Annotated in this window: 45 protein-coding genes, 1 tRNA gene and 1 pseudogene (2 of these 47 only partly in view); 20 read left to right on the forward strand and 27 right to left on the reverse strand. The window is 66.8% G+C overall.

Annotated elements, in window-relative coordinates:
* Positions 1-900, forward strand: the 3' portion of a protein-coding gene (locus tag L880_RS0111705) for a TRAP transporter substrate-binding protein (RefSeq protein WP_027475835.1). It extends 102 nt beyond the left edge of the window; 900 of the gene's 1,002 nt are visible here — the last part of the coding sequence; the start codon falls outside the window, past its left edge; it ends in the stop codon at positions 898-900.
* 90 nt (positions 901-990) lie between these two features.
* Here the strand turns inward: L880_RS0111705 and L880_RS0111710 are convergent, their stop codons facing one another.
* The 3 genes from L880_RS0111710 to L880_RS0111720 all read right to left on the reverse strand — a co-directional run bounded on the left by L880_RS0111710 (position 991) and on the right by L880_RS0111720 (position 3,269).
* Positions 991-1,413, reverse strand: a complete 423-nt coding sequence (locus L880_RS0111710; protein ID WP_342669169.1) for an STY0301 family protein — start codon at positions 1,411-1,413, stop codon at positions 991-993.
* A gap of 4 nt (positions 1,414-1,417) precedes the next feature.
* Complete coding sequence (locus tag L880_RS35605; protein ID WP_157462817.1) at positions 1,418-1,582, reverse strand: BPSL0067 family protein; 165 nt, start codon at positions 1,580-1,582, stop codon at positions 1,418-1,420.
* 688 nt (positions 1,583-2,270) lie between these two features.
* Positions 2,271-3,269, reverse strand: a complete 999-nt coding sequence (locus tag L880_RS0111720) for a Bug family tripartite tricarboxylate transporter substrate binding protein (RefSeq protein ID WP_027475837.1) — start codon at positions 3,267-3,269, stop codon at positions 2,271-2,273.
* 348 nt (positions 3,270-3,617) lie between these two features.
* On the opposite strand from L880_RS0111720, the gene L880_RS0111725 reads away from it, so the two are divergent.
* Positions 3,618-3,884, forward strand: coding sequence for a type II toxin-antitoxin system Phd/YefM family antitoxin (locus L880_RS0111725; RefSeq protein ID WP_027475838.1), 267 nt, complete (start codon positions 3,618-3,620; stop codon positions 3,882-3,884).
* Positions 3,885-3,892: 8 nt separating this feature from the next.
* Positions 3,893-4,207 carry a type II toxin-antitoxin system RelE/ParE family toxin gene (locus L880_RS0111730; protein ID WP_211245310.1) on the forward strand — a complete coding sequence of 105 codons (315 nt, stop codon included), beginning with the start codon at positions 3,893-3,895 and terminating at the stop codon, positions 4,205-4,207.
* Positions 4,208-4,235: 28 nt separating this feature from the next.
* Here the strand turns inward: L880_RS0111730 and L880_RS0111735 are convergent, their stop codons facing one another.
* Complete coding sequence (locus L880_RS0111735; protein ID WP_027475840.1) at positions 4,236-5,225, reverse strand: LysR family transcriptional regulator; 990 nt, start codon at positions 5,223-5,225, stop codon at positions 4,236-4,238.
* 111 nt (positions 5,226-5,336) lie between these two features.
* Between L880_RS0111735 and aptA the strand changes: the two genes are divergently transcribed.
* Positions 5,337-6,710, forward strand: coding sequence for an omega-aminotransferase AptA (gene aptA, locus L880_RS0111740; RefSeq protein WP_027475841.1), 1,374 nt, complete (start codon positions 5,337-5,339; stop codon positions 6,708-6,710).
* Positions 6,711-6,845: 135 nt separating this feature from the next.
* Positions 6,846-8,336, forward strand: a complete 1,491-nt coding sequence (locus L880_RS0111745) for an amidase (RefSeq protein ID WP_245615103.1) — start codon at positions 6,846-6,848, stop codon at positions 8,334-8,336.
* Positions 8,337-8,352: 16 nt separating this feature from the next.
* On the opposite strand, the gene L880_RS0111750 is transcribed toward L880_RS0111745, so the two are convergent.
* Complete coding sequence (locus L880_RS0111750; protein WP_027475843.1) at positions 8,353-9,153, reverse strand: IclR family transcriptional regulator; 801 nt, start codon at positions 9,151-9,153, stop codon at positions 8,353-8,355.
* Positions 9,154-9,312: 159 nt separating this feature from the next.
* On the opposite strand from L880_RS0111750, the gene L880_RS0111755 reads away from it, so the two are divergent.
* From L880_RS0111755 to L880_RS0111770, 4 genes are all read left to right on the forward strand, one after another.
* Complete coding sequence (locus L880_RS0111755) at positions 9,313-10,269, forward strand: MBL fold metallo-hydrolase (RefSeq protein WP_027475844.1); 957 nt, start codon at positions 9,313-9,315, stop codon at positions 10,267-10,269.
* Between the two features lie 42 nt (positions 10,270-10,311).
* Positions 10,312-11,988: an FAD-dependent oxidoreductase gene (locus L880_RS0111760; RefSeq protein ID WP_027475845.1), complete on the forward strand. Its 1,677-nt coding sequence runs from the start codon at positions 10,312-10,314 to the stop codon at positions 11,986-11,988.
* A gap of 18 nt (positions 11,989-12,006) precedes the next feature.
* Positions 12,007-12,264 carry a DUF2783 domain-containing protein gene (locus L880_RS0111765; protein WP_027475846.1) on the forward strand — a complete coding sequence of 86 codons (258 nt, stop codon included), beginning with the start codon at positions 12,007-12,009 and terminating at the stop codon, positions 12,262-12,264.
* Between the two features lie 174 nt (positions 12,265-12,438).
* Positions 12,439-13,413 carry a Bug family tripartite tricarboxylate transporter substrate binding protein gene (locus L880_RS0111770; RefSeq protein WP_027475847.1) on the forward strand — a complete coding sequence of 325 codons (975 nt, stop codon included), beginning with the start codon at positions 12,439-12,441 and terminating at the stop codon, positions 13,411-13,413.
* Here L880_RS0111770 and L880_RS0111775 read toward each other — a convergent pair.
* The 5 genes and pseudogenes from L880_RS0111775 to L880_RS34380 form a co-directional block, all read right to left on the reverse strand.
* Entirely contained in the window at positions 13,385-13,900 is a 516-nt protein-coding gene (locus L880_RS0111775) for a GNAT family N-acetyltransferase (RefSeq protein ID WP_027475848.1), read from the reverse strand. The two genes, L880_RS0111770 and L880_RS0111775, sit on opposite strands and share 29 nt — an antisense overlap.
* Positions 13,897-14,178 carry a type II toxin-antitoxin system TacA family antitoxin gene (locus L880_RS0111780; protein ID WP_027475849.1) on the reverse strand — a complete coding sequence of 94 codons (282 nt, stop codon included), beginning with the start codon at positions 14,176-14,178 and terminating at the stop codon, positions 13,897-13,899. The genes L880_RS0111775 and L880_RS0111780 overlap by 4 nt, the downstream gene beginning before the upstream one ends.
* Positions 14,179-14,360: 182 nt before the next feature.
* Positions 14,361-16,979 (reverse strand): bifunctional diguanylate cyclase/phosphodiesterase, encoded by a 2,619-nt coding sequence (locus tag L880_RS34375; protein ID WP_051443260.1) that lies wholly within the window; start codon positions 16,977-16,979, stop codon positions 14,361-14,363.
* A gap of 197 nt (positions 16,980-17,176) precedes the next feature.
* Positions 17,177-17,749: pseudogene (locus tag L880_RS32280) on the reverse strand (NUDIX domain-containing protein); the annotation flags it as partial.
* Positions 17,750-17,775: 26 nt separating this feature from the next.
* Entirely contained in the window at positions 17,776-20,259 is a 2,484-nt protein-coding gene (locus L880_RS34380) for a beta strand repeat-containing protein (protein ID WP_027475851.1), read from the reverse strand.
* A 223-nt stretch (positions 20,260-20,482) separates the two neighbouring features.
* Between L880_RS34380 and imuA the strand changes: the two genes are divergently transcribed.
* Genes imuA through L880_RS0111810 form a run of 3 tightly spaced genes read left to right on the forward strand, consistent with a single transcriptional unit; the run spans position 20,483 to position 25,717 of the window.
* Complete coding sequence (imuA, locus tag L880_RS0111800) at positions 20,483-21,277, forward strand: translesion DNA synthesis-associated protein ImuA (protein ID WP_027475852.1); 795 nt, start codon at positions 20,483-20,485, stop codon at positions 21,275-21,277.
* A complete protein-coding gene (locus L880_RS0111805; protein ID WP_245615105.1) occupies positions 21,258-22,556 on the forward strand; it encodes a Y-family DNA polymerase in 1,299 nt (432 codons plus the stop codon). The genes imuA and L880_RS0111805 overlap by 20 nt, the downstream gene beginning before the upstream one ends.
* The gene (locus L880_RS0111810; protein WP_027475854.1) at positions 22,553-25,717 is read left to right on the forward strand and encodes an error-prone DNA polymerase; all 3,165 of its coding nucleotides are present in this window, start codon (positions 22,553-22,555) and stop codon (positions 25,715-25,717) included. Before L880_RS0111805 ends, L880_RS0111810 begins: the two co-directional genes overlap by 4 nt.
* On the opposite strand, the gene L880_RS0111815 is transcribed toward L880_RS0111810, so the two are convergent.
* From L880_RS0111815 to dnaG, 3 genes are all read right to left on the reverse strand, one after another.
* Positions 25,656-27,698 (reverse strand): choice-of-anchor A family protein, encoded by a 2,043-nt coding sequence (locus L880_RS0111815; RefSeq protein WP_084461253.1) that lies wholly within the window; start codon positions 27,696-27,698, stop codon positions 25,656-25,658. The two genes, L880_RS0111810 and L880_RS0111815, sit on opposite strands and share 62 nt — an antisense overlap.
* 220 nt (positions 27,699-27,918) lie before the next feature.
* A complete protein-coding gene (gene rpoD / locus L880_RS0111820; protein ID WP_027475856.1) occupies positions 27,919-30,276 on the reverse strand; it encodes an RNA polymerase sigma factor RpoD in 2,358 nt (785 codons plus the stop codon).
* Between the two features lie 342 nt (positions 30,277-30,618).
* On the reverse strand, positions 30,619-32,622 hold the full coding sequence (gene dnaG, locus L880_RS0111825) for a DNA primase (RefSeq protein ID WP_043329271.1): 2,004 nt from the start codon (positions 32,620-32,622) through the stop codon (positions 30,619-30,621).
* 57 nt (positions 32,623-32,679) lie between these two features.
* Here dnaG and L880_RS32290 point away from each other — a divergent pair, with 57 nt between their 5' ends.
* The 3 genes from L880_RS32290 (at position 32,680) to L880_RS0111840 (ending at position 37,248) form a co-directional block, all read left to right on the forward strand.
* Positions 32,680-33,777 carry an ABC transporter substrate-binding protein gene (locus tag L880_RS32290; RefSeq protein ID WP_245615107.1) on the forward strand — a complete coding sequence of 366 codons (1,098 nt, stop codon included), beginning with the start codon at positions 32,680-32,682 and terminating at the stop codon, positions 33,775-33,777.
* The gene (locus tag L880_RS0111835) at positions 33,774-35,486 is read left to right on the forward strand and encodes a GGDEF domain-containing protein (protein ID WP_027475858.1); all 1,713 of its coding nucleotides are present in this window, start codon (positions 33,774-33,776) and stop codon (positions 35,484-35,486) included. Before L880_RS32290 ends, L880_RS0111835 begins: the two co-directional genes overlap by 4 nt.
* Before the next feature lie 103 nt (positions 35,487-35,589).
* Positions 35,590-37,248, forward strand: coding sequence for an acyl-CoA synthetase (locus tag L880_RS0111840; RefSeq protein WP_027475859.1), 1,659 nt, complete (start codon positions 35,590-35,592; stop codon positions 37,246-37,248).
* Positions 37,249-37,264: 16 nt separating this feature from the next.
* On the opposite strand, the gene L880_RS0111845 is transcribed toward L880_RS0111840, so the two are convergent.
* The 3 genes from L880_RS0111845 to mnmH form a co-directional block, all read right to left on the reverse strand.
* Positions 37,265-38,890, reverse strand: a complete 1,626-nt coding sequence (locus L880_RS0111845) for an alkaline phosphatase D family protein (RefSeq protein WP_027475860.1) — start codon at positions 38,888-38,890, stop codon at positions 37,265-37,267.
* Entirely contained in the window at positions 38,880-40,403 is a 1,524-nt protein-coding gene (locus tag L880_RS0111850; protein ID WP_027475861.1) for a GGDEF domain-containing protein, read from the reverse strand. The genes L880_RS0111845 and L880_RS0111850 overlap by 11 nt, the downstream gene beginning before the upstream one ends.
* An 84-nt stretch (positions 40,404-40,487) precedes the next feature.
* Positions 40,488-41,585: a tRNA 2-selenouridine(34) synthase MnmH gene (mnmH, locus tag L880_RS0111855; protein WP_027475862.1), complete on the reverse strand. Its 1,098-nt coding sequence runs from the start codon at positions 41,583-41,585 to the stop codon at positions 40,488-40,490.
* Between the two features lie 36 nt (positions 41,586-41,621).
* On the opposite strand from mnmH, the gene selD reads away from it, so the two are divergent.
* Together selD and L880_RS35610 are read left to right on the forward strand one after the other, a co-directional pair.
* A complete protein-coding gene (selD, locus tag L880_RS0111860) occupies positions 41,622-42,680 on the forward strand; it encodes a selenide, water dikinase SelD (protein ID WP_043329274.1) in 1,059 nt (352 codons plus the stop codon).
* The gene (locus L880_RS35610) at positions 42,677-42,835 is read left to right on the forward strand and encodes a hypothetical protein (protein WP_157462819.1); all 159 of its coding nucleotides are present in this window, start codon (positions 42,677-42,679) and stop codon (positions 42,833-42,835) included. Before selD ends, L880_RS35610 begins: the two co-directional genes overlap by 4 nt.
* Before the next feature lie 53 nt (positions 42,836-42,888).
* Here the strand turns inward: L880_RS35610 and L880_RS0111870 are convergent, their stop codons facing one another.
* Positions 42,889-43,452, reverse strand: a complete 564-nt coding sequence (locus L880_RS0111870; RefSeq protein WP_027475864.1) for a sugar transferase — start codon at positions 43,450-43,452, stop codon at positions 42,889-42,891.
* A gap of 178 nt (positions 43,453-43,630) precedes the next feature.
* A complete protein-coding gene (locus tag L880_RS0111875; protein WP_027475865.1) occupies positions 43,631-44,275 on the reverse strand; it encodes a LysE family translocator in 645 nt (214 codons plus the stop codon).
* 102 nt (positions 44,276-44,377) lie between these two features.
* Here L880_RS0111875 and L880_RS34930 point away from each other — a divergent pair, with 102 nt between their 5' ends.
* Positions 44,378-44,608, forward strand: a complete 231-nt coding sequence (locus L880_RS34930) for a 4Fe-4S binding protein (RefSeq protein ID WP_084461259.1) — start codon at positions 44,378-44,380, stop codon at positions 44,606-44,608.
* Between the two features lie 15 nt (positions 44,609-44,623).
* Here the strand turns inward: L880_RS34930 and L880_RS0111880 are convergent, their stop codons facing one another.
* Positions 44,624-44,869, reverse strand: a complete 246-nt coding sequence (locus tag L880_RS0111880) for a hypothetical protein (protein WP_027475866.1) — start codon at positions 44,867-44,869, stop codon at positions 44,624-44,626.
* Between the two features lie 649 nt (positions 44,870-45,518).
* Between L880_RS0111880 and L880_RS32295 the strand changes: the two genes are divergently transcribed.
* Positions 45,519-45,716 carry a hypothetical protein gene (locus L880_RS32295; protein ID WP_051443262.1) on the forward strand — a complete coding sequence of 66 codons (198 nt, stop codon included), beginning with the start codon at positions 45,519-45,521 and terminating at the stop codon, positions 45,714-45,716.
* Between the two features lie 96 nt (positions 45,717-45,812).
* Here L880_RS32295 and L880_RS0111890 read toward each other — a convergent pair.
* The 7 genes from L880_RS0111890 to L880_RS0111920 all read right to left on the reverse strand — a co-directional run bounded on the left by L880_RS0111890 (position 45,813) and on the right by L880_RS0111920 (position 55,375).
* Positions 45,813-45,888 (reverse strand) — tRNA-Thr (locus tag L880_RS0111890).
* Between the two features lie 12 nt (positions 45,889-45,900).
* On the reverse strand, positions 45,901-46,908 hold the full coding sequence (locus L880_RS0111895) for a class 1 fructose-bisphosphatase (protein WP_027475867.1): 1,008 nt from the start codon (positions 46,906-46,908) through the stop codon (positions 45,901-45,903).
* 14 nt (positions 46,909-46,922) lie between these two features.
* The gene (pepN, locus tag L880_RS0111900; protein ID WP_027475868.1) at positions 46,923-49,613 is read right to left on the reverse strand and encodes an aminopeptidase N; all 2,691 of its coding nucleotides are present in this window, start codon (positions 49,611-49,613) and stop codon (positions 46,923-46,925) included.
* Positions 49,614-49,658: 45 nt separating this feature from the next.
* Positions 49,659-50,763, reverse strand: a protein-coding gene (gene prfB, locus L880_RS0111905; RefSeq protein ID WP_157462821.1) for a peptide chain release factor 2 whose coding sequence is annotated in 2 segments (ribosomal slippage) — positions 49,659-50,681 and positions 50,683-50,763 — 1,104 coding nt in all. Because the reading frame shifts where the segments join, the coding sequence is not laid out codon by codon here.
* A gap of 185 nt (positions 50,764-50,948) precedes the next feature.
* Positions 50,949-52,610 (reverse strand): L-lactate permease, encoded by a 1,662-nt coding sequence (locus L880_RS0111910; RefSeq protein ID WP_027475870.1) that lies wholly within the window; start codon positions 52,608-52,610, stop codon positions 50,949-50,951.
* 182 nt (positions 52,611-52,792) lie between these two features.
* Positions 52,793-54,337, reverse strand: coding sequence for a methyl-accepting chemotaxis protein (locus tag L880_RS0111915; protein WP_027475871.1), 1,545 nt, complete (start codon positions 54,335-54,337; stop codon positions 52,793-52,795).
* Between the two features lie 123 nt (positions 54,338-54,460).
* Entirely contained in the window at positions 54,461-55,375 is a 915-nt protein-coding gene (locus L880_RS0111920) for an alpha/beta fold hydrolase (protein ID WP_027475872.1), read from the reverse strand.
* A gap of 198 nt (positions 55,376-55,573) precedes the next feature.
* Here L880_RS0111920 and L880_RS0111925 point away from each other — a divergent pair, with 198 nt between their 5' ends.
* Positions 55,574-56,635, forward strand: a complete 1,062-nt coding sequence (locus tag L880_RS0111925; RefSeq protein WP_027475873.1) for an aldo/keto reductase — start codon at positions 55,574-55,576, stop codon at positions 56,633-56,635.
* A gap of 47 nt (positions 56,636-56,682) precedes the next feature.
* Here the strand turns inward: L880_RS0111925 and L880_RS0111930 are convergent, their stop codons facing one another.
* On the reverse strand, positions 56,683-57,551 hold the 3' portion of the coding sequence (locus tag L880_RS0111930) for a M20 family metallopeptidase (RefSeq protein WP_027475874.1). 562 nt of this gene lie beyond the right edge of the window; only the last 869 of its 1,431 coding nucleotides appear in the window; its start codon lies off the right edge, out of view — the gene reads right to left on this strand; the stop codon is at positions 56,683-56,685.

Raw genomic sequence — 57,551 nt, forward strand, 5'->3', positions numbered from 1 at the left:
CGTTTTTCAGGCGCCTACGGCGACGCCGTGTTCCACACCCAGAACCTGCGTCAGTTCGCTCGCCGTGTCGCTGAACTGGCGGGCGCGCCCGTCGAGCTGGGGGTGAACTCGCAACTCAAACCCATGGCCGAGGTGCTGCCCGCGCTGGAGACCGGCGAGCTGGCCTTTGGCGAGGTGCTGATGTCCTCTTATGGCGCCAAGTACCCGCTGCTGACCCTCGACTCCTTGCCCTTCATCGTGCGTGGCTTCGATGATGCCGCCCACATGTGGGAGGCCTCGCGCAAGGCCGTGGGCGACGAACTGCTCAGCCACGGTGTCCGCGTGCTGTATGCCGTGCCGTGGCCGGGCCAAGGGCTTTACAGCCGCATTGCGGTCAACCAGTTGAGCGATCTGAAGGGCCTGCGCTTTCGCGTCTACAACGACGCCACCAAGCGTCTGGCCGAGCTGTCGGGCGCCACCGCCACCACCATTGCTGCGCAAGACCTCTCCAAGGCCATCGAGACCGGGCAGGTGGACGCCATGGTCACGTCCAGCACCACTGGGGTGGACAGCCAGGCCTGGAAGTACATGAAGTTCTTTGTGGACCTGCGCGCCTGGATCCCGAAGAACATGGTGTGCGTCAGTGAAAAGGTCTGGAATGGCTTCAGCCCGGCCGTGCGTCAGAGCCTGCTGGAGGCCGCCAAACAGGCCGAGACCCAGGGCTGGCAGATGGCCCGCAGCGCCGACGAGGCGGCCAAGAAGCAATTGGCCGAACAGCGTGTGCAGGTGCTGCCCCCCACCGCCGAACTGCGCCGCACCCTGGACCAGTTGGGCGAACGCTTCGGCCGCGAGTGGGCGCAAAAGGCCGGCATCAACAGCACCCAGGCCCTGCTGGGCTACTACGCCCGGCGCGGTGGGTGAAGCCGGCGGCATCCAGGCAGGCCTGCGCGCTGTTCAACGTCGCATTTCAAATGCGCTTTGTTGAGCCCCTGGGTGCCCAGCGTCAGCAGCTCATTGGCATGTGAAGCTGACCTGCAACACCTTGGGCAGGCCAGCGCTCTTGCTCACGGCACGGCATTCGGTGACGGCCTGCTTCACGGGCATGGCCAGGCGGAACAAGCCCGACGCGTAATCGCAGCTGAGCCAGAGGTCGGGTGTGGGGGATGAAAATCGCCAGACACTGAGATTCGCATGGGTGTCGGCATCCTCGGGTTGCAGTTGGGCCCCCATTTCAGGCGGGCCATCAAACAGGTTGAAGCCGCTCAACCAGACCGGGCCCGGAGAAACACTCGCCACCCACCTGGGCGATGGCTTGGAGGGTTTGATTTGCGCTGATTCAAGCTGAATCCGATCAGGGCAGACCTGATTTTGTGCCGACCATGCCGGACTTGCCAGCAACAGCAAAATCAAGCCAGGATGCTTCATGAAATTCATGGCGTCATTCTATGATCGAATAGGCATCTGCATTATTGCTGGGGTCCAGATAGGCTCCGGCCTTGTTCTTGCCTTTGTTTTTGATTAAGCGCTTGGAGACTTTGGGCTTGGTCTTGTCATCGGCCCATGGGTTCAGGGTCCAGATGTGCTTTCTTGATGCGAAGCCCATCAGTCAATTCTTTCAGGCCTGCCCTGCTGTTCATGAGCGCAATGGGGTTGTCAAAAACTCAAGGTCCACATCGCCCTCGTTTGCAGTTTTTGGCAGGGTCGGGTTTATGGGTTGTTTTGAAACCGAGTTGAGCAGAAGTTCCAGTGTGGCTGATTGATTTTTGTTGAAAACCGATTCAAATTGAATCTGCTCATCGTTTGATGAAGCCAGTTTTCACATTAATTAGGGGTTGGTGATTTCAATCGATGCAAATCAAAGGGGCTCGCGCATTTGTTTTTCTGAGAATTGGAATAGTCCAGAGGATTGGTGGGGAAAAGATATTCCGGATGTGAGTATTCGGATGTTCGCAGTTGCGCTGCTTGCTGGGTATGCACGGTTTACTCAATTGCAAGACTGAGACGATTTGACGCAATCCGGCCGGCACGGGCCCCAACCCCAAACCAGCAGGCCCCGGGCAAGCGTTTCAACAGGCCGCTGCAGCCCAAGCCCCACTCAGCGTTGGGGATCGGCGCAAAGCGACGCCTTGCTTCAAGCCGAGGCGATTCACTCCGCGCCTGACACCGACTTGTCCAGTACTGTGGCGGGGCTTGGGGATGGGCGAGGAAAGGTGGGTGGGGCTGGCGAGAGGACCGCCAGGGCGGGGGGCCTTCGAGACCCGGTGCGCCCAGCCCTTGGCGCACCGCGTCGTTCAGTCCAGCTGCACGTTGGCGGTCTGAACCACTTTGGACCACTTGGCGGCTTCGGCCTGGATGAAGCTGCTGAACTGCTGGGGCGTGCCGGGGGCGGCTTCGGCGCCTTGCTCCAGCATCTGCTGGCGCACTTCGGCCTGGTTCAGGATCTGGTTGATCTCGGCGTTGAGGCGGGCCACCAGTTCGGGCGGGGTGGCCGCGGGCGCCCACAGGCCGAACCACGAGGTGGCGTCGTAGCCGGGCAGGCCGCTTTCGGCGATGGTGGGCAGCTGCGGCAGGCTGGGAAAGCGGGCCGACCCGGTGACGGCAATGGCCCGCAAGGCGCCTGACTTGATGTGCGGCATGGCCGAGGGCAGGTTGTCGAAGCTGCAGGAGGTCTGGCCGGCCAGCAGGTCGGCAATGGCCGGCGCGCTGCCCTTGTAGGGCACGTGCACCATGTCGACCTGGGCCATCTGCTCGAACAGGGCCCCGGCCAGGTGGATGGAGGTGCCATTGCCGGCCGAGGCATAGGTCACCTTGCCTGGGTGGGCCTTGGCGTAGGCGATCAGCTCTTTCACGGTCTTGTAGGGCTGGCTGGGGTGCACCACCAGCACGTTGGGCACCTTGGCGACGAGGCCCAGGGGCGCGAAGTCGCGTGCCGGGTCGTAGGCCAGCTTTTTGTACAGGAACTGGTTGATCGAGTGGGTGCCGATGGTGCCCATCAGCAAGGTGTAGCCGTCAGCGGGGGCCTTGGCCACCACGGCGGCACCGATGCCGCCGCCGGCGCCGGCCTTGTTGTCCACGATCACGGTGCCCCCCAGGCGGGTGCCCAGGTGGCGGGCCATCAGCCGGCCCAGGATGTCGGTGGTGCCGCCCGCGGCAAAAGGCACGACCACGGTCACCGGCTTGCCGCCTGGGTACTTGCTCTGGGCCAGCGCTGGCAGGGGGCTGCCCACGCCGGCAGCGGTGGCCAGGGCCAGCAACTGCCGGCGGTTCAGGGACTGGGGGCTTGTCGTCATGCTTGTCTCTCGAAGGGGGAAGGTGCCCCGCTGAGGCTGGCAGACGTCTGCGAGCCTTGGGGCCGGCAGATTGTTGGTCAATAAACTGTGTTTGACAATCGGAGGAAAAGTTGACGGTCTGTCTCAAAAAATTTGACAGTCTTCGAGTTTGATGGGGATCAAGCCGTGCTTAGGCCTCTGTCAGGTGCTCTTCTCTCTGCGCAAGCGGCCATCCCATAGCCAGGCCGAGCTGTGCGCCTGGGTGGTGGGCGCGTGTGACGCCCAGCCCTGGGTCGTTCAGGCGGGCATCGGATTGACGGGCCAGAATTTGGATCGTATTCTGGCCGGTCAGGATTCCCAGGAGCTGTCATGTCCCTTGCCACCCAGATCAGGCCCATCACCTACTTGAAGTCGAATGCGGCCGACATTGTCAAAGGGTTTTCCGTCAACCCCGAGCCCATCATCATCACCCAGAACGGGGAAGCCAGGATGGTGGTGATGGACATCGCCGAATATGAAAAGCAGCAGGAGACCATCGCCCTGCTCAAGCTGCTGGCCTTGGGCAGGACCGAGTTCAAGGCGGGGAATTTCAGCGAGGCGGAGGACTTCCTCGACGAGATGGGCGACGCGGCATGACGCGTCGCATGATCGTTCTGGACAGCGCCAAAGAAGACTTCAAAGACATCCAGCGATACGTCAAGCAGAACTTCGGCGAAGCTGTCTGGCATACCGTTCATGCTGAGTATCGGGATGCTTTCAGGCGTATTCAGCAAGCACCGCAAATCGGAACCCCCATTGAGTTGCTGGCGGATCTGGGCATGTCCCATGTCCGGACCATCCTGGTTCGACAAACCCGGCTGGTCTACGAGTTCGATGACAGTCTGGTCATCGTTCACCTGTTCATCGGGACAAGGCAGGATTTCAGAGCCCATCTGCTCAAGCGACTGCTGAGGTGTTGACGGCTTACCGCTGTACGCGGGCCCTTGATCAAGTCGGGGCCACTGCGGCTTTGGCATGCGCCTGCACCAGGCAGTCATGAAACAGCTGCGCGGCCCGCCCAGGCTGGGGCGAGCGGCGCAGCAGGCTGACGAACTGGCATTCATAGTGCAGGGCGTCGGGCTGCACGGCCTGCATCAGGCCCTGGCGTTCAAAAGGCTCGGCATAGTGGTCGGGCAGAAAGCCCAGAAAGCGGCCCGACAGTATCAGCGTGGCAATGGCCTCCTGGTCAAAGCCGGTGGCGCGGCGCGACAGGCGGGCCTGGTGGCTCAGCTCCATGTTGGGCGAGTGGTAGCCCAGGCCGGCAAAGTGCCAGCGGCGCAGGCTGTCCCAGTCCAGGCCGCTGTGCTCGGCCCCGAACAGGGGGTGGCGGGCGCCGCAGTACAGCAGCATCTTCTCGTTGAACAGGTCGGCATACATCAGGCTGGGCGAGCTGCGGTGCGCCGGGATCACGCCCACCTGCAGGCTGCCGTCCATGATGCCGCGCTCGATGGTGTTGATCGAGGCCACGCGCAGCACCAGGTTCACGTCGGGGGCCTGTTCGGTGAACAGCGCGATGGCCTCGTGGATGCGCGAGGCCGGGTTGCTGGCGGTCTTGTCGAACAGGGCCAGCTCCAGCTGCCCGCCCATGCGGTGGTGGATGTCGTCCACGCTGCTGCGAAAGCCGTCCACGGCGGCCAGCAGGCGCAGGGTTTCGTCGTACACCCGCTGGCCTTCCTGCGTCAGGGCAAAGCCGGCCCGGCCGCGCCGGCACAGCACCAGGCCCAGGCGGGTTTCCAGGTCTTTCACGTGGCGGCTGACGGTGGAGGTGCCGATGTTCAGCTCGAGTTCGGCGGCCGACATGCCGCCGCATTCGACCACCGTCTTGAACACCTGCAGCAGGCGCAAGTCCATGTCGCTGAGCTGGCCCAGGATGGCGCGGTTCTTGGTGGGGCGCTCGGCCGCGGGGGAGGGTGGAGGCGGGGTGTTTTTTACTTGCATGGATTGCGAAGTAAGTATTGATATTGATCCATTTTCAAGAATAACGGCGGCATGAAGAATGGGCAACTTGTTTCACCCACACTGCCACGTTCGCCGCGTGGCCCGACCGCCATGACCCAGCTCGCCGCCGAACCCTCTGCCACCCCGGCACCGGACACCTCTTTTGCCGGTCGCACCGATGCCGCCTGGCTCGAAGCCCACTGGATGCCCTACACGGCCAACCGCAGCTTCAAGAAAGACCCGCGCATCATCGTCGAGGCCAAGGGCGCCTACTTCACCGACGCCGATGGCCGCAAGATCTTCGACGGCCTGTCGGGCCTGTGGTGCAGCGGCCTGGGCCATGGCCGCCCCGAGATCACCGAAGCCGTGAGCCGCCAGATCGCCAAGCTCGACTACGCACCGGCCTTCCAGTTTGGTCACCCGGGCTCGTTCGCCCTGGCCAACCGCCTCAAGGAGCTGACCCCGGCCGGCCTCGACTATGTGTTCTTCACCGGTTCGGGCTCCGAGTCGGCCGACACCTCGCTCAAGCTGGCCCGTGCCTACTGGCGTGCCAAGGGGCAGGGCAGCAAGACCCGCCTGATCGGCCGCGAAAAGGGCTACCACGGCGTGAACTACGGTGGCATCTCGGTGGGCGGCATCGGCGCCAACCGAAAGATCTTCGGCCAGGGCGTTGAAGCCGACCACCTGCCGCACACCCAGCCGGCCGCCGGCTCCTTCTACAAGGGCATGCCGCCCACCGGTGCCGAGCTGGCCGACCGCCTGCTCGACATGATCGCCCTGCACGATGCCTCGAACATCGCGGCCGTCATCGTCGAGCCCTTCTCGGGTTCGGCCGGCGTGGTGATCCCGCCCGTGGGTTACCTGAAGCGTCTGCGTGACATCTGCACGGCCCACAACATCCTGTTGATCTTTGATGAAGTGATCACCGGTTTTGGCCGCACCGGCGCCTTCACCGGGGCCGAGGCCTTTGGCGTCACCCCCGACATCCTGAACTGCGCCAAGCAGATCACCAACGGTGCCCAGCCCCTGGGTGCCGTGCTGGCCACCAAGGAGATCTACGACACCTTCATGGCCGTGGGCGGCCCCGACTACATGCTGGAGTTCCCGCACGGCTACACCTACTCGGCCCACCCGGTGGCCTGCGCGGCCGGCCTGGCCGCCCTCGATGTGCTGCAAAAGGAAGACATGCTGGGCCGCGTGCGCACCCTGGCCCCGTACTTCGAAACTGCGGTGCACAGCCTCAAAGGCAGCAAGCACGTGGCCGACATCCGCAACTACGGCCTGGCTGCCGGCATCACGCTGCAGGCCCTGCCCGGCGAGCCGGCCCGCCGCCCTTACGAGGTGGCCATGGCCTGCTGGAAGAAGGGCTTCTACGTGCGCTACGGTGGCGACACCATCCAGCTGGCGCCCCCCTTCATCACCGAAAAGGCCGAGATCGACCGCCTGATCAACGCCCTGGGTGACGCCCTGGCCGAAACCGCCTGATCCAGGGCGCGAGTTCGCGCCAGCGCATCGCCTCCAGCCCGGGCCTGCCCTGTCGAAAGACTGGCAGGCCCGGGCTTTTTTGATGGCGTTCCCCTGCATTGCGCCGTAGGGCTTGCCTGCTTAAGCTCCCAGCCCATGCCCTCCGAAATCACCCCCCACCCCCCCACCCACCCCCAGCCGGTGTTGCCGGCCCCTCTGGCCCTGGATGCCGTGGCGCTGTCGCAGGCCATTCACCGGCGTGAACTGTCGTGTGTAGAGCTGATGCAGGCCACGCTGGGCCACATCGAGCGCCTCAACCCCCAGGTCAATGCCATCGTGGCCGCGCTGGAGCCCGAGGGCCTGCTGACCCAGGCGCGCGAGCGTGACGAGCAACTGGGCCGGGGGCAGCGCCTGGGCGTGCTGCATGGCTTTCCACAGGCCCCCAAGGACATCGCCCCGGCGGCGGGCCTGATCACCACCCGGGGCTCGCCCCTGTTCAAGGGCCAGCGCACCCGCACCGATGCCCAGGTGTTCGCCCGCATGCGCGAGGCGGGCGCCATCTTCATCGGGCGCACCAATTCGCCCGAGTTCGGCCTGGGCGGCCACACCTACAACAGCGTGTACGGCGCCACCGGCGGGGCGTTTGACCCGACCCGTTCGGCCGGTGGCAGCAGCGGCGGGGCCGCTGTGGCGGTGGCCTTGCACCTGCTGCCGGTGGCCGATGGCTCCGACATGATGGGCTCGCTGCGCACCCCGGCGGCTTTCAACCATGTGTTTGGTTTCCGGCCGTCGTTTGGCTGCGTGCCGCAGGGGCCGGCCGACGAGGTGTTCTTCCAGCAGTTCGGCGTCAGCGGCCCGATGGCGCGCAATGTGCCTGACCTGGGGCTGTTGCTGTCGGTGCAGGCCGGTTTCGATGCCCGCCAGCCGCTGACGCGCCAGCAAGATGCTTCGGTCTATGCCGGGCCCCTGGGGCGTGACTTCAAGGGCACGCGCATCGGCTGGCTGGGCGACCTGGGCGGGCACCTGGCCACCGAGCCCGGGGTGCTGCCGCTGTGCGAGCAGGCGCTGCGCCATTTCGAGAGCGTGGGCTGCACGGTCGAGCCGGCCTTGCCGCAGGCCGACTTCGAGCGCGTCTGGCAGGCCTGGCTGGATTTGCGCAGTTTCACCGTGTCGGGCAACTACGCCCCGCTGTACGACGATCCGCAGCGGCGCGCCCAGCTCAAACCCGAGGCGGTGTGGGAGATCGAGCGTGGCCTGGCCTTGACCGGGCCGCAGCTGTTCCGCGCCAGTGCGGTGCGCAGTGCCTGGTACCAGGCGCTGCGGGCGTTGTTCGAGCGTTTTGATTACCTGGTGCTGCCCTCGGCCCAGGTGTTCCCGTTTGAGCTGGCCCAGCACTGGCCGGCGCAGGTGGGTGGGCGTGCCATGGACACCTACCACCGCTGGATGGAGGTGGTGATCGCGGCCACGATGGGCGGCCTGCCCGCCCTCAGCGTGCCGGCCGGGCTCGGCGGGCCGCAAGGCCGCTCACCGGTGGGCCTGCAGATCATCGGGGCGGCCCAGGCCGACTGGGCGGTGTTGCAGATGGGCCATGCCTACGACCAGGCCGGGGGCTTTTCGAAGGTGCGCAGCCCCTTGCTGGGCGGCTGAAAAAGGGCCTCGGCCCTCAGCCCGTGGCCCCCAGGCGCCGGCTCAGATCCTGGGCGCAGGCCTTGAGGGCCAGGGCCACCGGCCCGTCGAGATCGGTGTCCAGCGTGGCGCTGGGGCCGATGCAGGCCAGCACCAGCACCAGCTGACCAAAGCCATTGAACACCGGGCTGGCCAACGCGCTGATGCCCGTGATCAGGTGGTTGTTCACCACGCCCAACCGGGTTTGCCGCACGCGCTCCAGCTCGGCGGCAAAGGCGGGGTCGTCCAGTGCGCCGGCGTCGCCGTCGCTGGCCAGGGCCATGGCCACGTCTTCGCGGGGCCGGTAGGCCGCAAACACCTGGCCCGAGGCCGTGTGCCGCACCGAGGCGGTGGTGCCGTGGCGCATGGCCACATACACCGCGGTCGGCCCCTCTTCAACCCGGATGATGGTGGGCCCACGCGCGCCCCACACCGAGGCCGACACCGTGTGCCCCAGGCGCTGCGCCAGGGCCGGCAACTCGGCATTGGCCAGTTGCACCGGGTCCACCTGCTGCAGGCTGATCAGGCCCAACTGCAAGGCCAGCGGCCCCAGGCCGTAGTGGCCACTGACGCCGTCCTGCTCGATCAGGCCCAGCTTGCCAAAGCTCACCAGGTAGGGGTGGGCCTTGGCCGGGCTCATGTCGGCTTCGCGGGCCAGGTCTTTCAAGGCCATGCGGCGCCCCGTGTGGGCCAGCACCTTGAGCAACTGCCCGCCCACTTCCACGCTCTGGATGCCGCGCGGCCCGCGGGCGCCGGATTCGGCCTCGGGGCTTTGTTCTTCTTCGTTCGTGCTTCTCATGACCCGATTGTGCTTGCTGATCCGCAGGTTGGTGGGTTTAGGGTTTTCACTTAAACGAATGACTTAGACATGAATGAATTTTTTGCTTAGGATCAACGAATTCCGTTTAGGCAAACAAATTTGCCTATGTTGAATCATCAACCCACCCACGAGACCGCCATGACGACCAAGACTTTTGCCTCTGCCGCCGACCTTGAAGTGAAGAAGGTCAGCTTCGACAAGCTGTCCGAACACGCCTACGCCTACACCGCCGAGGGAGATCCCAACACCGGCATCATCATTGGCGACGACGCCGTGATGGTGATCGACACCCAGGCCACGCCGGTGATGGCGCAGGACGTGATCCGCCGCATCCGCGAAGTGACCGACAAGCCCATCAAGTACGTGCTGCTGAGCCACTACCACGCGGTGCGCGTGCTGGGGGCCAGCGCCTACGGCGCCGAGCACATCATTGCCAGCGAAGACACCCGTGACCTGATCGTCGAGCGCGGTCAGTTCGACAAGGACAGCGAGATCGGCCGCTTCCCGCGCCTGTTCCAGAACGTCGAGAGCGTGCCCGAAGGCCTGACCTGGCCCACCCTGACCTTCAACAAGAAGATGACCCTGTGGCTGGGCAGTGTCGAGGTGCAGATCCTGCAACTGGGCCGCGGCCACACCAAGGGCGACACCGTGGCCTGGCTGCCACAGGAAAAGATCCTGTTCTCGGGCGATCTGGTCGAGTTCGACGCCACCCCCTATGCCGGCGACGCCTATTTCAAGGACTGGCCGCAGACCCTGGACAACATCGCCGCCCTCCAGCCCGAGAAGCTGGTGCCCGGCCGTGGCGCCGCCCTGCAGACCCCGGAAGAAGTGCAGGCCGGTCTGGCCGGTACCCGTGCCTTCATCAGCGACCTGTACGAGAGCGTCAAGGCCGGCGCCGCCGCAGGCCAGGACCTGCGCAAGGTCTACGAGGCCACCTTTGCCAAGCTGCAGCCCAAGTACGGCCAGTGGGTGATCTTCAACCACTGCATGCCCTTTGACGTGACCCGTGCCTACGACGAAGCCACCCAGTACCCCGATCCGCGCATCTGGACCGCTGAGCGCGATGTGCAGATGTGGAAGGCGCTGGAAGGCTGAGCCCGCAACCCGTGTGATCCCAGGTGTGAGGAGACAACCCGCATGAAACCCCAAGACATTCCCTTCGAAGCCCTGCGTGGCACCGGCCCTGAAGTGCAGGCCATCGAGTTCCCGTACCGGCGCAGCGCCGACCAGGACGCCGCCACGCCGGCCCGCCACCCGGTGGTGGTGGTGGGCGCCGGCCCGGCCGGCCTGAGCCTGGCCATCGACCTGGCCCAGCGCGGCCAGCCGGTGGTGGTGCTCGACAACGACTACCGCCTGTCCATCGGCTCGCGCGCCATCTGCTTCTCCAAGCGGGCCCTCGAGATCTGGGACCGCCTGGGCGTGGCCCCGCGCATGGTCGACAAGGGCGTGTCCTGGAATGTGGGCAAGGTCTTCTTCCACGACCAGCAGGTCTACCAGTTCAACCTGCTGCCCGAAGACGGGCACCTGCAGCCCGCCTTCATCAACCTGCAGCAGTACTACGCCGAGGCCTACCTGGTCGAGCGCGCCCTGCAACTGCCGCTGATCGACATCCGCTGGCACAACAAGGTGACGGCCGTGGCGCCGCGCGCCGAGGGCGCCCTGGTCAGCATCGACACCCCCGAGGGCGCCTACCAGCTCGATGCCGACTGGCTGGTCGCCTGCGACGGCTCGCGCTCGCCGGTGCGTGCCATGCTGGGCCTGGAGAGCAAGGGCCGCATCTTCCAGGACCGCTTTCTGATCGCCGACGTCAAGATGCAGGCCGACTTCCCGACCGAACGCTGGTTCTGGTTCGACCCGCCCTTCCACCCGCACCAGAGCGTGCTGCTGCACCGCCAGCCCGACAACGTCTGGCGCATCGACTTCCAGCTCGGCTGGGACGCCGACCCCGAAGAAGAAAAGAAGCCCGAGAACATCCTGCCGCGCGTGCGTGCCCTGCTGGGGCATGACGCGCAGTTCGAACTCGAATGGGCCAGCGTCTACACCTTTGCCTGCCTGCGCATGGACCGTTTCGTGCACGGCCGGGTGATCTTTGCCGGCGACAGCGCCCACGGCGTTTCACCGTTTGGCGCCCGCGGTGCCAACAGCGGCGTGCAAGACACCGAGAACCTGGCCTGGAAGCTCGACTGGCTGCTCAAGGGCCGGGCCAGTGAGGCCTTGCTCGCCACCTACGGCCCCGAGCGTGAGTACGCGGCCGACGAGAACATCCTCAACTCCACCCGGGCCACCGACTTCATCACGCCCAAGAGCGAGATCAGCCGCCTGTTCCGCGACGCCACGCTGGACCTGGCCCGCGAGCACGAGTTCGCCCGCCGCCTGGTCAACAGCGGGCGCCTGTCGGTGCCGGCCACCCTGCATGGCTCGGTGCTCAACACCCCCGATGCGGATGCTTTTGCCGCGCCGCGCCAGGTGCCCGGCGCCGTGCTGCTCGATGCGCCGGTGCGCCGCCCCGATGGGCAGGACGGCTGGCTGCTGCGCGAGCTGGGCGCGGACTTCACCCTGCTGTGCTTCGGCCCGGTGCCCGCCTGGGCCGCCGGCCTGTCGCATGTGAAGGCCATCGGCATCGGCCACGACCTGCTCGATCCGCAAGGCCTGGTGGCCCAGCGCCTGGATGCTCAGCCCGGCACGGCCTACCTGATCCGCCCCGACCAGCACGTGTGCGCCCGCTGGCGCGCCCCCACCGAAGCCGCCGTGCGCGCTGCCCTGGCCACGGCCACGGCCACGGCTGCCGCGAGCGCCACTGCCACTGCCGCCTGAGACCCTGGAGACACCGACATGCTCAACACCCAAGCCAACCTCAGCGCCTGCGACGACTTCTACGACGCGCTCATCCAGTCGCACCAGGGCCTCAGCACCGAGCAAAGCCACGCCATGAACGCCCGCCTGGTGCTGCTGCTGGCCAACCACATCGGCGAGCCCGAGACCCTGCGCCACGCGCTGCAACTGGCCCGTGGCAGCGCACCGGCCCAGGCGCCGGTGGCGCCCGAGCGCGCCGCCATCACCCCCGTGGCCCCGGTGCACGCCGAGGCCTGAGGCCCGGCCCAGGCTGGACCCAGCCCGCTTCTGGACCCAGCCCGCTTCTGGACCCAGCCCGCTTTCAGCAACGCCTCTGTTCCCCGGCCCGCCTTCTGTGGCGGGCCAGGGGGCAGGGCGCCCTCACGCACAACAACAAGCTTTTCCTACCCCACCCACATCGGAGACAACACCATGCAACGCAACACTTTTCTGACCGCCCTGGCCACTTCCTGGCTGGGCCTGGCCCTGGGCGGCACGGCCCTGGCCGCTGCCAACGACAAGCCCCTGGAATGGGTGGTGGGCTACGCCGCCGGCGGGGGCTCGGATGTGGTGGCCCGCGCCATCGCAGAATCCATGGGCAGCAGCCTGGGCCGCACCATCGTCATCAACAACAAGCCCGGCGCTGGCACCAACATCGCCGCCGAATATGCGGCCCGCTCCAAGGACTACGGCAACCTGGTGTTCTCGGCCGACTTCGCCACCCTGGCGGCCAACCCCTTCCTGTTCAGCAAGCTCAGCTACAACGCCGAAAAAGACTTCCAGCCGGTGGGCCTGCTGGTGCGCTTTCCGATGTTCCTGGTGGTGTCCAACCAGGTGCCGGTCAGCAACTACAAAGAGTTTGTCGCCTGGGCCAAGACCCAGACCGATGGCGTCAACTGGGCCTCGGCCGGCCCCGGCAGCCCGCACCACCTGGTGGGCGAGTTGTTCCGCGAGCAAAGCGGTCTCAAGCTCACCCATGTGCCCTACCGTGGCGCGGCCCCGGCCATCACCGATGTCGTGGGCGGTCAGGTGCCGGCCATGTGGGTGGACAGTGCCACCGCTTACCCGTTTTTGAATGGCGGCAAGCTCAAGGCCATCGGCGTGGCCAGCCCGCAGCGCGTGGCCACCATGCCCGAGGTGCCCACCTTCAACGAGCAGGGTCTGAAAGGCTTCGAGGGCTACGCCTGGCAAGGCCTGGTGGTGCCCACCGGCACCCCGCCCGAGGTGGTGGCCGCTTTCAGCAAGGCCTTGCAGACGGCCCTCAGCTCGACCACCGTCAAGGCCCGCCTGCAGGCCCTGGGCGTCGAGCCCCTGCCCGGCACGCCGGCCCAGATGGCCAGCTACGCCAAGGCCGAGCGCGAAAAATGGGGCCGCGTGATCAAGCAGGTGGGTGTGAAGCTGGATTGAGGACGGTTGCCAGCGGCAGGAACAGGGTCTGCGCCGAGTTTGGCAGGCTGATGAAGCCGTGATGTCGGTAAAAAGCGGTGGCGGCTTCGTTCTTGGCGTCCACCACCAGGGCGAAAGCGGCGACCTCCGATCGGGCGGCACGGGCGAGTGCGTCGGCCAGCAGTGCACCACCCAGGCCTTGGCCCTGGAAGGCCTGATCGACCGCCAGGCGCCCCATGCGAACGGCAGGCACGGTTGGGTAGCGTGGCAGCTTTTTGCCGGTGCTGGACGGAAGATCGCTCAGCAGCAGGCCGGTGGATGCCAGGGTGTAGTAGCCCGCGATGTGCGGTCCGTCTGCCAAGGCGACAAAACATGCGGTGATGCGGCGGCGCATGTCCTGGGTGACCTGCTCGCGCAGGTAGCGGTCCAGCGGTGCTGATCCGCTGTGAAAACCGGCGCGGTCATGTGTGGCATCCAGCGGCGCCAGTTGGAACGGTGCTGGGCTCATTCAGTGCGTAAGAGCTGGCTGCGGCGGGTGAAGGCGCGCTCCAACGCGGGGGCCTGTGGAGGGGGCGACAGCAAGGCCTGGGCAAAGCACTCTTGATCCGCCAGTGTCAGACGGATCACCTCCGCTTGCTCGATGGCGCGCTGCGCCGCGTCTTGCACGGCGGACACCACAAAGTCGGTCATGGTGCGGCCTTGAAGCTCGGCGGCATGTTTGAGCATCGCATGCAGATCGGTGCTGATGCGGGCTTCGAGACGAGCGCTGGTGTTGACTGCGGGCATGATGGCCTCCTTTGGATGTGATATTACGGCAAAGTGCCGTACAACTCAAGGCGAAATCTGGGGGATGCAGGCGCTCACCTCATCGACCTCGCCGATGCAGTGCCTATTTTCTGAACGCCTGCGCTCCTGAACTGCCTGCGGCTCTTGTTTCCGATCACTGCAGCGGATGGAGGCTGAAGCGGTCAGCGTCCTTGCGTCTGCTCCGCCAACCACTGCCACGCTGGCGCGGGGCGGGCGAACAGGTAGCCCTGCAGGGCGTCGCAGTCGCTCTGGCGCAGGAAGTCGGCCTGCTCGGCCGTCTCCACCCCCTCGGCCACCACGCGCAGGCCCAGGTGCTTGGCCATGGACAGGATCATGCGCACGATGGCGGTGTCGTTGGGGTCTTCGGGGGTGTCTTTCACAAAGCTGCGGTCGATCTTCAGCTCGTACAGAGGCAGCCGCTTGAGGTAGGCCAGGCTGGAGTAGCCGGTGCCGAAGTCGTCGATCGAGAAGCGGATGCCGAGCTGCACCAGGGCCTGCATGCGGGCCACGGTTTCCTCGAAGTCGTCGATCAGCAGGCCTTCGGTCACCTCGAAGATCAGGCTGTGCGCCGGGGCGCCGGTGCGTTGCAGCACCTCCTGCACCCGGCCCACGAAGTCGGTCTGGCGGAACTGGCGCGGGCTCACGTTGATGGACATCGGGATGTGATGGCCGCGCGCCTGCAGCAGCACCAGCAGCTCGCAGGCCTGCTGCAGCACCCAGTCGCCCAGCGCGATGATCTGGCCCGATTTTTCGGCGGCGGCAATGAATCGGTCCGGTGGCACCAGGCCGCGCTCGGGGTGTTGCCAGCGCAGCAGCAGTTCGGCACCGTCGATCTGGCCCCGGGCGTCAAACTGCGGTTGCAGGTAGACCACCATCTGCTGCTGGGCCAGGGCTTTCTCCAGGTCGTTCTCCAGGGCCAGGCGCTGCTCGATGTCGGCCTGCATGCTGGTCTCGAAGAACGCGATGCGGTTGCGCCCGGCGCCCTTGGCGCGGTACATGGCGGTGTCGGCCTCGCGCAGCAGGTCGGCCGGGGTCTGCTGGCCGAAGGGGAACAGCGACACGCCGATGCTGGCGCCCAGGCTGTAGCGTTGCTGTTCCAGCTCGAAGGGCTGGGCCAGGCGCTGGCGGATGCGTTCGGCCAGCGCCATGGCTTCGCTGGCACCGGCGGTCAGGGTGTTGCTGAGGATGGGGGCCAGCACCACGAACTCGTCCCCGCCCAGGCGCGCCACCAGGTGGCCTTCGCGCAGCAGGCTCACCAGCACGGCGGCGGCATGGCACAGCACGGCATCGCCCACGGCGTGGCCGCGGGCATCGTTCACGTCCTTGAAGTGGTCCAGGTCGATGAACAGCAGGGCCCCCACCTGGAAGCCGCTCTGCGCCTGGCCCAGGGTCTGGCCCAGGCGGTCCATGAACTGGCGCCGGTTGGGCAGGCCTGTCAAGGGGTCGAAGTAGGCCAGCACATGGATGGCCTGCTCGGCCGACTTGCGCTCCGAGATGTCGCGCATGATGTTCGAGACCCCGGTGATGCGACCGGCCTCGTCGCTCAGCGGCGACAGCGTGAGTTCGACATCCAGGCGTGTGCCGTCGCGGTGCAGGCGTTGCGTCTCGATGCGCTCGGCACGCTCGCCCTGGCGCACCCGCTCCAGGATCTGGCTTTCCTCGTGCTGGCGCTCCTGCGGCACGATGATCTGGCTCGACTGCCCCAGCGCTTCGGCCTCGGTGTAGCCCAGCAGCCGGCTGGCGCCGGGGTTCCAGGACACGATGCGCTCTTCCAGGTCATGGCTGATGATGGCGTCGTCCGAGCTTTCCACGATGGCGGCCAGCCGGGCCCTGGCCTGCTGCACCATCTCCTGCTGGCGCAGCAGCTCGTGCCGGCGGCGCTGCGCGCTGCGCTGCACCAGCAGCAAGCCGGCCAGCAGCAGGCTGATCAGGAAGTAGGGCACCTGCATGTTGCTCCACCACATGGCCCGCATCTCCTGCATGGGCAGGGTCACGAACAGCGTGGCCGGGTAGTGGCTCATGCGGCGGTAGACGTTGAGGTTCTCCTGCCCGCCGATTTCATTGCGGCCCTGCAGCGTGCCCTGGGCCGGGAAATGGCGCGCCTGCAGTTCACGGATCAGGGCGCCTCGGCGCTGCTGGCCGTAGATCTGTTGCATGCTTGCGCTGGCCGGGTTGGGGTAGCGGCTGCGCAGGTAGCCGTCATCGCCCAGGATGCCGATGGAGGCCCGCTTCACGATGGGGGCGTTCTGCCAGAAGGTCTGCAGCAATTCGGCCGGCAGGTAGGCGCTCACCATGGCCTGCAGCCGGCCCTGCCGGTCACGCAGGGCAATGCGCAGCGGGATCATCCAGCGCTGTGTCAGCGTGCCCAGGGTGGGGCGACCGAACACGAAGTTCTGGCCCCGGATCATGGCCTCGCGTGCCTCCATGAAGGTGTCGCGCGCCGCCAGCGAAGGCATGACCGTGCCTGCATCGGCCTGGGTCGACAGCAGCATCTGCCCGTCCTGGCGGATCAGGGTCACGTCCAGCAATTCGGGGTGACGCCGGCTGTAACGGCGTACCCGTTCCAGATCGTATTGGCCATCGGCGTTGGGGGATTGCTGCAATTCCTCAGCCAGCCCGCTCAGACTGACATGCAGCAGTTGAAAGTAGTGATCGGCGGATTTCTCACCCAGTTCGGTCACCGTGCTCAGTTCGGCCACCAGGTTCTTGCTGATCTGTTGCCAGGTGGCCCAGGTGTAGAGACCGGTGAAACCCAGCACCAGCAGAATCATCAGGGCCATGCTGCGCCAGGGCGCTGGACTGAAAGCAGGGCTGAAGATCCGTTCAAGCATCAGGCGCAAGACGATGGTGGGCAGGCAGGGTGGTCCGAGGGAACGCTCAAAGCGTCCGGTTGGTTGGAGACGATACGTAAGTCACAGTTTTTAACAAGAGGTGAACCCAGGCTTTCCACATCGGTTCTGCGTTGGATCAGCCCTTCGAGGCCTCTCAAGGCCGCATGCAGCAGCAGCATGATGGTCTTGCCGTCCTGGATGCGACCGTCGTAGACCATGGCCAGGGCCTGCTGCAAAGGCATTTCCAGCACTTCGATGTCTTCGCCTTCCTCGGCCAGGCCGCCCTGGGCGGCGGCGCTGCCGGGGGTGTATTCGGCGCAGAACAGATGCAGTCGCTGGCTCACCGAGCCGGGGCTCATGTAGGCCTGGAACACCGGTTGCAGGTGCGCCACCCGCAGCCCCATCTCTTCTTCGAGTTCGCGGCGTGCACACGACTCGGGGCTGTCCGCCGGGTCGATCAGGCCGGCGCAGGTTTCGATCAGCTGACCGTCGCCACCGTCCTTCAGCCAGACCGGCAGGCGGAACTGGCGCGTCAGCAGCACCGTGCCCTGGGCCCGGTTGTACAGCAGCACCGCGGCCCCGTCGCCCAGGTGGTAGACCTCGCGGGCGGTGTGCAGGGTACGGCCATCGCGGGTCTGCAGCTCAAAGCGGGTCTTGCTCAGGCGCGTCCAGTCGTGCGCCAGCTCTTGCGTGTCGAGCAGGCGCACGCCGGGGGGCATGCCGTCGGGGCGGCTGTCGGGCGGACTCATTGGCAACTGAACTTGACCGCGCTGCCGTTGGTGGTCTGGCTGCCGTTGCCGCTGCCCGAGGGGCTGAGTGCGCAATTGCCCGTGGCCGGCTGGGCCGTGATGCCGTAGCTGTAGCGGGCCCCCACCGGCAGGTAGTAGGTGAGGGTGCCGTTCGTGGCCGTGAATGTCTGGGTCACGGTGTCGCTCTGGTCGGGCGAACTGCCTGTGGGGTAGCTGAAGGTCATGCTCAGGCCCAACGAGGCGTCGTTGACCAGGCCACTGACGGTCAGCGTGTGGGCGTACTGGGTGAAGCAGCTCAGCACCAGCGACACGCCGCCCGGTGGCAGGGTGCCATCCGCTGCGTTGCAGGCATAGGCGCGCAGGGCCGGGAACTCCGAGTAGACCCGGTAGCGCGTGCCCACCGGGATCAGCGTGGCAAAGCTGAAGCCAGGCTTGGCCACGGTCAGGGCGGCGGTGTCTCCGGTGCTGCTGACCACCAGGGTCAGCGGGCCCAGCAGGCCGCTCGCCGTGCCGCTCAGGGCAAACGAGCCCGGGCCGCAATTGAGTTGCACATTGCTCACATTGAGCCCGGCCATGCTGCCCTTGCCATTGCCCACGCTGCAGTACTGGTCGGTGGGCTGGGTGGGCACGGTCACGTCGTAGGGGGTGCCGTAGGCCAGCGCTTGCGGGAAGACGAAGGTGGTGCTGGTGCCCGTGCTGGGCAGGGGGATGGCCAGGCTCTGGCCGTTGCTGGCCACCACCAGGCCCGTTCCCGTGAGGCCGGTGACGCTGCCGCCCAGGGTGGTGGCGCTGCTGCTGCAGCTGATCTGCACATTGCTCACGGCGCTGCCGGTGATGCTGCCGCTGCCGTTGCTCACGCTGCAGGTCTGGCCGGAGGGCTGGGTCTGCACCTGCACGTTGTAGGCGGTGCCTGCCGCCACCGGCGTGGCAAAGGTGAACTGGGTGGCGTTGGCCGCCACGGTGAGGCTCTGGCCCAGGGCACTCAAGACCAAGCCGCTGCCTGTGAGGCCGCTGATGCTGCCGCCCAGGCTGTAGCTGGCGGTGCTGCAGCTGACCGCCACCGAATTGATGGCGCTGGTCCCCATGGTGCCGCTGCCATTGCTCACCGAGCAGGTGGCGCCCACGGGCTGGGCCCGCACCGCCACGTTGTAATTGACGCCCACGGCCACGCCGGCCGGAAAGCTCCAGCTGACCGCGTTGGCCGGCACGTTGACGCTTTGCGCCGTGATGCCCAGCACCAGTCCGTTGGTGCTCAGACCACTCACCGAGCCTCCCAGCGGGTAGGTGTTGAGCACGCACTGCACCTGCACCGAGGTGATGGGCGCGATGCTGGTGACGGTGCCGCCCCCGTTGTTGACGGCGCAGGTGGCGCCCGTGGGCTGGGTCTGCACGGTCACCCAGTAGCTGGCGCCCAGGGTCAGGTTGCTGGGGAAGGTGAAGCTGCTGGCATTGGCCGGCACGCTCACGGTCTGGCTGCCGTTGGCCAGCACCAGGCCGCTGGCGCTGCCCAGGCCGCTCACGCTGCCGCCCAGGCTGGCCACGCTGGTGCTGCACACCACGGCCACATTGGTCAGGGCGGCCGAGCCCATGGTGCCGCTGCCGTTGTTCACGCTGCAAGTCAGGCCGCTGGGTTGGCTGGCCACGCTCACGCTGTAGCTGGCCCCGGGGGCGATCAGGCGGCTGAAGGCAAAGCTGGTGGCGCCGGCGCTCACGAACAGGGTGTCGTTGCCATTCTTCAGGCTCAGCCCGGCGGCCGAGCCCAGACCGCTGATGCTGCCGCCCAGGCTGTAGCGTGTGCCGATCACCGTGGGGGTGGTGGCGGTGTTGCTGATGGCCAGGCCGTTGAGCAGCAGGTCGTAGCCGGTGTTGGTGTTGGTCAGCAAGGTGGTGACCGGGTCGAAGGTGCTGGTGCTCAGGCCGGCCGCCGTGATCTGGCTGCTGAGGTTGCTGTTCAGGTTGGCCTTGGCCTGGGCCAGGGCGGTGCTGTTGGCGCCCAGCAGGGCCGGGGTGAGGCGCGACGAGCCCGACTGGCCGGCAGCGCTCACCACGTCCGAGGCCAGCTTGTCGGTCAGACCGGTCAGGTTCAGCACGATGAAGCTGCGTGCCACCGGAGCCGCGGTGCCTGGGGCGTACCAGCGTGAACCGTCCGGCTTGGTCACCACCCCGACCATGGGGGGCACAAAGCCGTCGATGCGGGCATGGTAGATGCCGTTGCTGTTGGTGGTGGCGCTCACGCTGTGGCCGGCGCTGTCGGTGATGGTGACCGGCGCATTGGCCAGCACGGCACCATCGGCGGCCGCACCGTTGATGCCGGCGGCGCTGACCACGCCGCCGTCAAAGCTGCTGGCTTGGGTGATGCCGTAGCTGTCCACCATGGGGGTGGTGCTGCTCCCCCCGCCGCCACCTCCCCCGCAAGCCACCAGGGCCAAGGAACTCCACAAGAGGCCCAGGAGGCTGATGGCGCGTGTTGTCTTGTTCATGCTTCTGTCTTGATCGGTTGATGGGACGACGGTCTGGGCATGGGCCCCCACTGTTTGTAACACGTGGAAACGCCGCTGCAAGGCCTTCAGGTGTGGGTTGGGTCACGGTGTGTGGCGCGACCTGGGCCCAGAGACCCCTGGCCGGGCTGTGCTGTTGTCTTGTGGCGGCTTGAAATACTGTATAAATAAACAGTTAAAACCCTGTCCACTTTCCTGCTCCACCATGTCTGCCCTTCTCCTGGATGCCATTCCCAGCCTCTGGCGCGCCAGTGACCTGGGGCACAGCGCTGCACCGGTGTGCCCCAGCGGCTTTGCCGCGCTGGATGCCGAGCTCCCCGGCGGGGGCTGGCCGTGTGGCCAGCTCACCGAGGTGTTGCAGCCCGAGGCGGGCTGGCGCGAGTGGCGCTTGCTGGCGCCCAGTCTGGCGCGGCTGTCGCAGCAAGGGGCGGTGGTGCTGGTGGGGCCGCCGCTGGTACCGCACCTGCCGGCGCTGGCCTGGCAGGGGCTGGCGCTGGGCTCGCTGATCTGGGTGCAGGCGAGCAGCCCGGCCGAGCGCCTGTGGGCCGCCGAGCAGGCCTTGCGCTGCCAGGCGCTGGCGGCCTTGCTGGTCTGGCTACCGCCTGGCAAGTCGCCGAGCCTGTCGCAGGGCTTGTCGCAAGGCCTGCGGCGCCTGCAGTTGGCGGCCCAGGCCGGGCGGCAGGCCAGCCCGCCCTGCCTGTGGGCGCTGCGCCCCTGGGCGGCGCAGCAGCAGGCCTCGCCCGCGCCGCTGCGCCTGGGCTTGCGTGCCGGGGCGGCAGATGCCCTGGAGGTGCAGCTGCTCAAACGCCGTGGGCGGCAACTGGAGCGGGCCTTGCTGTTGGCTGCGGCCCGGCCTTCGCCCTTGCGTGCCGGGCCGGCGGTGGCGCCACCACATACACCGCCACCCACACCGTCACAGACCGTGGTGGCCCCGTCTCCCAACCCTTTCAAGCCGGATCGCCATGTGGTGGATCGCGCTCTTGCCCGACCCCTCGGCTGAGCCTGGGCCGGCACTGGCGTGGTGGGCCCTGGGCTACACGCCACGCGTGGCCAGGCTGCAGGACGCCGTGGTGCTGGAGGTGCAGGCCAGCCTGCGCCTGTTCGGGGGGGCGCCAGCCTTGCTGCGCCGCCTCATGGGCGAGGCGGGGGCCCTGGGCGTGCAGCGCATCGGCGTGGCCCCCACGGCCTTGGCGGCCCTGGCCTTGGCGCGTTCCTTGCCCTCTGGCGAGCGGCGACTGCGCCGCTGCCATGCAGCCCGGCTGTCGGCCACGCTGGATGCCTTGCCGCTGCAGGCGCTGCCCGAGGTGGCCCGGCATGCCGAGTTGCTGCAGCGCCTGGGCTGCCAGACCCTGGGCCAGGTGCGGGCCTTGCCCCGGGGCGGGCTGGCGCGCCGCTTTGGTGCTGAACTGTCGAACGCCCTGGACCGTGCCCATGGCCAGCGTCCTGAGGTGTTTGACTGGCAGCTGTTGCCCGAGCAGTTCGAACAGCACCTGGCCTGCCCCAGCCTGGTGGAGCACGCGGCCGGCCTGATGTGGGGGGCGCACCGCCTGCTGCAGGCCCTGGCCGTGTGGCTGGCGGCGCGCCACAGCGGCGTGACCGGGGTGCGCCTGGCCTGGCAGCATGACCCGCGCCGGGGTTGCGAGCCCGGGGCCGAACTGGTGGTGCACACTGCCCAGCCCACGCGCGAGGTGGCCCACCTGGAGCGTCTGCTGGCCGAGCACCTGGCCCGGGTCACGCTGGCGGCGCCGGTGCAGTCCCTGAGCCTGCAGGCGCTGGGCGTGCAGCGCTGGGGCCCCGGCAGTGCCAGCCTGTTGCCGCAGGATCTGGCCGGGGGCGAGCCCCTGCCGATCTGCCTGGAGCGCCTGAGCGCCCGCCTGGGCCCGGGGCGGGTGCTGGCCGGCCGCCTGCAGGCTGACCACCGGCCTCAGCACATGCAGCATTGGCAGCCCGCCATCGAGGTGCCGCCCACCCCGGCCTCGGTGCGCCCGGCCACGGCCACCGCCTGGCAACCCCCCTGGCTGCTGCCCGAGCCCGAGCCGTTGCGCCTGGTGGGCGAGCGCCCGCAGTACCGCGGCCCGCTGACCCTGCTGGCCGGTCCCGAGCGCCTGGAGGCGGGCTGGTGGGACGGCCCCGGCGCAGCCGACCCTGACCTGACCCTGCGCGACTACTTCATTGCCCGCAGCGCCCAGGCCGGTTTGCTGTGGGTGTTCCGGGTGCGGCCCTTGAGTGGCCAGCTTGACAGCCCGACACGCTGGTTTCTGCACGGGGTGTTCGGATGAGCCTGAGCACACCCAGGCCAGTCCTGCCGGCCTATGCCGAGCTGCAATGCCTGTCGAACTTCAGTTTTCTGCGTGGTGCCGCCTGGCCGCAAGACCTGGTGGCCCGCGCCCAGGCCCTGGGCTACGAGGCGCTGGCCCTGACCGACGAGTGCTCGGTGGCCGGTGCCGTGCGCGCCCATGGCGAAGCCAAGCGCCTGGGCTTCAAGCTGATCATCGGTGCGCAGTTTCGATTGCCGCCCGAGCCTGATCTGGGCGACCCGGGCGGGCAGCTGGTGCTGCTGGCCACCAACCGGCGGGGTTATGGCCAGCTGTGCCAGCTGATCACCCAGGCGCGGGCCGGCCAGCCCAAGGGCGAGTACCAGCTGGGCTGGGCCGATCTGCAGGCCCGCCCGGCCCGGCTGGCCGATTGCCTGGCCTTGTGGAGCCCCGAGCGAGACCAGCCCCCCGAGGCCGCGGCCCTGGCCCGGGTGGCCCAGGGGTTGGCCGCCAGCTTTCCCGGTCGGGCCTGGCTGGCCGTGCGCCGCTGGCTGCGCATGGACGATGCCCGCTGGCTGGAGGCCTTGCAGGCCGCCGGCCAGGCCTGCGGCCTGCCCCTGGTGGCGGTGGGCGATGTGCACCTGCACCGGCGATCGGACAAGCGGCTGCACGACGTGCTCAGCGCGATCCGCCTGCGCCGCCCGGTGGCCGAGTGCGGCCTGAGCCTGCAGGCCAATGCCGAGGCACACCTGCGCTCGCGCCTGCGCCTGGCCACGCTGTTCCCGCCCGAGCTGCTGGCCGAGAGCGTGCGCGTGGCCGAGCGCTGCCGCTTCAGCCTTGATGAGTTGCGCTACGAATACCCGCCGGCCCTGGTGCCGCCCGGCCTGAGCCCGGCTCAGCACCTGCGCCACGAGGTCGAGGCCGGGGTGCGGCGCCGCTACCCTGAGGGCGCGCCCGCGGCGGTGCGGGCCCAACTGGAGCACGAGCTGGCCTTGATCAGCGAGCTGGGCTACGAAAAGTACTTTCTCACCGTGCACGATGTGGTGTGTTTTGCCCGCCAACGCCACATCCTGTGCCAGGGCCGGGGCTCGGCGGCCAATTCGGCGGTGTGCTTCTGCCTGGGCATCACCGAGATCGACCCGGGCCGCCACAGCCTGCTGTTCGAGCGTTTCATCAGCCGCGCCCGCAAGGAGCCGCCCGACATCGATGTCGACTTCGAGCACCAGCGCCGCGAGGAGGTGATCCAGTACCTGTACGGCAAATACGGCCGGGGCCATGCCGCGCTGGTGGCGGTGGTGATCTGCTACCGCCCGCGCAGCGCCATCCGCGATGTGGGCTTTGCGCTCGGGGTGCCGGCCCCGGTGGTCGATGCGCTGGCGCGCCATCAGCAGTGGTGGGATGCGCCGGCCGACCTGGGGCTGCGCCTGCAGAGCCTGGGTCTGGCCCTGGACGCCGCTTTGCTGCAGCGCTGGCTGGCCTTGACGCAGCAGGTGCTGGGTTTTCCGCGCCACCTGTCGCAGCACCCGGGCGGCTTTGTGCTGAGCGGCGAGCGCCTGGATGCCACCGTGCCCGTGGTGCATGCCCGCATGGCCGGGCGCACCTGCATCGAGTGGGACAAGGACGACATCGACGACGTGGGCCTGCTCAAGGTCGATGTGCTGGCCCTGGGCATGCTCAGCGCGCTGCAGCGCAGCTTCCAGTTCATGGGGCAGTGGCATGGCCGGCCCTTCGGCCTGGCCGATGTGCCGAGCGAAGACGGGCCCACCTACGACATGCTGTGCCGGGCCGACACGGTGGGCGTGTTCCAGGTCGAGTCGCGGGCCCAGCAGAGCATGCTGCCCCGGCTGAGGCCGCGTGAGTTCTATGACCTGGTGGTGCAGGTGGCCATCGTGCGGCCCGGGCCCATCCAGGGCGGCATGGTGCACCCCTACCTGCGGCGGCGCCAGGGCCTGGAGGCCAATGACTGCCCGGCCGGGCTGGAGGTGGCCCTGGAGCGCACCCTGGGCGTGCCCATCTTCCAGGAGCAGGTGATGCAGATCGCCATGATCGCGGCCGGCTTCAGTGCCGAGGAGGCCGACCAGCTGCGCCGCAGCATGGCGGCCTGGAAACGCAAGGGCGGCATCGGCCACCTGCGCGAGCGCCTGTTCGAGGGCATGGCCGCGCACGGCTACACGCTGGAATTTGCCGAGTCGATCTTCAAGCAGATGGAGGGCTTTGGCGAGTACGGCTTTCCGGAAAGCCATGCCGCCAGCTTTGCCTTGCTGGCCTATGCCAGCGCCTGGCTCAAATGCCACGAGCCGGCCTGTTTTCTGGCCGCCTTGCTGAACTCGCAGCCGATGGGCTTTTATGGCCCCTCGCAACTGGTGCAGGACGCGCGCCGCCATGGGGTGGAGGTGCGCCCGGTGGATGTGCTGCACAGCGACTGGCTCAGCACCCTGGAGCCGCCGGGCTGGGCCGGGGCGCGCCAGCCCGCGGTGCGCCTGGGCCTGCAGCAGGTCAAGGGCCTGGGCGAGGCCCAGGCCCGGCGGGTGGTTCAGTTGCGCCGCAGCGGCCAGCCCCTGAGTGTGGAGCGCCTGGCCCGCGAGGCCGCTCTGGATGCCGGTGACCTGGCCGCGCTGGCGGCGGCCAATGCCCTGGAGGGCCTGGCCGGGCACCGCCGCCAGCAGGTGTGGCAAAGCGCTGCGCTGCACCGAGCACCCCGCCTGCTGCAGCACGCGCCGGTGCATGAGGCCCCGCTGGCCTTGCCCACCGCCAGCGAGGCCGAGGCCCTGAGCTGGGATTACCAGGCGACCGGCCTGAGCCTGGGGCGGCACCCGCTGGCCTTGTTGCGCGCCGAGCTGGCGCGGCGCCACATCTTCAGTGCCGAGCAATTGCAGGCGGTGCCGGGGCGCCGCCGGGTGCAGGCCTGCGGCCTGGTCACGGTGCGCCAGCGCCCGGGCACGGCCAAGGGCACGGTGTTCGTCACGCTAGAAGACGAGACCGGCGTGGTCAATGTGATCGTGTGGGCCGCACTGGTGGCCGAGCAGCGCGAGGCTTTGCTGGGCTCGCGCCTGATGGCGGTGGACGGGCTGTGGCAGCGCGAGGGCGAGGTCTGTCACCTGGTGGCGCGCCGCCTGCACAACCTCAATGCGCTGCTGGACCAGACCCTGGGCGCGATGAGCCCGCGCAGCCGCGACTTTCATTGACCTTGTCCGAGGCTGTGCGGCGCTTTCGCCGGTCGATGGCAGGGCCCATCCAGGTGCCCAGGCTCAGCAAGCCCAGGCCACTTGCCAGACCCAGCAAACCCCAGGGTGTCAGCAGCGGGATGCTGTTCAAGGTCGAAGGCCCGCTCTCCGAGGGCGGTACAGGTGGAGGTGCCGGGGGCGGTTCGGACTCATCGCCTGGCGATGCCGCCAGGATGCTGATGTCCAGCGGTATGGGATCGGGTGTGTCGCCGGCCACCAGCGTGCTGCCCGGGCTCCACCAGCCGGTGTCGGGCAGACTCAAGGTGTGCCCCTCTTGCAGCACGGCACCCGTGATCCGCCGCGCCAGCACCTCACAGGCCTCCCCGTCTTGCAGCAGCCCACTTTGAGCGACCTGCGGGGCTTGCAGAAGCAACGATTGCTCGCCGGAGTGGCTGCAGAGCAAGTTCAGCTCGATCCTGGGATGGGTCTGGACAGCCCGGTGATTGCCCAGGTAACGCGGCAGCACCCGCAGTGAGGCGTTCATCACAGGGCGGATCTGCAGCAGCAATTCGACCGGGTTGGTGTCGGGGGTGATCACCCGGGGGTTGTCGCCCACCCACAATCCGGGTTGGGGTGATGGCCATTGCCAGCCTCTTGGCAGTTGGGCTGCGCGCTCCAGCTTGGCCACGAGCAGACAGGACTCGTCGGTCTGCAAGCCTTCGATCCAGCCGGCTGCAGGCGGCGTGATGCGCACCGACTGTGTGCCCGAGCGCTCGCATTGGCTCTCGATCTGAAGCAGGGGGGCATCCGTGATGCGCAGGGCATCGCCGTCGTAACGCACCTGGATGTTCAGGGCGGCTTGCATCAGGCCTGGGGGCGGACTTTCAGGCGGGGGTTCTGGGGGCACTTCAGGGGGAGGTTCGGGGGGCGAGGTGTCGTGGCCGGGTTCTGTCGCAGGCGGGTCGTCGGTGGGTGGGTCGGGCAGTTCGCCCTTGAAGTCGTAGTTGTGAAACTCGCTGCCCTGGCTGTCCTGGGTCAGATCGCCCGCCACCAGCACCCGTCCGTTCAGGCCGGGCAAGGCGTTGTACAGCGCACCTCGGGCCACCAGCACACTGCCTTGCCATTGGGCCCCGCCACCGAGCTTCACCAGGCTGGCCTGGGGAAAATTCCACAGCATGCGACGGGTGAGCTCGGTGTCGAACTGAAAGCCGCCGTGGCCCGCGGGGTCGGTCATGTCGTAGAACTGCAGGCTGACGGTAGGGGTGCCCGGGTGGTTGATCAGCACCGTGGCGCCCGGTGGGATGCCTTTCAGGCGCAGGCCGCCACTGGGCAGGTCGGCACTGAGCTTGAAAACCTGAAGGGCGGACTGTCCGTCGCCCTGGAGCACCATGGGGTGCTGCCCGCGAACGGTGCCGGTGGGCGCCAGTGTGGCCCAGTAGGCGCTGCGCTGGGCCAGGCTGTTGAAGTCGACCGGGGGCGGGGTCGGGCTGGTCTGATAGCGCACCCCCCCGCGGGCCTGCACCTGACCTGCACCCACCCGGGCCCCGCCAATGAGGGCTGTGGAGCGCAGGTTGGGTTGACCCACTGCCAAGACGGCACTGGGGTCCACCGGCTGGATCTGTCCGCCCACCACCAGGTGCGGGGGGCTGCTGGCCTGATCCGCGTCTGGCGGCACCACGCAAGCGCCAGCACCCACTTGCACCAGGTTGTAGTAGCCCCGGGTGCGCAGCACCAGGTCGCCACCCACGAAGATCCGGCCCTCGGCTTCACTGCCCTGCAACACATGAAAGTGGCCGCCGACCACCAGCGAGTAGGCCTCGTCACGGCCTTCCGCCCCCAGCTTGCGGCAGGCCGCTGGCGGCCCGTAGTGGCTGGGGCAGTCAGGCCCGAGGCAAGGGCCTGTTTCGGCACCCAGGCCACTGCCGGCGTAGGAGGGGGTTGAGAGCAGAGCGCTCAGGCTGAGCAAGATCGGGAAGCCTGGGTGAGAAAAAGCAGCAGTCATGGCGGTGCAGCGATCAGTTGTACCATCTTCCGTCTCTGAAACGAACGGCTTTTGTAGCAAATGAGTGGGCTGTTTGCCGTGACGTAAGGCTTGTGAGCGGGTGCTTGGGGTGGGGCTGGCCTGCCGTGCTTCGCCCAGCAAAAAGCCCCTGGCCGCAAGGCGCAGGGGCTGGGTGGATCGGGGGGCGCCGCAGGGGCGCCGGTCGATCAGGGGGCGTGGATCACAGCGAGTCGATGAAGCTGCGCAGCTTGTCGCTGCGGCTCGGGTGCTTGAGCTTGCGCAGGGCCTTGGCTTCGATCTGGCGGATGCGTTCGCGGGTCACGTCGAACTGCTTGCCCACTTCTTCGAGGGTGTGGTCGGTCGACATTTCGATGCCGAAGCGCATGCGCAGCACCTTGGCTTCGCGCGGGGTCAGGCCATCGAGGATGTCCTTCACCACATCGCGCAGGCCGGCCTGCATGGCGGCGTCGATCGGGGCGGTGTTGGAACCGTCCTTGATGAAGTCGCCCAGGTGGCTGTCGTCATCGTCGCCGATCGGGGTTTCCATGGAGATCGGCTCTTTGGCGATCTTCATGATCTTGCGGATCTTGTCCTCGGGGATCTCCATCTTGGCGGCCAGGATGGAGGCATCGGGCTCAAAACCAAACTCTTGCAAGTGCTGGCGGCTGATGCGGTTCATCTTGTTGATGGTCTCGATCATGTGCACCGGGATGCGGATGGTGCGGGCCTGGTCGGCGATCGAGCGCGTGATGGCCTGACGGATCCACCAGGTGGCGTAGGTCGAGAACTTGTAGCCGCGGCGGTATTCGAACTTGTCGACCGCCTTCATCAGACCGATGTTGCCTTCCTGGATCAGATCCAGGAACTGCAGACCGCGGTTGGTGTACTTCTTCGCAATCGAGATCACCAGGCGCAGGTTGGCCTCGATCATTTCCTTCTTGGCATCGCGCGAGGCGGCTTCGCCTTCGTTCATGCGCTTGTTGATGTCCTTCAGCTCGGTCAGCGGCACCACCACGCGCGATTGCAGGTCCATCAGCTTTTGCTGCAGTTCCTGGATCGGAGGGATGTTGCGGGCCATCACCACCGACCAGGGTTTGCCGGCGGCGGCCTGCTTTTCGACCCATTTCAGGTTCAGCAGGTTGGGCGGGAATTCCTTGATGAAGGTTTCCTGCGGCATGCCGCACTTGTCGACGATGATGCGGCGCAGCTCGCGTTCCTTCTTGCGCACGTCATCGACCTGGGCACGCACCAGATCGCACAGCTTCTCGATGGTCTTGGCGGTGAAGCGGATCGTCATCAGCTCAGCAGACAGTTGCTGCTGGGTCTTCATGTAGGTGGCGCCGCCGTAGCCTTCCTTGTCATAGATCTTGTGCATCTTCTCGAACAGCTCGCGCAGCTTGTCGAAACGCGACAGGGCTTCACGCTTGAGTTCTTCGAGCTTCTTGGTCAGGGCCTTGGAGCCGCCCTTGCCGTCGTCGTCGTCGGCTTCGTCGAATTCGTCGAAGTCTTCTTCGGCCACATAGTCGTCGGCCTCGTTGGCGTTGGAGAAGCCGTCGACGATGGTCGAGATGACGATCTTGCCTTCGCGGATTTCCTCACCCATGTTGAGGATTTCGGCGATCGTGGCGGGGGAGGCCGAGATGGCTTCCATCATGGCCATCAAACCGCCTTCGATGCGCTTGGCGATTTCGATTTCGCCTTCACGGGTCAGCAGCTCGACCGTGCCCATTTCGCGCATGTACATGCGCACCGGGTCGGTGGTGCGGCCGAATTCGGAGTCCACGGTGGACAGCGCGGCTTCGGCTTCTTCTTCGGCTTCCTCGACCGTGGCAGCGGTCGGGGTCACGTTGTTCTGGAACAGGGTTTCGGCGTCGGGCGTCTGCTCGTACACCGCCACACCCATGTCGTTCAACATGGTGACCACGACTTCCATGGTCTCGGCATCGACCAGCTTGTCGGGCAAGTGGTCAGAGATTTCGACCTGGGTCAGGTAGCCGCGGGTCTTGCCCAGGGTGATCAGGGTCTTCAGGCGCGAGCGGCGCTTGGCCATGTCTTCTTCGGACAGGACGGTCTCGTCCAGGCCGAATTCCTTCATCAGCGCGCGTTCCTTGGCCTTGCTGATCTTCATGCGCAGCGGCTTGACCTTTTCGGTCGTGGCCGCGGCGGGGGTGGCTTCGACCTCACCTTCGAGGTCGGCTTCGATGTCGGACAGGTCCAGATCGTCGTCGCTGGATTCCTTGACCGCATCGGCCTTGGGCTTGCGACCGCGCTTGGCGCCGGTCTTGGGGGCGGCGTCCTTGTCGGCGGCAGCCTTGGGCGGGCGGCCCGGCTTTTTCTTGACCGGAGCGTCTTCGCCAGCGGCCGCGGTGGCCTTGGAGGTCTTCTTCAGTTCGTCGGAGGTGGCTTCAGCCTTGGGTTTCGATGCGGGCACTGTGGTGGCTTTCTTGGCAGACGGGGTCGCCGCCTTGGCACTGGCAGCCGTCTTGGCTGCCGAGGACTTGGCGGTGGCTTTCGGAGCAACCTGGGCCGGGGCGGTGGACTCGGACTTGACGGGCTTCGCGGACTTTTGAGCGGGCATGAACAACCTCAGGATCAAACAGGAACACAAAGAAACGAGCAAGCGCCACATATCCCGGCGCGGGTGGCACGGCAAAGGGTGATCGGGCGCAATTTCTTGCAGCTGTGGCAGCCCTTTGCAGTCGAGAAGCAGGCAGCCGGGCAGGGCCTGGCCACGCGGTTCTCAGGGGCAAGATGTCTGGGCGAACATTTGGTGTGCAGTCCTTGCGGATGGTGGGCGCGTGCCCCGTCTAGGGGTGTGGTGCGGGCCCGGGCCGGAGGTGCTGCTGTCGCTCTTGCCGATGCAAACCTTACATTATACCGATGTGGCCGCTTTTCAAGGGCCGGGTACCAGAACAGGGTTTTATTGGATCGCCACGCGCTGCAGATTCAGCTCCAGCTCGGTGCGGCGCTTGAACAGGGCGCGGTAACGCTCCAGGGCGGCCGGGTCGTGCCGCACCGCCTCGATGGCCTGTTTTTCCTGCAGCTTGAGCTGTTCGACCAGCATGCGGTTGAGCACGCCGCGCAGTTCGGCCCGCAATTCCTTGATTTCGCCCTCGGTCTGGGCGTGTGAGCCGGTCATGAGCTTCACCGCCAGCGCCTCGAAGGCCTGCCCGCGCAGGCTCTCGCGCAGCACCGCCCAGGGCACGGCCCCGTGCTCGTGGAACTGGCTTTCCAGCCAGACGAACAGGGCGCCGTGCGGTGCCGGCAGCTGGCACAGCATGTCGTGGTCATCGTGGCTGAGGCTTTCCAGGGCGCTCATGTGCGACAGCAGCAGGCGGGCTGCATGGTCGGGGCGTGTCACGGGGGGCGTGCGCGGGCCGTCGTCGTTCTCTTCGGGTTTGGCGTTCCATTTGCCGCCTTTCCAGCCATCGCGCGAGCCTTTGAAGCCGTCCTTGCCGCCCTTGAAGCTGCCCTTTTCAAAGCGCTTGCCCGGGCCGCCCGGGGGGTGGCCAGGGCCTGCACCGCCGGCGTCGGGCCAGGCGCCCTGGCCGCCATCGGCATGCCAGTGGGGGGCGTCATCCGAGGCGGCATGGCGCTGGCCTTGGCGGGGCGGGGGGCCGGCATCGGGGCTGCCCTGCCAGAGGGCCGCCAGGTCGGCGGTGGGCAACTGGGTCAGTTCGGCCAGTTCGCCCAGCAGTTGGCGCTTGAGCACGCCTTCGGGCAAGGCGCTCCACAGCGGGCGGGCATTGGCCGCCATGTGGGCGCGGCCTTCGGCCGTGCCCAGGTCACATTGTTCGCGGGCGGCCTCGATCAGGAAGCGGCTCAGCGGCAGGGCATCGCCCACATGGCGTGAAAAGGCGTCGGGGCCGTATTCGCGGATGAAGCTGTCGGGGTCGTGTTCGGCCGGCAGGAACAGGAACTTCACGCTGCGCGTGTCGGTGGCATAGGGGATGGCGCCATCCAGTGCCTTGCGCGCGGCGCGTCGGCCGGCGGCGTCGCCGTCGAAGCTGAACACCACCGAGTCGGTGAAGCGGAACAGCTTGTGCACATGGTCGGCGGTGCAGGCCGTGCCCAGGGTGGCCACGGCGTTCGGGAAACCCAGCTGGGCCAGGGCCACCACGTCCATGTAGCCTTCGGTGACCAGGGCATAGCCCTGCTCGCGCAGTGCCGTGCGGGCCTCGTACAGGCCATACAGCTCGCGTCCCTTGCTGAACACCGGTGTTTCGGGTGAGTTCAGGTACTTGGGCTTTTCGTCGCCCAGCACGCGCCCGCCAAAGCCGATGCATTCGCCCTTCACGTTGCGGATGGGGAACATGATGCGGTCGCGGAAGCGGTCGTAGCGCCGGCCGTCCTCGTCGCTCACGATCACCAGGCCACATTCGGCCAGCAGGGGACTGTCGTATTCGGCAAACACGCTGGCCAGGCTGCGCCAGCCCTCCGGGGCATAGCCCAGGCCGAAGCGCTTGGCCACCTCGCCCGACAGGCCCCGGCCTTTGAGGTAGTTCACCGCGCGGGGCGACACCTTGAGCTGCTTGCGGTAGGCGTCGCCGGCTTTTTCAAGCACCTCGCTCAGGCTGAGCTGCTTTTGTCGCTGTTCGGCGGCACGGGCCTTGTCGTGCGGCGACACATCGTCATCGGGCACCTGCAGGCCATATTGCTGGGCCAGGTCTTCCACCGCCTCGCGAAAGCCCATGCCTGCGTGCTCCATCAGAAAGCCGATGGCATTGCCGTTCTTGCCGCAGCCAAAGCAATGGAAGAACTGCTTGGACGGGCTGACCGAGAAGGAGGGCGATTTCTCGCCATGGAAGGGGCACAGGCCCATGAAGTTGGCCCCGGCCTTCTTCAGGGGCACGTAGCGACCCACGATGTCCACCACATCGGTGCGGGCAAGAAGTTCCTGGATGAAAGACTGTGGAATCGTCACCCGTCTATTGTCCCCTTAAACTGTCAGCTGGACGGAACACCTAATATGACAAGCGGCATGCGACCCTCAGCTGGAAGGCGCGCCTTCTGGCGTGCAGGACTGGCGCAGGCGGCGCTGTGGACCTGGCCGGACGCTCGTGCCCAAGGCAAGGATGGGGCCGGGCCTGCCGATCCCAGCCGTGTGCTGCGGGTGCTGGCCTGGCCCGGCTATGCCGATGCCGACATCGTCAAGGCCTTTGAGCGCCGTTTCGAGGTGCGGGTCGAGCTCACCATCGTCGGTTCTGATGATGTGCTGCGCGAGCGTCTGGCCCGGCGAGACCCCGACACCGGCGGGCCGCCGTTTGACGTGCTGGCCGCCAACACGGTTGAACTGCAGCGCCTGCGCGATCTGAACCAGCTCTCGCCCTTGCCGCTGGCCTGGATCCCCCAGGCGGCGGCCCAGTTGCCGCGCTTCCTGAAGCGTGACGCGATCCCGGGGCTGACCCAGGGCTCGCAGCTGTTCGGCATGCCTTTCACCTACTCCGAGATGGGCCTGATCTTCGACCGCCGTCAGATGACGCGCCCCCCCGAGTCGATCCAGGCACTGTGGGATGAGCGCTGGCGTGGCAAGGTGCTGGCCTTTGATGGCAGCACGCACAATTTTTCCATCGCGGCCCAATCGCGCGGTCTGCCCCCGTTTCGCATCCCAGAAGGCCAGCTCGGCCCTTTGGCCCGGCATCTGGTGGCCCTGCGGCGCAATGTGCGGGCCTTCTACTCCCAGCCGGACGAATCGGCCGACCTCTTCCGTCGCCACCAGGTGGCCTTGATGTTTGCCAACTACGGCCGTCAACAACTCAAGCTGTTGCGCGACCAAGGGCTGGATGTGGGCTATGCCTTGCCACGCGAGGGGGCCTTGGCCTGGCTGGACTGCTGGGCCATCACCCGCCAGGCCCGCAGCCTGACCCTGGCCGCACGCTGGATCGACACCATGCTGTCGCCCGAGGTCAGCCAGGCTTTCAGCCTGCGTCAGGGATTGGCCAATACCCGCGAGGAGCCGCCTGAGGTGGCTTCGGGGGCCTCCTTGCTGTGGCTGGAGCCGGTCGAGGACGAGGCCCGCCGCATCGCGCTGTGGCAGCGCATCCGGGATGGTGAGCGGCCCGAGAGGCTGACGGTATGAGGCCCGGTGGCATTGCCTTGCGGCTGAGTCTGCTGCTGGCGGCGTTCAGCGTGTTTGCCGCCGGCCTGGCCAGCCACTACACCTTTGTGAGCAGCCGCGCCATGATGACCGAGCGCGCGGAGCGCTACTTGCTGAGCACCACCGAGGTGCTGGCTCGCCACCTGCATGCCAGTCTGCAAAGCGTCTCGCAAGACGCCCTGGTCCTGGCCACCCATGCGCAGGCTCGGGCCTTGCTGGAGGCCCCCCGGGGAGAGCCGGGGCGGCCGCAGCCGGCTGCACGCGAAGCCATGGCGCAGGCCTTCGAAGCCATGCTGGCCGCCCACCCGGGTTATCTGCAGGTGCGCCTGATCACTGCGCAGGAGCACGGCCTGGAACAGGTGCGGGTGCTGCGCCAGGGCGAGGTGCTGAAGCGCATTCCTGAGCACGACCTGAGGGAGAAAGGGCATTTCCCCTATGTCTTCGAGGCGCTTGCCCAGCCCGCCGGGCAGGTCTACCTGTCGGAGTTTGCCGTCAGCCATGACGATGCCCCGGAGGTGAACGACATGCCTTCATTCACGGTGTCGGCACCGGTGGTGTCTCAGGGGCGCACCTTGGGGGTGGTGGCTTTGCAGGTGGCAGCACGCCCCTTTCTGCAGAACGTGATGAGCAATCTGCCAGGAGGCTTCCAGCTTTACATGAGCAACCGTTGGGGCGACTGGCTGATGCACCCGGATGCCAGCCAGACCTTCGGCTTCGATCATGGGCAACGGGTGTTCATCCAGGACACTTTTCCCGAGGCTCAGGGCCTGCTCAGCGGCCGCGTCCAGTCGCTGGTCACGCGGGCCAATGACCCCTACGGCGAGCCCCTGGCGGCCGCATTTGTTCGCTTGCCCCTGGGGGCCGAGGTGGATCAGCGATTCCTGCTGCTTGGCCTGGCGCAGACGCTCAGCGTCGTCGAAGGCGATACGCCGGTGCTGGGGCGCAGTATCTTCCAGGTTCTGTTGCTGGTGTGTCTGGCAGCCCTGCTGTTGGCCGTGCTGGTGTCGCGTGTGGTCACGGAGCCTTTGAAGGCGATGGCCGCGGCCACGCGCAGCCTGGGCAAGGGGCAGCGTGTGATGGGCCTGCCGGTGGAGCGCCGCGATGAGATCGGCGAGTTGGCACGCAGTTTTCAGCACATGGAGGAGCAGGTCTGGCTGCAGATGTCCCAGCTGCGCAGCCGCCACAACGCCATGGACCACCTGGCCCACCACGATCCTCTGACCGGCTTGCCCAATCGGCGCCTGGTCGAAGCCCGCCTGGCCGACGCTCTGGACCGGGCCGACCGTTCCGGGCTGGTCTGTGCCGTGCTGTTTGTGGACCTGGACCATTTCAAGAACATCAACGACGGCCTGGGCCACGAGGTGGGCGATGCCGTGCTGCGTGCCGTGGCCCAGCGCCTGAGCGATGATCTGCGGGTGGGTGACCTGGTGGGGCGCATGGGGGGCGATGAGTTCGTGGTGGTGTGCGAAGGCTTGCATGGCGAACTGGATGCCGACCCGATCGCCGCCAAGCTGCAGGCCCAGTTCCAGCAGCCGGTGTTGCACCACGGGCTGCCCATCCAGGTGCATGCCAGTGTGGGCATCAGCCTGTACCCGCGTGACGGGCACGATGTGCGCAGCCTGCTGTCGGACGCCGACGCCGCCATGTACCGGGCCAAACAGGGCGGGCGCAACAGCCGGCCGGCGGCCTGAGCGCGGCCACACCTTCCGGCTTGAAACGCCCGCGTAAGGCGGCCGCCGCAAAATGAAACCAGCGCAGCCCGTGCTGTGTTCTTTTCGCACATCAGGAGACCTCATGACCGCCCTTTATGACCAGGATCTGCCCCGCACCGAAGCCAACTACGCCAGCCTCACGCCCCTGAGCTTCATCGAGCGCACGGCCCAGGTCTACCCGGACCGCCTGGCCATCGTGCACGGGCGCGGCGAGCAGGTGCTGCGCCGCACCTGGGCCCAGACCTATGCACGCTGCCGCCAACTGGCCAGTGCCCTGAGCCGCGCCGGCATCGGCAAGAACGACACGGTGGCCGTGATGCTGCCCAACACCCCGCCCATGGTCGAGGCGCACTTCGGCGTGCCCATGGCCGGGGCGGTGCTCAACTCGCTCAACACCCGGCTCGACCCCGAGACCATCGCCTTCATGCTCGACCATGGCGAGGCCAAGGCCCTGATCGTCGACCCCGAGTTTGCCCTGGTGGTGCAAAAAGCCCTGGCCCTGCGCCAGGCCCAGACCCCGCTGCTGTTGATCGATGTGGAAGACCCGGTGTATGGCGAGACACCGGTCCGGCTGGGCCAGCAGACCTATGACCAGTTCGTGGCCAGCGGCGACCCCGAGTTCGCCTGGCAGTTGCCGGCCGACGAGTGGGATGCGATTGCGCTGAATTACACCAGCGGCACCACCGGCAACCCCAAGGGCGTGGTCTACCACCACCGCGGTGCGGCGGTGAACGCCATCTCCAATGTGCTGGAGTGGGACATGCCCAAGTTTTCGGTCTACCTCTGGACCCTGCCCATGTTCCATTGCAACGGCTGGTGTTTTCCGTGGACGGTGGCCGCACGGGCCGGCGTCAACGTGTGCCTGCGCCGGGTCGATCCCGAGGCGATCTTTGCCATGATGCGCGAGCACGGCGTCACCCATTACTGCGGGGCGCCCATCGTGCACGGCCTGCTGGTCAATGCACCGGCCGCGCTGAAGGCTGGCGTGCCTGCCGGCATCCGGGCCATGGTGGCGGGCGCGGCGCCACCGGCTTCGATGATCGAGGGCATGGAGCAGATGGGTTTTGACCTGACCCATGTCTATGGCCTGACCGAGGTGTACGGCCCGGCCACCGTGTGTGCCAAGCATGAAGCCTGGGATGCGCTGGACATCGGCGAGCGCGCCCGCCTGAATGCCCGCCAGGGCGTGCGCTACCACCTGGAGCGTGATGTGCGTGTGCTCGACCCCGAGACGATGCAGCCCGTGCCCCAGGACGGCGAAACCATGGGCGAGATCATGTTCCGCGGCAACATCGCCATGAAGGGCTATCTGAAGAACCCCAAGGCCACGCAAGAGGCCTTTGCCGGCGGCTGGTTCCACAGCGGGGACCTGGCGGTGCAGTACCCCGACGGCTACATCAAGATCAAGGACCGCAGCAAGGACATCATCATCTCGGGCGGCGAGAACATCTCCTCGATCGAGGTCGAGGACGTGCTGTACCGCCACCCCGATGTGCTGGCCGCCGCGGTGGTGGCCAAGCCCGATGCACGCTGGGGTGAAACCCCTTGTGCCTTTGTCGAGCTCAAGGCAGGGGCTGAAACCACGCCCGAAGACATCGTGGCGCATTGCAAGAAGCACCTGGCCGGCTTCAAGGTACCGCGTGCGGTGGTGTTCGGTGAGCTGCCCAAGACCAGCACCGGCAAGATCCAGAAGTTCGAGTTGCGCAAGCAGGCGGGCTCGGCCGGCGCGATCGACGTCTGAGTCTGTTGCGCAGGGGCTAGACCGTGTCGGGCTGCGGCCCGGCGCGGCCGTCCTCCACCACAAAGCGGGCCAGGGGCCGCACGGGGCTGTCGGCCCGGCCGGGGTCGTCCACCGCCATCAGCGTGGTCTGCCAGCGCTGCGGGCTCAGTTCCACCCAGGCGTAGCCGCGTTGGTCCGGCCGGGCCAGCAGGATGTGCGGGTTGTCACGCTGCAAGGCCGCGGCGCGCTCCAGCGTGGCGCCCGAGTGCGAGCTGATCGAGGTGCCGCAGAACTCGCTGGCCAGCACGGCAGAGTCGGGCCGGTCGGGGTCGGCCTGCACGCGGCACACATAGTTCTGGTGCACATCGCCACCGATCAGCACGGTGTTGCGCGGGGGCGTGGCCTGCAGGTCGGCCAGCAGGCGCCGGCGGGCCGCGGGGTAGCCGTCCCAGGGGTCGGTGGGGGTGGGCTCATCGGCCCGGGCGGCTGGGTTGGCGCCGCCATAGTGGCGTGGCGAGAACAAGGTCTGCTGGGCGATCACGCTCCAGCGCGGCCCTTGCGGGCTGGCATCCTGCGCCAGGCCCTGGGCCAGCCACTGCTCTTGGGCAGGGCCCAGCAGGCTGCGGGTGGGCTCGGTCAGTTCGGCACAGCGGCCGGCGCGCACGGTGCCGGCGCCGCTGCTGCCGGCTTCACGGCAGGCTTGCACGGCACGGTACTGGCGGTCATCCAGCAGGTGAAAGCGCGCCAGGCGACCAAAGTCGCTGCGCTGGTAGATGCGCAAGGCATCCGGCCGGGCCAGGCCTTGCAGGCCGTGCAGCAGCACCGAGGCGCGCAAGGGCTGGTTTTCGTAGAAGGCCTGGTAGGCGGCGCTGCGCTGGCGCAGGAAGTCGGCACCGCTGCCCTCGCGGCCAAGCTCGCCGGCGTAGTCGTTTTCGACCTCGTGGTCGTCCCAGGTCAGCAGCCAGGGGCAGGCCGCGTGGGCCGCCTGCAGGGCCGGGTCGCTCTTGTGCAGGGCATAGCGATCGCGGTAGTCGGCCAGGGTCTGGGCGCGGCGCAGGGGGTGCACGCGGTGGATCGGGGTCTTGCTCTGGGGACTGGGGCCGCCTGGGGGCGAGGCGTATTCGTAGATGTAGTCGCCCAGAAACAGCACCAAATCAGGGTTGCGGGCCGCCACGTCGCGCCAGGCGGCGTAATAGCCGTGCTCCCAGCGCTGGCAGGAGGCAAAGGCCAGCCTCAGGCGCGGCGCCAGGGCCTCAGGGGCTGGGAAGGTGCGTGTGCGGCCCACCGGGCTGACGGCATCGCCCACCATGAAGCGGTAGTGCAGCCAGCGCTCGGCCTGCAGGCCGGTGACCTCGACATGCACACTGTGGCCCAGTTCGGCCTGGGCGCTCACCTGGCCACGTTGCAGGATCCGGTTGAACTGCTCGTCTTCGGCCAGCTCCCAGGACACGGGGACGCTGGATGGGCCAGGACCGTCGGTGCACAGCCGGGTCCAGAGCACCACACTGTTGTGGCTGGGCGAGCCGCTGGCCACGCCCAGGCCGAAAGGCTCGGTCGCCAGCCCCGCCGGGGTGCTGCGTTGGGCCCAGGCCCGCCAGGGCAGGGCGGCCGTGCCCAGCAGCAAGGCTTGCAGCCACTCACGCCGGGGCAGTTCAGGCGGCAACCACACGGTTCTTCCCGGAGCGCTTGGCCAGGTACATGGCTTGGTCGGCGCGCTTGATGGCCTCGGTGGTTTCCTCGTCGGCCCCCACCTGGGCCACACCCGCGCTGAAGGTGATCAGCACCTTTTCGTTGTCTTTCAGGAAGAACTGCTTGGTCAGCTCACGCTGCAGGCGCTTCATCACCTCGACGCCCTTGGCCTGGTCGGTGTCGGGCAGCACCACCAGGAACTCTTCACCCCCGTAACGGGCCAGGCTGTCCTGCGGGCGCATGGTGCTGCGGGCCACCTGGGCCAGGTGCACCAGGGCCGCGTCGCCCGTGTCGTGGCCCAGGCTGTCGTTGAGCTTCTTGAAGTTGTCCAGGTCCAGCAGCGACACGCACATGGCCGTGCCCTGGCGCCGCGCCCGGGCGATCTCGCGCTGCAGGGCCTCGTCCAGGCCCTTGCGGTTGAGCGCGCCGGTCAGCGGGTCGTGGCGCGCCTGCGAGCTGGCGCGGTCAAGCTCTTCCTGCAGCCGGCGCAGGGCCTCGTCGGCTTGCTGGGTGCGCTCGCGCATCTCGCGCAGTTCGTCGCGCATGTGCAGGGTGTCGATGGACATGGCCCGCGTGGCCTGAATGGCTTCCTGCAGCACGGGGGCGATGTCGACCAGGGTCTGGGCCGATTCCAGCTGGCGCGAGCAGTTCTCGATCGTGCCCTGGTAGGCGCTGCTGTGTTCGCTCATGCGGCCCAGGCGCTCGATGAAGGCAGCGAGCATCTGCTTCATCTGCTCCTGCGCTTCCAGGGTGCGCGCCTTGGCCTCGCTTTGCTTGAAGATCACGTCTTTCAGGCGGGCCTGCACGTCATCGAGGCGCCTGAGCGTGAGGGGCGGTGTGGTGGCGCTGACCAGCGCATCGATCTGGCCCTTGACCCAGCGGTCTTCCACCGTCAACTCGCCGATGTTCACGAACAGCAGGTGCAGCAGCTCCAGCAGCGAGCTTTTGATGGCCATCTGGTCTTCGGCGGCAAAGGACACCTTGAAGCTCAGGTTGCCCAGCATCAGCTTGAGGGTGGCCACATCGGCCGCAGGCTGGCGGGCAAAGTTCAGCAGTTGCTCGGCCTGTTCCTTCAGGCGCGGGTCGTCCTGGCCCAGCATGGGCAGGGTGTGCTCGATCAGGCGCGCGATCTGTTCGCGCAGCTCGGCCATCAATTCGTCTGTGACGGCGGGCTTGTCAGGCAGGTGGGCTGGCGTGCTGACCAGCGGTTGGGTGGCCAGGCCCACCAGGGCCGCCTGCAGACCCACCCAGTTGCGGTTCTGGATGGCCAGGTCCAACTGGCCCAGCAGGCGTTGCTGGGCCGGTGTCTGGCCGGGCATCACCCGGGCGATGCTGCGCAACTGCTCTTCGGGAAAGTTCGGCACATGTCGGGTGCCGGCCACCTCGTTGTAGAGCGCCTGGTAGTTCTCAGGCGAGGGCAGCAGCTTGCGCACGGAAAGCAGCTTGAGCGTTTCCTTGGCAATCTCGTAGGGCGATCGTTCAGCCATGGATGGGGGTCAGGAGGGGGAGTGCACGCCAGGCACTGACAAAGGCGTCAAAGATCAAAGCATAACCCCGTCAGTACTGAAAAATCATGACGAAGATGAATAAGCAGAAGTGTTGCCTGACGGCGTGGGCAGTTCACGTCTGGCCAGTCCATCGGCGGCCAGCTCGGCCAGTGCGGTCGGGGTGAGCGAGTCGACGCTGAGCAACTCGCGCTGGGGCCAATGCCGAAAGTGCAGCGCCTGCGAACGGGCGTACTGCGGGTCGTAGTGCAGCGTCACCAGGCTTTCGAACAGGGGCGCCAGTTGGCCCTGGCGGGCCCAGGCCTGCCACTGGTTCAGCACTTCATGGCCGTGCAGCGTGCGCAGAGGCTCCAGTTGTTGCGCCAGTTGTTCGGGGGCATCGCCCAGGTAGGCGTAGTCCCTCAGCAGAAAATCCAGGCGCTCGGCCAGAGGGGCTTGAAGCTCCAGGCAGGGCGCGCTGCGCATGCGGTCCACCAGGGCCTGGGGCAAGGCCATGCGTCCGATCTTGCGGCTCTCGGCCTCGACCCAGACGGGTTGGCTCAGGTCAAAGCGTCTGATCGCCGTGTACAGGGCCGTCTCGAAGGCCTTCTGCGAGGGCTGGGGCTGGCCCGGCACGGCCCCCAGCAAGGAGCCTTTGTGGCAGGCCAGACCCTCGAGGTCGAGCGCCTGGGCGCCCTGCTCGGCCAGGGCGTGCAACAGTCGCGTCTTGGCACTGCCGGTGGGGCCGCACAGCACCTGAAGCCGCAACCGGGGTGCCAGCTCGGCCAGGCTGGCCACCACCTGCTGGCGAAAACGCTTGTAGCCCCCGGCCAGTTGCTGGGCATCCCAGCCGACCAGGCGCCACCAGGCCACCATCGAGCCGCTGCGCAGCCCGCCACGCCAGCAATACACCAACGGCTTCCAGTCGGCCGGCTGGTCGGCAAAGCGCTCTTTCAGGTGGCGGGCCAGATTGGCGGCCACCATGGCCCCGCCCACGCGGCGGGCTTCGAAGGCGCCTTGCTGTTTGTAGATCGTGCCCACGATGCGGCGCTCCTCGTCATCGAGCACCGGGCAATTGATGGCCCCCGGGATGTGGTCCAGTGCAAACTCGGATGGCGAGCGGGCATCGATCACGACGTCAAATTGGTCAATTTCGCTGACCTGCACGGGGGCTCGGCGACTCATGAGCGTCCCTGTCGATAAAAAACGTGAAAATAAGACATGACCAATTCGACTCCTGCATTGACCCAGTTTTCCCACGGAGGCGGCTGCGGCTGCAAGATCGCCCCCGGCTTGCTGAGCGAGATTTTGTCACGCGCCCCGCGTGGCCTGATGCCGCCCGAGTTGATGGTGGGGCTGGAGACCAGCGATGACGCCGCGGTGTACCGCCTCAATGAGCACCAAGCCCTGGTGGCCACCACCGACTTTTTCACCCCCATCGTCGACAACCCGCGCGATTTCGGACGCATCGCGGCCACCAACGCACTGTCTGACATCTACGCCATGGGGGGCACGCCCATTCTTGCGCTGGCGCTGGTGGGCATGCCGATCGCCAAGCTGTCGCCCGAGACCATCGGTGAGGTGCTGGCGGGGGGCGCCGAGATCTGCCGCGAGGCCGGCATCCCGGTGGCCGGGGGGCATTCGATTGACCTGCTGGAGCCCATTTATGGCCTGGTGGCCCTGGGCCTGGTGCATCCGGATCGCGTGCGGCGCAATGCCGACGCGCAGGCCGGTGATGTGCTGGTGCTGGGCAAGCCGCTGGGGGTGGGCATCTTGTCGGCCGCGCTCAAGAAGGGCCTGCTCGACGAGGCCGGTTATGCCGAGATGCTGGCCCACACCACGCGACTGAACCGCGTGGGCAGCACCTTGGGTGGTCTGGCGGGTGTGCATGCCATGACCGACGTGACGGGTTTTGGCCTGGCCGGGCACTTGCTGGAGGTGTGCCGCGGTTCTGCCCTGCAGGCCGAGGTGCGTCTGGCTGACTTGCCCCTGATCGGTGCGGCCCAGCGCTTTGCCCGCGACGGCGTGGTGACCGGTGCTTCGGCACGCAACTGGGCCTCTTATGGCGGCGACATCCGCTGGCCTGACAGCGCTGAGGCCTGGCAGCAGGCCCTGGTGTCTGATCCGCAGACCAGTGGCGGTTTGCTGGTGAGCTGCGCCCCTGAGGCGGCAGACGCAGTGCTTGGCGCCTTCCATGAAGCAGGTTTTGCCGAGGCCGCCGTGGTCGGGCGCATGCAGGCGCTGCCGGTGGGGGCGCGTGCCGGGGTGCACTTCGAGTGAGTGAGCCGGTCTCCGAGGCGTTGGAGCCGCTGTCCGGATGGGTTGTGTTGGACGGCTTGCCGATGCAGGTGCAGTTCTGGTTGCTGCGCCTGTCGGCCTACGCCTTGCTGAATCTGGCTGACGATGCCGCCTTGTTGGCCCTGATGTTCTGTTGATGGGCCAGCGGGGCCGGGCCGCTCGCTTCGATGCCGTACCTCAATGCCGTATCTCAATGCCGTATGCCCTCGCCACGCAGCACCAGCAAGGCGGTGCGGCACAGGATTCGCAAGTCCAGCGCCAGGCAATGGGTGCGCAGGTACTCGGCGTCGTAGGCTGCCTTCTCCGCGTCGTCCAGATCGTCGCGCCCATGCACCTGGGCCCAGCCGGTCAGGCCCGGGGCCAGCGCATGGACCCCTGAGGTCTCACGCATGGCGTGCAGGGTTTGCTGGTTGCACAGGGCCGGGCGTGGGCCCACCAGGCTCATGTCACCGCGCACGATGCACCACAGCTGGGGCAATTCGTCGAGGCTGGTGCGGCGCAGCCAACGGCCCAGCGGTGTCACATGGCTTTCCGGGTCTGGTAGCAGGTGGGTGGCCACCGTGGGAGTGCCCACCCGCATGCTGCGGAACTTTGGCATCAGAAACGGCTTGCCTTGGCGCCCAACCCGGAGTGACCAGTACAGCGCCGGCCCAGGGGAATTGACGCGAACCGCCAGCCCAATCAGCACCATGGGGGCGCCCAGCAGGATCAAGGCCAGGCTGGCCAGGGTGAAGTCGAACAGTCGTTTACTCATCAGTGCGAAAAGTGCGAAGAGATTGGCGCCAAGTCTCAGGAGTGTGCCCGAGTCTTTACTTGCTTGACACAATTGTTGGCACAAGTGTCCCTGGACATGACCGGTCAGCCCTGAATTCGGCCCTTACAGCTTGAAATTGGCGAGAATTGGAGCGACCGGACCGTCCGGCGGTTGCTGTTTATTTGCTAGATGCCAGCAGCCCGGCCGCCCCCATGAAGAAGCCCCCTGTGGCCTTGTTGAGACGCACGACGGCCCGCTGGCTGGTGATGAGGCGACGCAATTGCAGGCCGCCAGCGGCATAGACCAGGCTGGCCACGAATTCAGCGGCCAGGTAGGTGGGGCCCAGAACCGCAAACTGAGGTGCGGCTGGCTGACTGGGATCGATGAACTGGGGAAAGATCGCGGCAAACAGAATGATGGCCTTGGGGTTGGTGATGCCCAGCAAAAACTCCTGCCGCATCAAGGCCCGCCAGCTGCGCGGCTTGGTGGTGGTTGCAGGCAAGGTCTGCCCGTCAGGGCCTTCCTGACTTTGGGCCAGCCCGCTGAATTCACGGCTGCGCCACGCACGCCAGCCCAGGTAGAAAAGATAGCCCGCACCCACCCATTTGACGGTGCTGAAGGCCGCCTCGGAGGCCAGCAGCATGGCCCCCAGTCCAATGGCCGACACCGTCAGGAACACCGCAAAAGCCAGCACCCGGCCACAGGTTCCCACCAAGGCCGGGACCACGCCTTGGCGGATGCCGTTGTTCAGAGCGCAGAAATTATTCGGGCCGGGCGTCAGGGCGATGGCCACGGCCACCGGGAAAAAGAAAATAGCGTTCATACGGCCAAACTCCATTGCCAAATCAGCCCTGCAGCAGTCATGCCAAGGCAGGCGCGGTCATGACTGGGGCGTGGGTTAGCCCAGGTTTGTAACATGGCTTGCATGAGCACGTCGCGTTCTGTTTTGATTCCGGTGATCGACTCCACCCGCTGCACAGGTTGCGGCTGGTGTGTGCCGACCTGCCATCTGCACCTTCTGAGCTTGCAGCCTCAAGGGTGGCGCAAGTTCTCTAGCTTGCAGGAGGCTGAGCGCTGCGTGGGTTGTCGCAAATGTGAGGCGCGGTGTCCCTTTGGCGCCATCAGGATGGCCTTGCCGGATGAGGGGAGACACTGAGCCCCGGCCTGCCTGTCAAAGCCCCACGGAGCCCGATCGCACCAGTTGTTTGGCCTGCTCACGCCCGGCCAGCATCGCGTGGGGCATGGATTCAAAGATCACGTCAGATTCATGGCGGATCAGTGCGGCAGTGTCGTGCTCGTCGTCCAGGTCGCTCAGGCGTTGAAAGACGGAGCGGACCTTCCACTGGCCCGGTTGGACTTCGCTGGCATACACCTCGATGAGGTAGCCGCCGTCTTCAAATGAAAAGTCTGCTGTCACGTGCTTGCTCTCCCTGCAATTGGACGCAAGTCTGGCAAATCTGAGCGCGTTGTGCATCGCCCAATTTTGGTAACAGGCGCTGCTGCGCTGCTTTCGACACCTGCTATTGACGGGCTTTGGTGGCCGCGCCTACTTGGACGAATCATGAGGACGGTCGTGAAAATTCCTTGCCTTGTCACAGGTGTAGCGTAGTATGTTGCGCTGCAGCAATCGTCTGCAGCGGCCGGTCCATGCGACAGGGTCGGTGTCGGTAAGGAGGACTTTCATGAGCACAGCTTCATCTCACACGGCGCTCAGGCATGACAGCCGACTGCGCTGCAGCCAATGTCAATCCCCATTGTTTCGCGTGGCACGCGACTTATGGATGCGATTCCTGCCTGGGAGCCGGCACCTGGAATGCCACGGTTGCGAGAGGCGATACCTGGTCTTTCTGGGGCTGCGGCTTGGCCCGCTTTGAGAAATCGAGCGTATCCAGGGGCTTTGCTCGGATGTATTTCAGCAGATCCGGCACGCTCGCGACCCGGGCGACAGGGATGGTCACTTCAGGGTTTTCGGGTTGGCGATCGCAGCGCTGACGTGACGTCAAGTGCAAGCATCGCTATCCTAGGGTGTGGTTTCAAAGCCTTTTCCAAAACCTCACGTGCACACCATGAAACAACCCGACGCCATGCTCAGAATCCTGGAGACGGAAGCCAGCGGTGGTGCGGCCGACCCGGACGTGGCCATCGCCAACATCGCCTCACTGCTGGAGCGGCTGGATCCCAAGGCCGAAGGGTACGAGAGGGACGTGGCGGATCTGCTGGCCGTGGGGGCTTGCATCTGGGCCTTGAGCAAACGCGTGGGTTGAGGCGTTTCGTGCCGGGCGGCCCTCTCCCAATGCGCCGCGAGGCGACGTGACGGCCATGAAAAAAGCCCTGACTCTTGCGAATCAGGGCTTTTCATTTGGTGCCGGAGAGATGAATCGAACACCCGACCTTCTCATTACGAATGAGCTGCTCTACCGACTGAGCTACACCGGCGTTAGCCCGCCATTATAGCGGGGTATGGTAGCTGGTGATGCGGTCGACCTCATTTTTTGAGCCCAGGATGACGCTCACGCGTTCATGCAACTGGCTGGGCTGGATGTCGAGGATGCGTTGGCGGCCGTTGGTGGCGGCGCCGCCGGCCTGTTCGACCAGCCAGCTCATGGGGTTGGCTTCGTACATCAGGCGCAGCTTGCCGGGCTTGTTGGGTTCGCGCTTGTCCCAGGGGTACATGAAGACGCCGCCGCGGGTCAGGATGCGGTGCACATCGGCCACCATGCTGGCGATCCAGCGCATGTTGAAGTCCTTGCCGCGCGGGCCTTCCTTGCCTTGCAGGCATTCGTCGATGTAGCGCTTCACGGGCTCGTCCCAGTGGCGCATGTTGCTCATGTTGATCGCGAATTCCTTGGTGTCGGCGGGGATGCGCACGTTTTCCTGGGTCAGCACGAAAGAGCCTTGCTCGCGGTCGAGGGTGAACATGCTCACGCCGTCACCCACGGTCAGCACCAGGGTGGTCTGGGGGCCGTAGACGCAGTAGCCGGCCGCCACCTGTTGGGCGCCGGCCTGCAGGAAGTCCTGCTCGGTCACGCCGGGCGAGCCCTCGGGCTTCTTCAGTACGCTGAAGATGGTGCCGATGCTGACGTTGACGTCGATGTTGCTCGAGCCGTCGAGTGGGTCGAACAGCAGCAGGTATTCGCCCTGCGGGTAGCGGTTGGGCACCAGGTAGATGCTGTCCATCTCTTCGGAGGCCATGGCGGCCAGGTGGCCGCCCCATTCGTTGGCCTCGATCAGGACTTCGTTGGCGATGATGTCGAGCTTCTTCTGCACTTCGCCTTGCACGTTCTCACTCTCGGCGCTGCCGAGCACGCCGCCCAGGGCGCCCTTGTTGACGGCCTGGCTGATGCTCTTGCAGGCGCGGGCCACCACTTCAAGCAGCAGGCGCAGTTGCGAGGGGATGTGACCGTCGACGCGTTGCTGCTCGACGAGGAAGCGGGTCAGGCTGATTCTGGATGCCATGTTGATTTCTCTCCTTAATCGGCGAGGGCGCGGGTGACAACCTCGCGCACATCGTTGCTGAGTTCGGCCTTGGCGGCCACGCGGGCGATGGCTTCGCGGGCGGCGCTGCGGTAGGGCTCGGCCAGTTTCTTCCAGCGGTCCAGGGCGCGGGCCAGGCGGGCGGCCACTTGCGGGTTGATGGCGTCCAGCTCGATCACGCGGTCGGCCCAGAACACATAGCCTGCCGCATCGCTGCGGTGGAAGGCGCCCGGGTTGGCGCTGCAGTAGCTGAAGATCACGCTGCGCGCGCGGTTGGGGTTGCGCAGGTTGAAGTCAGGGTGACTCATCAACTGGCGCACGGCAGCCAGCACGTTGCCGCCGCGGTCGGGGGCACCAGCCTGCAGCGAGAACCACTTGTCGATGACCAGGGCTTCGTTCTTGAACAAGGCATGGAAGCGTGCCAGGGCGGGGGTGGCCAGTTCATGGCCGCTGATGACGAGCGCGCTCAGGGCATTGAAGCGGTCGGTCATGTTGCCCGCGTCCTTGAAGCGCTGGAAGGCCTTGCCCGGCCAGACGGTGTCGCCGCTGTGGCGTGCCGCCAGGCACAGCATGGTCAGTGCCAGGCCGGCCAGGGCCCGCTTGCCCGACGATTCGGGATCGGGGCGGTAGCCGCCGGTGTCGCGGTTGGCCTCCCAGGCCTGTTGCCAGTCGGCTTGCAGGGCGCGTGCCAGTTGCTCGCGCATGGCTTCGCGCACGGCATGGATGCGTTGCGGGTCGACCACCTCCAGCTGTTCGGCCAGGTAGGTTTCGGACGGCAGCGTCAGCACCAGTTCCTTGAAAGCGGCATCGAGCTGGGGGTCGGCCAACACCTGGCGCATGGCGCGCAGGTAGGCGTCGTCCAGCACCTCGGTGCCAGGGGCTTCTTCGGCGGTGATGGCCTTGATGGCACGGGCCAGTGCCAGGCGTTGGCCGGCTTCCCAGCGGTTGAAGGCATCGCTGTCGTGGGCCAGCAGGGTCAGCAGCTCGTCGTCGCTGTAGGCGTAGTCGAGCACCACCGGGGCCGAGAAGTCGCGCAGCAGCGAGGGCACGGGGGCGCTGTCGACGTTGATGAAGGTCAGCGTCTCGCTGGGCTGGCTCAGCACAAAGGTGCGCGTGCCGGTTTCGGCCTGCGGCCAGTGGGCCAGTTGCAGGGGCAGTTCGCGGCCTTGGGTGTCGAGCAGGCCCAGGTTGAGCGGAATCACAAAGGGTTCCTTGAGGGGCTGGCCCGGGGTGGGGGCGCAGTGCTGGCTCAGGGTCAGCGTGTAGGTGCGGGCCTCGGCGTCGTAGCGGCCGATGGCCTGGACGCGCGGGGTGCCGGCCTGGCTGTACCAGTGCTTGAACTGGGGCAGGCGCTGGGCCAGCTCCGAGCCCGGGTTGGCGTCGGCAATCGCCTGGGCGAAGGCGTCGCAGGTGACGGCCTGGCCGTCATGGCGCTCAAAGTACAGCTTCATGCCCTTGGCAAAGCCTTCACGGCCCACCAGGGTCTGCATCATCCGCACCACCTCGGCACCTTTTTCGTAGATGGTGACGGTGTAGAAGTTGTTGATCTCGATGTAGCTGTCGGGGCGCACCGGGTGGGCCATGGGGCCGGCATCCTCGGGGAATTGCGCGGTGCGCAGCACGCGCACGTCTTCGATGCGCTTGACGGCGCGGGCCGAGGGGCTGCCCGCCAGGTCCTGGCTGAATTCCTGGTCGCGGAAGACGGTCAGGCCTTCCTTCAGGCTGAGCTGGAACCAGTCCTGGCAGGTGACGCGGTTGCCGGTCCAGTTGTGGAAGTACTCATGCCCGACCACGCTTTCGATGTTGCTGAAGTCGGCATCGGTGGCGGTGGCCTGGTTGGCCAGCACGTACTTGGTGTTGAAGATGTTCAGGCCCTTGTTCTCCATGGCGCCCATGTTGAAGTCGCTGGTGGCGACGATCATGAAGCGTTCCAGGTCGAGCGGCAGGCCGAAGCGGGCCTCGTCCCAGGCCACGCTGGCCATCAGCGAGTTCATGGCGTGCTCGGTCTTGTCGAGGTCGCCAGGGCGCACAAACACCTGCAGCAGGTGGTCGTGGCCGGCACGCGAGCGGATGCGCTGCTCGCGCGCCACCAGCTTGCCGGCCACCAGGGCGAACAGGTAGCAGGGCTTCTTGTGCGGGTCGACCCACTTGGCGAAGTGGCGGCCTTCTTCGAGCTCGCCTTGCTCGACCAGGTTGCCGTTGGACAGCAGCACCGGGTACTTGGCCTTGTCGGCCCGCAGCGTGACGGTGTAGCTGGCCATCACATCCGGGCGGTCCAGGAAGTAGGTGATGCGGCGGAAGCCCTCGGCCTCGCACTGGGTGAAGAACGAGTCGTTGCTGACGTACAGGCCCATCAGCTTGGTGTTCTTGGCCGGGTTGCAGGTGGTGAAGATCTCCAGATCGAAGGCGTCCGGGCCTTCGGGCAGGTTCTCCAGCACCAACTGGTTGCCGTCCATCTTGAACGAGGTGCCTTGGCCGTTGACCAGCACGCGTGCCAGGTTGAGCTCTTCGCCGTCCAGGCGCAAGGCCTGGGCCGCCACCTCGGTGTTGCGGCGCAGGCGCATCTTGTTGAGCACGCGGGTCTTGGCCGGGTCGAGGTCGAACGTCAGTTCAACGGTGTCGATCCAGTACGCGGGAGCGGTGTAGTCTGCACGGTGGATGGCCGTGGCTTGTCCTTCTCGCATCATGTGTTTCTTCCTGTGGGCCGGGGTGCCGGCTGGGGCTGGTGGGGGTCAGACGCCTTGCTTGAGCGAGGCTTCGATGAAGGCATCCAGGTCGCCGTCCAGCACCTTCTGGGTGTTGGAGATTTCGACGTTGGTGCGCAGGTCCTTGATGCGGCTCTGGTCCAGCACATACGAGCGGATCTGGTGGCCCCAGCCCACATCGGTCTTGCTGTCTTCGAGCTTTTGCTGTTCTTCCTGGCGCTTGCGCATCTCGTGGTCATACAGGCGCGATCGCAGGCGCTTCCAGGCCACGTCGCGGTTGCTGTGCTGGCTGCGGCCGTCCTGGCACTGAACCACGATGCCGGTGGGGATGTGGGTCAGGCGCACGGCCGAATCGGTCTTGTTGATGTGCTGACCGCCTGCGCCACTGGCGCGGAAGGTGTCGGTGCGCACATCGGCCGGGTTGATGTCGATCTCGATCGAGTCATCGATTTCGGGGTACACGAAGACGCTGGCAAAACTGGTGTGGCGGCCGCCCGACGAGTCGAACGGGCTCTTGCGCACCAGGCGGTGCACACCGGTTTCGGTGCGCAGCAGGCCGAAGGCGTATTCGCCCTCGATCTTGATGGTGGCGCTCTTGATGCCAGCCACGTCGCCCGGGGTTTCGTCTTCCACGGTGGCCTTGAAGCCCTTGCGCTCGGCGTACTTCAGGTACTGGCGCAGCAGCATGCTGGCCCAGTCGCAGGCCTCGGTGCCACCGGCGCCGGCCTGCAGGTCGAGGAAGCAGGGGCTGGGGTCGGCCGGCTGGTTGAACATGCGGCGGAACTCAAGCTGCTCGATGCTCTGGGTCAGGTGGGCGCACTCGGCCTCGATGGTCTCCAGACCGGCCTCGTCGCCTTCTTCCTTGCTCATGTCGTAGAGCTCGGTGTTGTCGGCCAGTTCGCTGCTCAGGCGGTCCAGCACCAGGACGACGTCGTCCAGGGCCTTTTTCTCCTTGCCGAGTTCCTGGGCCTTCTTGGGGTCGTTCCAGACGTTGGGGTCTTCCAGCGAGGCGGTTACCGTGCGCAGGCGTTCAGCTTTGGCAGGGTAGTCAAAGATACCTCCGTAACTCTTCGGTGCGCTGGCTCAGGTCTGCCAGGGTGGTGCCGATGAGGTTGACGCGTTCTGCTTCCATGATTTTTATCCTGTGAGTGTTCGGGGGCATGCCGCGGGGTGGCGCCGGGCGCCAGTGGCTGGGCATGCAAACCCTGCATTTTCTCACGGGTCGTGACAAGACTCCCGGGTGGCCTGTTTCTGGCCCAAATAAAAAAGGACCGCCGAAGCGGTCCTGCAGCCGGCTTGGGGCCTGAGCCCCTGGGCTCAGTGGATCACCATGAGGGTGAAGGGCGGCACATAGGCCTGCAGCGTCACGAACAGGCCCACCAGGCAGGCCAGGGCCACCGAGTGGAAGAACACGTAGCGCAAGATGTCGCCTTCGTGGTCGAACCAGCGGGTGGCCGTGGAGGCCACGACGATCGACTGGGCGTCGATCATCTTGCCCATCACGCCGCCCGAGCTGTTGGCTGCGCCCATCAGGTTGGGCGACAGGCCCAGCTGTTCGGCGGCCACCTTTTGCATGCCGCCGAACAGCACGTTGGCGGCGGTGTCGGAGCCGGTCAGTGCCACGCCCAGCCAGCCCATCAGGGTGCCGAAGAAGGGGTAGAACACGCCGGTGGCGGCAAAGGCCAGGCCCAGGGTGGTGTCCACGCCCGAGTAGCGGGTGAGTGTGCCCAGGGCCAGCATCAGCACGATGGTCAGCAGCGAGTAGCGCACCAGCCAGATGGTCTTGCCGTACGACTTGATCAGGGCCGGCAGGCCGTAGCCCATCACCAGGCCGCCGATCAGGGCCGACAGCAGGATGCCGCTGCCGGTGGCCGACAACAGGTTCAGCACGTACTCGGCGCTTTCGGCCGTGGGCTTGGGCACCACGGGCGGCATCTTCTCGATCAACTTGTGCAGGCCCTCGATGGCGAACTTCGGGGCGAAGAGGCTGTTCAGGTAGGTCTTGGTGACCGGCAGGCCCCAGACGAACACAAAACCGGTCAGGATGACCCAAGGCGTCCAGGCCTTGACCACTTCCGAGGTCGGGTGCTTGACCGGTGCCACGGGCTTCTGGGCCTGGCCGCCAGTGGTTTCGTGGCCCTTGAGCGAGACCGAGGTCCAGATCTGGGCCGGCTTCCAGAACTTCAGGAAGGTGACCAGAGCCACCATCGAGCAGATGGCGGCAATCACGTCCACCAACTCGGGGCCCATGTAGTTGGACACCAGGAACTGCGGGATGGCAAAGCTCAGGCCGGTCACCAGCAGGGCGGGCCAGATCTGCTTCATGCCCTTCCAGCCGGCAAAGGCCCAGATCAGCCAGAACGGCACCAGCAGCGAGAAAAAGGGCAATTGGCGGCCGATCATGGCCGACACCGCGGCCAGGTCGTAGTCGTGCACCTTGGCCAGCGTGATCACCGGGGTGCCCAGGGCGCCGTAGGCCACCGGGGCGGTGTTGGCGATCAGGCTCAGGCCCGAGGCGGCGAGCGGCGAGAAGCCCAGGCCGATCAGGATGGCCGCCGTCACGGCCACCGGGGTGCCGAAGCCGGCCGCCCCTTCAAAGAAGGCGCCAAAGGCAAAGGCGATCAGCAGCAATTGCAGGCGACGGTCTTCGGTGATGCCGGCAATCGAATCCTGCAGCACCTTGAAGCTGCCGTTCTGTTCGGTCAACTGGTGCAGGAAGATGATGTTCAGCACGATCCAGCCGATGGGCAGCAGGCCGGTCAGGCCGCCCAGAAAGGCCGCCTTGCCGGCCATCTCGGCGGGCATGCCGAAGGCGAACACGGCGATGGCCAGCGCGCTGAGCAGGCCCAGGCCGGCTGCGATGTGGGCTTTCAGGTGCAGAAAGCCCAGTCCGACCAGCATCACCACGACCGGCACCGCGGCCAGCAAGGTGGACAGGACCATGCTGCCTGTCGGGTTGTAAACCTGTTGCCAAACCATTTTGAGTCTCCTGTTGTTGATGGGGCGGCGCCACTTTATCGAGGCCGCCTTCGTTGTGGCTGTCGAGAAGCTGTCACAAAGGCCCGGATCTGCTGAAAAAATTTCAAGCGGATGTTGCAGAAAATTTTGGAGGCCGTTTTTGGCGTTTTCTGGGGTAAATGAGGGAAGTTGCCGTCAATTTGTCAACCGGGTAACACCTGGGTTCGGGTCTTGAAGAAGGCCACGGAGGTCACCAGGGCCACGGCCTGCTGCTTCAGGCTTTGCGCCGCTGCCGCCCCCTGTTCCACCAGGGCCGCGTTCTGTTGCGTGGTCTGGTCGAGTTGCTGCACGGCCTGGCCGATCTGGGCCACGCCCAGGCTCTGTTCCTTGCTGGCGGCGCTGATCTGGGCCACCAGCCGGGTCACGTCGGCGATCGCGCTGACCACCTCGGTCATGGTGGTGCCCGCCAGTCCGGCCACCTGGGCGCCTTGCTCCACCTGTTCGTGGCTGGTCTGGATGAGCTGCTTGATTTCGCGCGCTGCGGCTGCACTGCGCTGGGCCAGCACCCGCACCTCGCCGGCCACCACGGCAAAGCCCCGGCCCTGCTCGCCGGCCCGGGCGGCCTCCACGGCCGCATTGAGCGCCAGGATGTTGGTCTGAAAGGCGATGCCGTCGATCACGCCCGTGATGTCGGCGATCCGGTGGGCGCTTTGCTGCATCTGCAGCACCGAGTTCACCACCGACTGCACCGCGCCGCCGGCCCGTTGTGCCGTGTCGGAGGCCTGGTTGGCCAGGGCATCGGCGCGCAGCGCGTGGTCGGCGTTGTGTTCCACCGTGGCCGCCATCTCCTCCATCGAGGCGGAGGTTTCTTCCAGCGCCGAGGCCTGCTGCTCGGTGCGCAGGCTCAGGTCGTTGTTGCCAGCGGCAATTTCGGCACTGGCATGGGCCACCCCCTCGGCCCCCGAGCGCACGGTGCTGACCACCTGCGACAGTCGGGCTTGCATGTCGGACATGGCCTGCAGCAGTTCGGCCACCTCGTCGCGGCCCGTGGCCTGCAGGGGCAGGCTCAGATCGCCGTCGGCCACCGCCCGGGTGACCTGCACCGCACGTCCCAGCGGGCGGGTGACCGAACGGCTGAACCACAGCGCACCTGCGGCACTCAGCAGGCACACCAGCCCCATGACCGACAGGCTGATCCAGGTGCTGGCGCGGGCGTGGCTGGCCGCCGCCTCGCCTGACGCTTCGCTGGCGAGGCGGATCAGGGCCGTGGCCTGGTCCAGCAGGCGGGCCGGCTCGCGGTCGATGCCCGCGACCGCCTTGTCGCCGGCGGCCGGGTTGAACTGGGCCTGCTCGAACGCCTGCAGCCCTTGCCGGTAGGCCTGACCCATGTGGTGGTGCGTCTGGCTGAACTGCTCCAGCAGGGCGCGTGCGTCGGCTTGGTCGACCCGGGCTGCCAGCTGACGCGCACTTTGCTGCACCAGGGCTTCCTGCTTCAGGAAGGCCGCCCAGTAACGCTCGCGCTGGGCCGGGTCCTGGCCGCGCAGCAGCACGTTTTTCCATTCCTGGATCTGAACCTTGAACTCGCTGAGCAGCTGGACCGCCCCCAGGGCGTTGTCGTGGTCTCTTTGCACCACCTCGCGGTACACGCCGATGGACTGGTTCAGCTGGACCAGGCCGAACAGGGCGGCTGCCAGCAGGGCGGCCAGGGCGCTGGCAAAGGCCAGCGGGAGTTTGATGCTCAGGCGCATGGTGCGGTTCTCCTCAAGCTCTGGCGAGAGCCGACTTGCCACCACCCAACGCTGTTTCAAATGCCCGCGCCAGCGAGCTTCATTGTGCAGATATTTGTGACTGAATGTGATTTTCTGGGTGCTTCATCCCAGAAAATCCGCCACCCGTGCTGCCAGGGCCTCGGGCTGGTCGTGGTGCAGCATGTGGCCGGCATCGGCGATGCGGGCCACGCGGCAGTCGGGCACCCGCTGCAGGCGCTGGTGGTATTCGTCCAGGGTGTATTGGCCTTTCCACCACTGGCCCAGGCTGTCGTCCGAGGCTTCAACCGCCAGCAGCGGGGCGCTGATGCGGGCATACAGCTCCAGGGCTTCATCGACCCGGTACAACTGCGCGCTGGTGACCTTGTGGCCCGCCTCGCCGAGGATCTGCCACTGGCGCTGCCCCTGCGGGCCCGCCACTTCGTGCGCCCAGTGCTGGGCCAGCCACCGGGCCTTGTCGGCCCCCAGGCGGGGGTTGGTCTTCATCAGGCGCTGGGCCACGCCGTCCAGACTGTCGTAGGCCTTGAGGGCCATGGCGCCGGAGTGCACCTTCTTGAGCTCGTCCATCCAGCGGGCGTAGCGCCCCGGCGCCTGGGCCGGGCGGGTGGCGGGCATGCCGAAGCCCTCCAGGTTGACCAGGCGGCGGATGCGCTCGGGCCGGGCCCCGGCGTACATCATGGCCACGTTGCCGCCCATGCTGTGGCCCACCAGGTCGATCGCCTGCGTGCCGGTGTAGTGGTCGAGCAGAAAGTCGAGGTCGCCCAGGTAGTCGGGAAAGCTGTAGTGATCACAGCTGGGCCCGGTGGTGAGGCCAAAACCGCGCCAGTCGGGGGCGATCACGTAGCGATCGGTGGGCAGCGCGTCGATCATGAACTGGTAGGAGGCCGCCACGTCCATCCAGCCATGCACCATCACCAGCGGCGCTTGGCCGGTCTGCGGCTCGCCCCAGACGCGCACATGGTATTGGTGGCCCCTGAGGGGGATGAATTCGCTGCGGGAGAGGCGTTTGGGCTGGTACATCGCGCGGATGATACGAAACGCGCTCACCTGACGTCAGTCAAGTCCAGGACAAGCCTGCAAGGCCCGCCAGCAGAAAAATCTGCCCGCCCGTACACTCTTTGCCGCCGTTGTTCGCCAAGCAGCCGGGTCCTTTGGAGGGCCTCTGGCCGGAGCCATCGGCGGCGCGGATTTCCATCAGACAGACCCATCGGAGTTTTCATGAACAAAGTCCAGCTCGGACAAAGCGATCTGCACGTCACGCCCATCTGCCTGGGCACCATGACCTTTGGCGAGCAGGTTGACGAGGCCAACGCCCACGCCATCCTGGACCGCTCGCTGGCGGCCGGCGTCAACTTCCTCGACACCGCCGAGATGTATGCGGTGCCGGCCCGTGCCGAGACCTGCGGCGCCACCGAAACCATCCTCGGCAACTGGTTCGCCAAGAACCCGGGTGCTCGCCAGCAGGTGGTGCTGGCCACCAAGGTGGCGGGCCCTTCGCGCGGCATGCCCTGGATCCGCGAGGGGGCCGGCATGACGGCGGCCGACATCGCGGCCTCCTGCGAAGGCAGCCTGCGCCGCCTGCAGACCGACGTGATCGATCTCTATCAGATCCACTGGCCCGAACGCAATGTGCCGGCCTTCGGCGCCATGTACTACGACCCCAGCAAGGAGCGCTCGGTCACCTCGATCCACGAGCAACTCGAGGCCCTGGGCCGCCTGGTGAAGGCGGGCAAGGTGCGCTATGTGGGTCTGTCCAACGAGACCCCTTATGGCGTGCACGAGTTCGTGCGCCTGGCAGAACAGCATGGCCTGCCCCGCGTGGCCACGGTGCAGAACCCGTACTGTCTGATCAACCGCAGCTACGAGAACGCTCTGGACGAAAGCTGCCAGCGCCTGAACGTGTCGCTGCTGGCCTATTCGCCGCTGAGCTTCGGGCTGCTGACCGGCAAGTACGATGCCAGCGGCACCACGGGCCCCGACGCCCCGCAGGACGGGCGCATCGCCCGCTACGAATCGGTGCGCAAGCAGCGCTGGGGCCGCCCCGAGGCCCTGGTGGCGGCGCGCCGCTACAACGCGCTGGCACGCGAGCATGGCCTCACGCCCACCCAGTTGGCGCTGGCGTTCTGCTACACCAAGTGGCAGGTGGCCAGCACCATCATCGGCGTGACCTCGGTGGCCCAACTCGACGAAGACCTGGCGGCCTGGGGTACCACGCTGTCGCCCGAGCTGCTGGCCGCCATCGACGCCATCCGCTGGGAACTGCGCGACCCCGCGATCTGATCGACGCGGTCGGCCGAATCGATGGATTCAGGCCGATCCGGTTGAGTTCAGGCAGTCGCCTGGGCCAGCGCCCCAGCCCGCCAGGGTGCGCCGGGTTCGCCCAGGTCCCAGAACAGGCCGGCCATCAGGGCCAGGCCCTCGCGCGCCACCGAGGCCAGCAGGTGCTCGTTGGGGGCGTGCTGGGCGCAGGCCGGGTACGAGTGCGGCACCCACAGCGTGGGCAGGCCCAGGCCCTCCGAGAAGATGTCATTGGGCAAGGAGCCTGCCAGGTTGGGCAGCAGGCTGACCGGCTTGCCCGTGCTGGCCTGCATCGAGGCCAGGGCCCAGTCGATCCAGGGGTTGTCCAGGGCCAGCCGGGTGGCGGCGCAGCTCATGCCCATCTCCAGCCGAACGTCGGTGAAGCCGTGCGCGTCCAGGTGCTCGCGCAGGTGCTTTTCGGCGTTGCGCCAGTCGGTGCCCACCACAAAACGGAGCTGGCAGTGCGCCACGGCCGAGGCCGGGATGGCGTTGATCGGCCGCACGGCCGAGCCGGCGCCCAGGCCCAGCACCTCCAGCGTGTTCCAGCCCACCAGGCGCTCGGCCGGCGTCAGGCCTGGTTCGCCCCAGCCGGGGCTGAGGTCGGGGTCGTCGCTACCGCCCCCCACTGGCAGGTCGTGCAGGGCCTGGCGCAGGCGCTCCGGCGGGGCGGGCGGGCGCAGGGCGGCCACGCGCATCTCGCCTTGGGGGCCGATCAGGCTGGCCACCGCGTGGCTCACGCGGGTGCCCGGGTTGCTCAGCACGCCGCCCCAGTTGCCGGAGTGGTAGGCCCGCGGGCGGGGCTGCACCTGCAGCGAAAAATTGATGGCGCCCCGCGAGCCCAGGAAGAGGGTGGGGCGCTCGGCGTGCACCCGCGGGCCGTCGCTGGCCAGGAACAGGT

The sequence above is a fragment of the Curvibacter gracilis ATCC BAA-807 genome (assembly GCF_000518645.1).
Lineage (GTDB): Bacteria > Pseudomonadota > Gammaproteobacteria > Burkholderiales > Burkholderiaceae_C > Curvibacter > Curvibacter gracilis.

Coding starts and splice junctions, on each gene's coding strand:
- L880_RS0111875 (WP_027475865.1), bottom strand. CDS start 44,275: ATGAACGCTATTTTCTTTTTCCCGGTGGCCGTGGCCATCGCCCTGACG.
- L880_RS0111745 (WP_245615103.1), top strand. CDS start 6,846: ATGCCCTCCGAAATCACCCCCCACCCCCCCACCCACCCCCAGCCGGTG.
- L880_RS0111870 (WP_027475864.1), bottom strand. CDS start 43,452: ATGAGTAAACGACTGTTCGACTTCACCCTGGCCAGCCTGGCCTTGATC.
- L880_RS0111835 (WP_027475858.1), top strand. CDS start 33,774: ATGAGGCCCGGTGGCATTGCCTTGCGGCTGAGTCTGCTGCTGGCGGCG.
- imuA (WP_027475852.1), top strand. CDS start 20,483: ATGTCTGCCCTTCTCCTGGATGCCATTCCCAGCCTCTGGCGCGCCAGT.
- L880_RS32290 (WP_245615107.1), top strand. CDS start 32,680: ATGCGACCCTCAGCTGGAAGGCGCGCCTTCTGGCGTGCAGGACTGGCG.
- rpoD (WP_027475856.1), bottom strand. CDS start 30,276: ATGCCCGCTCAAAAGTCCGCGAAGCCCGTCAAGTCCGAGTCCACCGCC.
- pepN (WP_027475868.1), bottom strand. CDS start 49,613: ATGATGCGAGAAGGACAAGCCACGGCCATCCACCGTGCAGACTACACC.
- L880_RS0111920 (WP_027475872.1), bottom strand. CDS start 55,375: ATGTACCAGCCCAAACGCCTCTCCCGCAGCGAATTCATCCCCCTCAGG.
- L880_RS0111850 (WP_027475861.1), bottom strand. CDS start 40,403: ATGGCTGAACGATCGCCCTACGAGATTGCCAAGGAAACGCTCAAGCTG.
- L880_RS0111725 (WP_027475838.1), top strand. CDS start 3,618: ATGTCCCTTGCCACCCAGATCAGGCCCATCACCTACTTGAAGTCGAAT.
- L880_RS0111730 (WP_211245310.1), top strand. CDS start 3,893: ATGATCGTTCTGGACAGCGCCAAAGAAGACTTCAAAGACATCCAGCGA.
- L880_RS0111770 (WP_027475847.1), top strand. CDS start 12,439: ATGCAACGCAACACTTTTCTGACCGCCCTGGCCACTTCCTGGCTGGGC.
- L880_RS0111815 (WP_084461253.1), bottom strand. CDS start 27,698: ATGACTGCTGCTTTTTCTCACCCAGGCTTCCCGATCTTGCTCAGCCTG.
- L880_RS0111765 (WP_027475846.1), top strand. CDS start 12,007: ATGCTCAACACCCAAGCCAACCTCAGCGCCTGCGACGACTTCTACGAC.
- L880_RS34375 (WP_051443260.1), bottom strand. CDS start 16,979: ATGGCCCTGATGATTCTGCTGGTGCTGGGTTTCACCGGTCTCTACACC.
- L880_RS0111925 (WP_027475873.1), top strand. CDS start 55,574: ATGAACAAAGTCCAGCTCGGACAAAGCGATCTGCACGTCACGCCCATC.
- L880_RS34930 (WP_084461259.1), top strand. CDS start 44,378: ATGAGCACGTCGCGTTCTGTTTTGATTCCGGTGATCGACTCCACCCGC.
- L880_RS0111710 (WP_342669169.1), bottom strand. CDS start 1,413: ATGAATTTCATGAAGCATCCTGGCTTGATTTTGCTGTTGCTGGCAAGT.
- L880_RS34380 (WP_027475851.1), bottom strand. CDS start 20,259: ATGAACAAGACAACACGCGCCATCAGCCTCCTGGGCCTCTTGTGGAGT.
- L880_RS0111750 (WP_027475843.1), bottom strand. CDS start 9,153: ATGAGAAGCACGAACGAAGAAGAACAAAGCCCCGAGGCCGAATCCGGC.
- L880_RS0111720 (WP_027475837.1), bottom strand. CDS start 3,269: ATGACGACAAGCCCCCAGTCCCTGAACCGCCGGCAGTTGCTGGCCCTG.
- aptA (WP_027475841.1), top strand. CDS start 5,337: ATGACCCAGCTCGCCGCCGAACCCTCTGCCACCCCGGCACCGGACACC.
- L880_RS0111895 (WP_027475867.1), bottom strand. CDS start 46,908: ATGGCATCCAGAATCAGCCTGACCCGCTTCCTCGTCGAGCAGCAACGC.
- L880_RS0111810 (WP_027475854.1), top strand. CDS start 22,553: ATGAGCCTGAGCACACCCAGGCCAGTCCTGCCGGCCTATGCCGAGCTG.
- L880_RS0111915 (WP_027475871.1), bottom strand. CDS start 54,337: ATGCGCCTGAGCATCAAACTCCCGCTGGCCTTTGCCAGCGCCCTGGCC.
- mnmH (WP_027475862.1), bottom strand. CDS start 41,585: ATGAGTCGCCGAGCCCCCGTGCAGGTCAGCGAAATTGACCAATTTGAC.
- selD (WP_043329274.1), top strand. CDS start 41,622: ATGACCAATTCGACTCCTGCATTGACCCAGTTTTCCCACGGAGGCGGC.
- L880_RS32295 (WP_051443262.1), top strand. CDS start 45,519: ATGAAACAACCCGACGCCATGCTCAGAATCCTGGAGACGGAAGCCAGC.
- L880_RS0111910 (WP_027475870.1), bottom strand. CDS start 52,610: ATGGTTTGGCAACAGGTTTACAACCCGACAGGCAGCATGGTCCTGTCC.
- L880_RS35605 (WP_157462817.1), bottom strand. CDS start 1,582: ATGGGCTTCGCATCAAGAAAGCACATCTGGACCCTGAACCCATGGGCC.
- L880_RS0111755 (WP_027475844.1), top strand. CDS start 9,313: ATGACGACCAAGACTTTTGCCTCTGCCGCCGACCTTGAAGTGAAGAAG.
- L880_RS0111780 (WP_027475849.1), bottom strand. CDS start 14,178: ATGCCCGCAGTCAACACCAGCGCTCGTCTCGAAGCCCGCATCAGCACC.
- L880_RS0111840 (WP_027475859.1), top strand. CDS start 35,590: ATGACCGCCCTTTATGACCAGGATCTGCCCCGCACCGAAGCCAACTAC.
- L880_RS0111760 (WP_027475845.1), top strand. CDS start 10,312: ATGAAACCCCAAGACATTCCCTTCGAAGCCCTGCGTGGCACCGGCCCT.
- L880_RS0111735 (WP_027475840.1), bottom strand. CDS start 5,225: ATGCAAGTAAAAAACACCCCGCCTCCACCCTCCCCCGCGGCCGAGCGC.
- L880_RS0111775 (WP_027475848.1), bottom strand. CDS start 13,900: ATGAGCCCAGCACCGTTCCAACTGGCGCCGCTGGATGCCACACATGAC.